Here is a 56,821-nt window from a genome sequence, read left to right as displayed (position 1 = left end):
AGTCCTGACATCACTGAACAGGGACGATCTGGATGCAAGCCTTCTGAAAGCGGGTGACGTACAGGACCTCGTTGTAGAACGCGCGGCCAAGGCTTTCGAGGCCGGAGCTGATGGCGTCATCGCCAGTCCTCAGGAAGCCGCGCTAATCCGCGCCCTGCCCCAATCCGAAGGTCGTTTGATTGTAACCCCTGGGGTACGCCCTGCTGGTGCAGCTTTGGGCGACCAAAAGCGGGTCGCAACCCCGGCCAGTGCAATCGGCGATGGGGCCGATCATATCGTCGTGGGCCGCCCGATTTATCAAGCGGATGACCCCAAAGCCGCCGCACAAGCAGTTTTGAGCGAGTTAAATTCATTGACTCACCATTAGGCGAAAAGCCAAAAATTGCGGAAGGAACGGTGCTCAAGCAATTGACGTTAGGTCAATTTTTCGCGCCGCCGCGCCAAATCGTCCCTGTGCCCGAAAACACACATGAAAAACATGAGTTTTATGGCGTTCGGCTTGTGGCTATCGAAAAACGCCATTTTCGGCGATTCTACACACAAGACACTCCCCAACGGGCCATCTCTTCCTGCGGCTCGTTACCTCCCCCCGCAGGCGCGGGGGGTTTTCTTTCGAAGTCCCGTTCAAAGCTGCGCCGTTTCCGACAAATAATCCCGAAGGCGATCTGCAAAATTTGGAATGGCCAACGGATTCGACAGATAATCCCGCGGACAATTCAGCCTCCACCCCTGCCCTTCGTCCCCAAAACGGATCAGACCAACATCTTCCGGCGGGCGCAGGGCGACGTAGAACCAGCTTTGACCATATTGCCGTGACCAGACAAGATCGGTTGCGCACAGGCGCAGTCCAACCTCTTCATCTGTTTCACGCAACGCGCATTCGATCGGTGTTTCGCCTGGCTCTTTCCCGCCGCCTGGAAAATCGAGATGCCCTGGAAACGGAATATCTGATCGATCATCTCTTAGAATGACCAGCAGCTTGTGCCCCAGAAACAACGCTATTTTTGCCCCGGCGAAGTCCATCGGTCCTCTTTTTATCCTAATCCATTCGCGATACCTTTTAACCTATCGAATGTCTTGACCAATCCGCCGCTGGCCGGAAAGAAACTACATCATGCCCGCCATCTGTCGCGACTGCCTGAAGGAAACTAAGCAAGGGCCGCGCTGCCCAACTTGCAGCAGCCCGAGGGTCAAATCGCACCCAGAGCTGTTTGACCTGACGATCGCGCATATGGATTGCGATGCTTTTTATGCTTCGGTCGAAAAGCGCGACAATCCCGAACTTGCCGACAAGCCTGTGATCATTGGCGGCGGCAAGCGCGGGGTGGTATCAACTGCATGTTACGTGGCCCGCGTTCGCGGGGTACGTTCAGCCATGCCAATGTTCAAGGCGCTTCAACTATGCCCCGAAGCGGTGGTGATCAAACCGCGTATTTCGCTCTATGCCAGCGTCTCGCGCGAGATACGCACCATGATGGACGAGTTGACACCTGATGTTGAACCGCTGTCGCTGGATGAGGCGTTCATGGACCTATCCGGCACCGAGCGGCTGCATGGTGCACCGCCAGCGGTCATGCTTGCGCGTCTGGTCAAGCGGATGAAGGATGAGCTGGGCCTGACGGGATCGATCGGCTTGAGCCATAACAAGTTTCTGGCCAAGGTGGCCTCGGATCTCGACAAGCCTCGGGGTTTTTCAGTGATCGGCCAGGCCGAGACGGCTGATTTCCTGCATGACCGGCCGGTGCGATTAATCTGGGGAATTGGTCCGGCGGCGCAGGAATCACTGGATCGCGCAGGGATTCGCACATTTGCTGATCTTCTGCGCTGGGATCAGGAGGCGCTGACCGCGCGGTTCGGATCTATGGGCTACCGTCTGTGGCATCTGGCGCGAGGGCAGGACAAACGGCGCGTATCGGCCCATGAGCCGATGAAGTCGATCAGCAATGAGACCACTTTTTTCGAGGATACCGCCAGTCTTGAAATTCTGGACGGGCATCTGTGGCGTATGTCTGAAAAGGTAGCCGACCGGGCCAAAGCCAAGGGATTGGCTGGGCGAGTGGTGACGCTGAAGCTGAAACAGGCCAACCACAAGATCATCACCCGGCGGATATCACTACGCGATGCGACTCAGATAGCGGACCGGATTTATCGCACCGCTCGTGGGCTATTTGATCAGGTTGACGATCAGGGTCCCTATCGACTTTTAGGATGCGGCCTGTCTGACCTGTGCTCAGAGGATCAGGCCGATATCTCGGGCGACCTTCTGGATCCCGGTGCAGAACGCCGATCACAGGCCGAACGTGCGACGGACGAAATCCGGCGCCGTTTCGGCAGTGATGCAATCGTAAAAGGTCGTGCGCTGCGCTAGGTCTATTCGGCGGCAAGTGACATTGGATCGGACCCGATACTGGTGATCTGCGCGGTGACCTGCCGCAACACATCACGCAACGCCTCAAAGTTGCCGTTCGGCTGGATCGTTTCCTCGTTCATATAAAGTGACCGATCGATCTCGATTTGAACCGCATGCTGATGGCGGGCAGGTCGACCATAGGTCTGGGTGACGTAGGCCCCTGCAAAAGGCGTGTTGCGCGCCACATTCAGACCCGCGTCGGCAAAAGCGGCCTCGATCTGATCAACGATCACACCGGAAGCGGCCGCACCGAACCGATCGCCCAAAACGATTTCCGGTCGGGCCCGGCGCGAGCCGCCGGCCAGCGCCACCGCCTCGTGCGGCATCGAGTGGCAATCAATCAGAATGGCCTGCCCAAACATCTGATGCGATTCCGCCAGCAGAGATTTCAGACGCGTATGGTATGGACGCCAATAGGTATCGATCCGCAGGCGCGCCTCATCCATCGTTAGCTTGCCGCTGTAGATCGCCCTGCCGTTGGCGACCACGCGGGGAATCACCCCGAGGCCCGAGGTAACCCGCGGATTATGTCCGTGACGACGCGCACCCTGTATCAAAGCGGGGTCCAATTCATCCGAATTGCGATTCAGGTCCAGATAGGCGCGCGGCATGGCCGCGGCAAGCAGCGGTGCACCGAATTCAGCGACTGAAGAAAAAAGCTGATCGACATACGCATCCTCAGAGGACCGAATCATATTGCGGTTCAAAACAGACCGCTTCAATAACGACTCGGGATAGGTCCGACCGCTATGGGGCGAGGCAAATACCACGCAGGACATACGCGTTGCGGGCATATCCAGAATATAGGCTGCATTGGTGGCGGCGTCGGGCATGGGCTCTCCGTTGTTCGCACTCAACATAGACCGTAAAATAGTTCTGCCAAACCCCTTGATCCCCCCAACGACTCCTTTTATAGACCCCGCTACCGGCGCGGGGTTCCGCGCCCCATTTCGTTATGGGGCAGGTCACGCAACGGTTTCATGGGCGGTTAGCTCAGCGGTAGAGCACTTCGTTGACATCGAAGGGGTCACAAGTTCGATCCTTGTACCGCCCACCATGAATTCATTGCTCTGGTCTTTCCGGGGCACCCGATTAACCCAGGCGCTGGCCACGTCTTTGATGAAGGCGCCGCAGATTGGAGACAGACCCATGAAGGTCAAGAACTCGCTCCGCTCGCTCAAGAACCGGCACCGTGATTGCCGGGTTGTGCGTCGCAAAGGCCGCGTCTACGTGATCAACAAGACGCAGCGCAAGTTCAAAGCTCGCCAGGGCTAAGGGCTGCACGAACCTAATTAGAAAAACCGCGCTTTCGAGCGCGGTTTTTTTATGCCCTGCTTCTAGCGCCCTTTCGTGTCGGCGGAAGTGCCGGAAATCGCTCCGAAAGTCCGGTTCTGAGATTTAGTATTGTTATGAGACGGTCTCGTGCTACGCTTTCCCTGTTTTTATGACGGGAGGTCGGGTTGGCCAACGATGATCTGGATACGCTATTAGGAACAACCCTGACCGAGATGGTGGCCGATATAGGCCGAAGCGTGGCCCAGGCCGCCGAACAGCTTAGCCTGGATCAGTTGAACGCGCTGAAGAACTATCCTCAGGAACTGCGCGAGATGGGCATTCCGCCAGTCTTTTACCACATGCAGGATGTCGATGTAGAATTGAAGGTCGTCATGGAGATGACCAGTACCACAGAAGAAGGCAAACGCGGGATCATTGGCGCGTTTCTGTGTGGGCCAAAACTGACGCAGACAGATACGCTCGATGCAAGCAGCGCGTCGACCATGCGGATGCGGTTCGCGCCGGGACCGGTGGATGAAGGTGGTTCTGGTGGAGGGGTCGATGGCGACTAAAAAGGACAAGACCCCCAAAAAACAGCCTATAGATGTGCGCATCACCGAACTGCCCGAGGCCTTCACCACACTGCTTCAGTCATTGGAAAACCGCCTGACCGCGCTGGAGGCGCGCGAGGTCGTGTTGCTGGAGACGATCCAGGACCTGCAAGACCAGATCGACGATTTGGAAGAAGGAGGCGGTGGCATGCTGATGGGCTCGGGTTCTCCGGTGGTGAACCCAATGGCCGGAGGCCAGAGCGGAATGGAGGTTGAAGACAAAGATACGCAGATCGTGGATGCGCAGGTTTTTTCGCAGGCCCTGGGCGAACAGATCCTTGCAGGATCCGACGGCAGCGACGATTTCACCATCGACAATGTCCAGGTCGAAGCCTTTGTTGGGCTTGGTCGGGATGGCGACAAAGCCCAGTTCGCTACAAACGCGAAGAAACAGGCGGTCAGCCAGAACGCAGCGAAGGTCTCGTTCTCGGTCAAAAGACGGTCCGCAACGAAGATTATTGATAGAGACTGAATTCACAAAGGAGATTGGAAATGAGTATCGGGCAGGAACTGCTAAACGTCCCTTTCGCGGAAATGGTTCAGAAACTGGCGATTTCCGTGGCAGAGTCGCAAACTGAATTGGATAGACATTCGACTGATATCGCCAAATACATGGCGGATCAGAAGATCCAGCTTCCCGACCTATCCAACCCCGATGGTCCCCCAAAGGAATTCAGCCTCGTGTCAATGGGTTTCCTGCCCGCGTTCTATGCGGTGCAAGAGGCCGAGATCGAGGTAAAGATGGCGATCTCGATGACCAAACAGACCGAGAAATCAGGCAGCGCATCGGTCAAAGGTGGCTGGGGACCCGTGGCGGCGCAGGTCAACGCAAGTTATTCCTCGCGCTATGCCTATAATCAGGAAGGCGCAAGCAGGCTGTCAATCAAACTGGCCCCAGCCGATCCGCCGGTCATGCTGCAGAAATACATGGAAGCGGTAACTCAGGCGATGCTGACCAAAGAACCGGTGCTCAGCGACGATCCGGACCCCGAGCCGGCACCGTCCCCCGTCCCACCGCAACCCGAAAGAAAACAAAGTAGGCGGCGTCAATCCTGAAGGGGCCGTCCGGCAAGGTAAGTTCAGCGACGTTTTGACCAACTAATTTTGTCGGATTTCCTTGCATCCCACCGAGAATCGTTTAATTGACCAAATCAGTCGGGTTAATTCCCGTCACGATTTTCAATGTTGGGACAAATGATGCTGAAATCCTCTACCTGCTTTGCCGCCACCCTGACGGCCCTGATCGCCACCTCTGCCGCAGCCGAGGGCGAGCTGAACCTGTATTCCTCGCGCCACTACGACACCGACGAACGCCTGTATTCCGACTTCGAAGAGGCCACCGGCATCACCATCAACCGCATCGAAGGCAAGGCCGACGAACTGATCGCGCGGATGGAAGCCGAAGGCGCAAACTCGCCCGCTGATATCTTGCTGACGGTCGACACTTCGCGTCTGGCGCGCGCCAAAAACGCAGGCATCCTGCAACCAGTCGAAAGTACGGTATTGGAGGAGCGTATCCCTTCGAACCTACAGGACGAAGACAATCAGTGGTACGGCTTTTCGCAGCGCGCGCGGATCATCTTTTTTGACAAAGCTGATGTCGCTAACCCGCCTGCAACTTATCTGGATCTGGCAAAGCCTGAGTATCAGGGGCTGGTTTGCATTCGCTCGTCCAGCAATACCTATAATCAGACGCTTTTGGCATCGATCATCACCAATCACGGTGTGGAAGAAGCCAGGAAATGGGCCGAAGGTATCGTTGCCAATATGGCACGCAAACCTCAGGGCGGTGACACCGACCAACTGCGCGGCATCGTATCGGGTGAGTGCGAGATTGCAGTTTCGAACTCATACTATTTCGCCCGCGCCATACGCAAAGACGTCAAAGACCTGAGCGCGGATATCGAGATGATCGGCGTGCAGTTCCCGGCACAGGACGCCGAAGGCGCGCATATGAACCTTTCGGGTGCGGGCGTCGCAGCTAACGCGCCGAACAAAGAGAACGCGATTAAGTTCCTAGAGTATCTCGCAAGCGATCAGGCACAGGTCTACTTCTCGAACGGAAACGATGAATTCCCCGCTGTCGAAGGCGTTGCGCTGGCTGAGAACGTGGCCGCTTTGGGGGAATTCAAAGCGGATAAGGTGAACCTATCAGAAGTCGCCAAAAACATCCCCGAGGCACAGAAGATCTTTAACGAAGTTGGCTGGAAGTAATCCAGTCCGATACCCGAGCAGCAAAAGGGCGCAGATTTCTGCGCCCTTTTTCTATTGTGTTTGAAGTAAAGCAAGGCAATAATCCCATATTCGCAACTGATTCCCATATGTGAGCCATGCTCGATACACTATCAAACCGCCTCGCTAAGCGTCTGAACGAGCTGCGCCAGGGTCATGGCTGGTCGCTTGAGCAGCTGGCAGACCAAAGTGGGATCAGCCGGGCGACTCTGTCGCGAATGGAAAACGGTGATGTCAGCCCTACCGCTGAAACGCTTGGCCGTTTATGCGCAGCATACGGCCTGCCCATGTCACGCCTGCTGATGATGGTCGAAGACAGTTTCGATCCCAAAGTACCTTTCGAGAAGCAGCCTGAATGGCATGACCCCGAAAGCGGGTTTACCCGCCGTTCGGTTTCACCACCGGCGACTGGCCTCAGTGGGGAAGTAATGGAAGGTCATTTGCCCCCAGGTACTGTCATCACCTACGATACTCCGCCCAAGCCGGGACAGGAGCACCACCTGATCCTACTTGATGGAGGGCTAACGTTGACAGTGGACGGGATTGCCCATGCGCTCAGCGGCGGCGACTGCCTTCGCTATCACCTGTCGGGGCCAACGGAGTTCGAAACCGGACCCAAACGCGGTGCGCGCTATCTGTTGGTGCTGATATGATTACGCGATTGCCACAGGAATATTTCGACGAAGCGCTTGAGGATCTGACCGATATCCTGCACCGCTGTGTCCATACCGGTGCCAGTATCGGGTTCATCCTTCCTTTTTCGCGAGACGATGCCCGCGCCTATTGGCGGGACAGGGTGCAGCCCGAACTCCGCGCGGAGACACTCGATCTGTTTGTCGCATATGGTGACGGACGCATTCTGGGCACGGTGCAACTGATCCCCGCCGCAATGCCAAACCAGCCACATCGCGCGGATGTGGCAAAGCTGCTGGTTCATCCGCAGGCTCGCCGTCGCGGTTTGGGTCGGTCGCTGATGGAGGCACTGCATGAGCGTGCTCGGGAATTGAAACGCACGATGCTGGTGCTGGACACCCGTAGCAGCGATCCTTCACGCTTGCTGTATCAGTCGATGGGTTTTCAGATTGCCGGAGAGATCCCGAACTATTGCCGAAACCCGTTTGAGGATCGGCTGGAGCCGACCACTTACATGTTCAAGGACGTCACCTAGCTGCCCGTCGCGCGCACATTCGCGACAGAGCATTCGGCGATCCCCAAAGGTCCCGACATAGGTCGGCACCAAAGGCCTACAGCCGCGTGTTATCGACAGCAAAGGGCGCTCGTTGACTAAAGAATTTGATACCTCAAGCGCATCGGGATCCATCTAGAATCGAAGGAAATCCAGAGCTTCTCCGGCTGGCAGCTTCTCAGTTTCTGCCGGAATAATCGCCAGACCATCGGCCTGTGCAAGAAGGGCAACGCGCCCGCTGTAAGACTCGGCCATCAGGCGCAATCGCGGTGCGCCATTCGGTGTACATCCGTCGATGCTTACCGGGCGGTACTCACGCCGCCCCGCGCGGCGTTGAATAGGTTCTGCCAAAACCGCCTGCTCGGGGGTGCGTTCGTTCCGATGCAGACCGGCACGGCGTTCCATCATCCGCGCACCAATGATCTGCCACGTCACAAAGGCCGAAACCGGATTTCCCGGCAGGCCCACATAAAGCGCATCACCCCGACAACCGAACATGATCGGCTTGCCAGGTTTCATCGCCACTTTCATCACCTCGGTTTCGCCACCGATTTCACTGAACAGGCGCGGCATGTGGTCTTCGTCCCCGACCGAAACACCGCCCGTGGTGATGATCAGGTCCGAGCTATTACAGGCATCCCTCAAGACCTGCTTCAGCAGCACCGGATCATCTTCGACCGGGCCTCGGTCGGCTAGTTCGATCCAGGGTTTATCCAGCAAAGCCAAAAGCATGTACCGGTTCGAGTTGTAGATCTGTCCGGGGCCAAGCGCTTCACCCGGCTGGCGCAGCTCGCTACCGGTCGAGAAGATCGTGACCTTGAGCTTGCGAAAAACCTTCACCTCGCCATAACCAGCCGAGGCCAACGCGGCGGCCTCACGCGCGGAAATTTCACACCCGCGCCGCAGGATCGGGGCACCAGCTTTCAAATCCTCGCCCGCGCGACGGATATGCTGACCGGATTTTGGACGGCGGTTGAACCGGATGCGATCGGACTGAAACTCACAGTCTTCCTGCATTAATACCGCATCGAACTCAGACGGCACCGGCGCTCCTGTGAATATACGCAAGGCACTGCCATCCGGCGCATCGTGTGCGCCGCTATCGCCGGCGGCTATGCGACCGCCAACTAGCAGTTCGAACACAGGCCCCTCGCCCAGATCGGCGCTGCGAACGGCATAGCCGTCCATAGCCGAGTTATCGAAGGCGGGCATGTCTACCTTGCTGTCGCAATTCTCAGCCAGTATCCGGCCAATAGCCTGCACCAGCGGTAGTGTTTCGGTATCCGTGATGGGGTTGGCCACGGACAAACCGCGCCTTAGGGCGTCATCTACGGTCAGGTACATATGAGCATGGTGGTCGCAGGCACATCCATCAGCCATTTTGGGCCTCCACATACGCAAAGAGCTCTTCGAAACCGACCCGCTCGGCCTCTCCAAGTTTAGGTAGATAGGCCTTGGCTTCTTCGAGATTCGAGCTTGGATCACCAACTACCAGCAGCATGACCATTCCGTGACGCCCATGAACGCGGCAACGGATGCCGTAGACTCCCTCTTTCTCGAAAGTCAGATCCAGTTCGGGTTTGCCCCGAATCTCGAAGACGCGCGCGCCCACGGGTATCATTCGAGGAATGGCAGTGACCGTGTGCCGCCCGGTCGAGCCTTTGAAACGCACAGTCGCCCCAGCGGGAACCTGCAGGAATTTGGGTTCGAACCGAAATGCATGCGCCGGAGTGTCGGCGTTCAGGTCGATGACCTGATGAACTACGGCAACCTCGGGGATCTCCTCGGCCAGTGCGACACTACCAAAAGCCATTGCCCCCGTTAGAATCGCCGCGCCTAGTTTCAGCGAAATCGCCATCTATCCCTCCGGTTTCAGACCGCCCGCTAGGGGTCTCCCAACAGGTCGGCCAAAGCGCTGATCAACACCGGCCACTGGGCGCGGCGATTCTCGTCGCGCAATCCGGCCAACAATTCGCGCCCAATGGACACCAAGGCAGGGGTGCTGTCATTGACATAGGTCACGATCCGTTGCTCAGGATTGGCCAGAAGGAAGGGTACGATGGCCGCACCTGCCTGATCCGGGGCCGTTTCAGACAAAAGCCGCATCGCCGCCTGCCGTACCGGGGCCGAGACATCGTCCAGCAAGCTGCGCGCCACATCGGCCGTCCCGTCCCAGCGGGTCAGAATCTGCATGGCGTCGATACGAAAGGCAGTATCTCCGGTTTTCAGCATTGCCCGCAATTTGCCCCGCAGCGCATCCTGCGGTGGCAGGTCAGCCTGTTGCAGCAGGTTCAGCGCCTGCAGGGACAGATTGGCATCGGTATGCGAAAGCCCCTGTGTGATCAGCTCGATCAAATGCGACTGGTTCAGTTCGGACCCGTTGCGCGCGACCGACAAGCCCAGTGCCGCCAGCGCCTGCGCAGCGATCTCGGTCTCGGGGTCCTGCGCGATCTGCGCCAGCATGATCTGCATACCTGTGACGTCGCCCAGCAGGCGGATGGCCGAAATGCGGGTCTCACGCTCCAAGGCTTCGGCATTGTCATCCAACGCCACGCGGCGGCGTTTGGGATGGCGGGTGGCCTTGACCAACAATGCCTGCTCGCGTGGCGTCAGGGGGTGCAGGTCATCATCCTCGGCCTCTTTCTTCATCTCTTCCGCGATAGCGTCATGGCCAAGGATCGCGCCGAGGCTGGAGGTAGGGCCGTTTTCACCACCGTCGGATACATCCAGCCCTGCCTCTTCCAGCGCGGCGATGTCGGTTTGCGGGGCCTCTTCCTCGTGCGCGTCTTCGACCACGCTCATCGGGGCGAGCGCGAAGGACAGCAGCAATTCGCGGCCCTGCTGCTGGTTCACATGCGGGCGGTCGGTGTCAGTAACAATCATCGCCAGCGAGGCCACGGCCTTCAGCCGCACCGACCGGAAGGGCGCGCGGCAGGCGCGTTGCAGCCATTCTGCCGCCTCGCGCAGGGGCGAGGTCGCCAGCGCGTCGACGATGGCCCATTGGATACGCTCGGCCTTGAGGTCGTCCGCCTCGACCGAGAACAGCGCGTTCAGCCGATCTGCCACCAGTTGCGGGGCCAACGCCGCCAGCAGGCCCAGCGCCTGCGCCGAGACCTCGGGCTGTTGTCCGGTTGCGAGGAAATCCAGCACCTGCCAGCGCAGGTCGTCTTGATCAACGATAGGCTGGCTGCGGTCCAGCCGGTCGATCAGCGCCAGTTGCACCTTGGCGCCGGGGTCGCGCATCATGCGGTCCAGCAGTTCGGGTTCGGAAAGGCCGGACTGGTTCAGCGCTGCGATGCGGATATCCTCGACCGCATCTGTCAGGGCCTGTTCGACCAGCGCCGGGTCGTTCGGCATCAGCGCCTCATATGCGATCAGACGCACGGCCCCGTCCTTGTCGGTGGTGGCTTTGCGCAAGATGGCTTCGGCCTCGGGTCCTCCGATGGTGGCCAGCGTGCGCAGAGCGCGGTGACGCAGACGGCGGTTCGAGGATTGAGCGAACACACCCAAGGTCGGCACGGACGGCGTACCGATCTGGCCCAGCGCTTCGCAGGCCACATCCCCCAGTTCTTGCCCGTCTTCGTCCATCAGGGCCATGACAATGGGTTCAATCGCAGCCGCATCGCCCATGCGACCTAACGCTTTGATCGCCGCGATCTGAGTATCCAGCCAGTCGTCCCATTCATCCTGATGCAGCTCGTCCTCGTCCCACGTGATATCCTCGCCGCGACCAGTGACAAGCGTGCGCAGGTAAGGCGCCGCGTCTTCGGATTTCAACTCGGCCAGAGCGGTGACGCAGGCCAGTTTCACCTCACCGCAGGGATCATGGATCAAGTTTTCCAGCAGTTGCGGCGCGGCCTCCTGCACGCCCAGCGCGCCCAGCGCTTGGGCTGCGTCTTGCCGGACGTCTTCGTCATCATCCAACAGCGCCTCGATCAAGGCCGGGCTGTTACTGGCCCCAATGGCGGCCAGGGCCTGAATGGCGCGCAGGCGGATCACGTCATAATCAGATTTTGCATAGTCGGAGAACAGGCTGGTGGCCTCGTCACGCAGGGCGGTGTCGGAATGCATGTTCATATCAGGTCTGCCATGTTTTGCGTTGGGACGGGTTGGGTGAATGTGGAAGACAGGTTTCCCAACCGAAGCCTGCCTTCCAGGTGGTCCCTTCTGCAGTGGGACCGGACACGAGGGGCGGCATGGCGTCCGCCCCCCGGAAAAGCGTCAGGCGATATCGCGCGGCGCGAAGGACATCGTGCGGAACGAGGTCTTGTAGGGGCTCGGCCCCAGCTTGCGGACCTTGGCAACGCCCATCTTGTAGTTGTAGTTGCCGCTGATCCAGTCGACGATCCGGCCCTCAAGCGCGTTGGCGGGCTGCTGCATGTGCAGGAAGTCCATGTAAACGACGCTTTTCTTTATGGCGGGCGTAACCATTGCCACGGCGGTGATCGCCGCTTTGGTCAGTTCGATATGCCCGTTCTCCATCAGTTTCGAGAACTGGAAGTCGTCGCCTTCCACACCCAGCAAAGTGTGCTTGTTGCCCGGAACACGTTCCGAGTAAACCATCACGTAATCACCGCTTTCGATGCCACGCTCGGCCGCATCGTCGGGGTGAATCTCGACCCAGTTTTCCGGCCAGCGCTGCACGATATAGGGGCGGCGGCGGTCGTCGAAACCGGACTGCCAGCGTTCGTTGATCCGACCGGATGTGGCCCACAACTCGCCTTCGTCCTTGTTGGGTTTCAGCCATTCCCAGTAATCCGAGAACAGGCCCCACGGCGATTTCTGGATGTTGCACTTGCCGGTCTGGCTGTTGAAGTGCGTCAGCTTCTTGTTGAACACATCCGCACCAGCCGCACCGGTATCAGGCAGCGTGCGGGTTGTGTCATGCAGACGCTTGGTTTCAATCAGCGTGACACCGTCGGCATCCAGCATGACCGGGCATTGCACGCCATCGGTGCCGAACTCACGGACCTTCTGGTGCAGACCTTTGCCCTCTTTCTTTGCCAGACGGTAGACCGCGTGGAAGTCCTTGCGCGACCCGCGCGTAAAGCGCACGGCCTCTTCGGCAACCTCGTTCGAGTTCTGCCAGTCGAACCCGTCAAAGCCCATCCGCTGTGCCAGTTGCGCAATGATCCACCAGTCGGGCTTGGCCGCACCGGGCGCATCATAGAACTTCTGATACAGGCGCAGGCGGCGTTCGCCGTTGGCGCGCAGAAAGTCCTCTTCGCCCCAGGTCGCTGCGGGGAACACGATGTCGGCATAGCGGTTGCCGATCGGATCCTGCAGATAGATGTCCTGGTCGATGACCACCATACCGCCGCTGTCGGCGCGGGCCTTCAGCGTGTCGATCATTTCTTGTTTGTCGAAGCTGGCGATCTGATGCGGGTTGCGGACGGTCAGTTCCTCGAACTTGTCAGCTAACTGTTGTGAACCACACATCGCCTGAATCCATGTGGTGCCGATCACATGGGCCATACGGGTATGACCTGCGATCAGATACCGGTCGGTATCCATGGCGCGGCGACGGCGACCCGGCAGTTTCTCGGGCGATTTGTTGCGCGGGTATTTCCCGCCCTTCACGCCGCCCCGCTGGTGACCACCGGCCCGGCCAATCACCTGACCCGGACGACCACCACAGCCGCAGATGATGCCCAGAGCCGAGATCGCCTGCGTGTTGCCGGTGTTGTTCGACCAGTAGAACCCTTTCTCGATCATGACCGAGGTCTTGGGCCGGGTGCCATCCGCCTTGGGCTTGGCAAGCCATTCGGCGGCAGTATAGATTTTCTGCACGTCGATCTCGGCCATGGCTGCAGCGGTTTCAGGCGCGAATTCGTCCTGCGACAGCAGCCATTCTTTCCAATCCTCAAAGCCTTTGGTCTGGAACTTGCCCCAGGTCGTGCGCCACTGCCATGGCGTGTTGCGCGTACCCTGACCGAAGCCGGACGAGCTTTCCCATTTGTTGTTGACCCATTTCTTGATCCAGTCGCTGTCTTCCCAGCCATTTTCCACGATGACCCGGGCAATGGCGTTGACGACCAGCAGGTCGGTGCCGGGCAGAACGTCGATATGCAGGCCACCCATCTTTTCAGCATGGGCCACACCGGCAGACCGGCGCGGGATCAAATAGATCTCTTTCTGACCGTTCTGCATCCCCTTCATCATCCACTGAGTATAGAGGATGGTCTTGGTCTCATAGGGGTCGGTACCGCAGACGAGCAGCGTTTCCGCATCGCGCCAGTCCTCATACGACGGGCCGAAATTGTCGAAACCCGCATCCCGGAAACCGGGGGTCGAGGTCACGTCGGACGGCGTGTCGTGGAAGGTGAAATTTGCGGTGTTGATATGGCGCAGCGCGTATTTCGAGATCGCATAGGTGTTCTCGATATATTGATAGCTGAAAGTCTTCACACCATAGGCATTGGTGCCGTGTTTGGCGATGACGTGGTTGCCCACCTCAGCCGCCACATCCAGCGCAAGATCCCACGGAACCGGCATCAGCGTGCCATAGATTCGCATCAGCGGCGTCTTCAGACGGTCACGAGTGGGCGTCTGCGGGTTGTAGCATTTCTGCGCGATACACCCGCCCCGCAAAGAGCTGTCGCCGTCGGTGTTGACGTATTGCGTGTCCTTGTCAGGGATGATCACCACGTGGTGCGGCTGACCTTTGTGCAGAACGATATTGTGCTGGTTCGGCGCGACCCATGCACCCAGCGGCGCAACGGGGAAATCTTCACCAAACGCATTCTCGTCTGCGGTGGGGCCACCGGGTTTGGCCGTCACGGGCCAGCGGTAGACTTTGTAACCACAAGCCACGATGCAGTAGTCGCAGGCGGTCGAGATGACCTCGGCTCCTTTGGGCGGCAGCGGGACGTTGGTTTCGGGTACGTAATACGGGGTTGCCATGATTCCGCTTCCCTTATGCAATGAGGTTGTCGTAACGGCCGTAGATCAGGCCGAACATGCCAACGGCGTAGATATCGTCACCATCCAGTTCCAAAAGGACCTGCGGCAACGATTGGTAGGCCTGCCCCGAAACGAGGATGCCGTGCCGTGTCGTGTCATAGGTGGACAGGTGCAACGGGCACGGGCCCAGCACCTTATGTTCAGGCTTGTAGCTGTCATACATCGACCCGCCCTGATGGGTGCAGGTGAGGTTGAAGGCCACAACATCCTTTTGCGGACCAATGCCGCCGCCGCTTTCCACGCCGGTTTTCACAAGGATCGAGTCCGAATAGTCGCCCTCGTCCGGGTAGTAGAACTCGACCGGGACATCCTGTTCCAACTCGGAAAGTTTGCCGATCAGCTTGCGCGGATAGGTCGATACCAAAGCGGGCACCTGTTCCGCCTGGCCATGGCGGGTGGGCATGGTCACCATCACGGCAAAGGTGGTGGCACCCGAGGCGAACAGGAACTGGCGGCGGTTCACGGTGCAGGCCTTTTTGGCCTCGCCCGAACAGCTGCATCCGGTTGCGTTATGATCTTTCATGACGCTTACTCCTCTGCTGCCGCGGGAAGCGGCTTGTAATCCGGCAGATCAGGTTCTTCGACCAGAATCTCGTCACCGGACAGGGATTTCAGGAAGGTCACCAGATCCGCTTTTTCCTGATGATTCAGGCCAAGGGGTTGGATCAGCGGAGATTTATTGGCCGAGAACTCATTCTCGCCGCCGCCCTGGTTGTAGAACTCGACCACATCCTCAAGCGTCTCCAACATGCCGTTATGCATGTAGGGTTCGGTATAGAGGGTGTAGCGCAGGCTTGGCGTGCGGAACTTACCCTTGTCGGCCTTTTCCTTGGTACGGAAATAGAAGCCGGGGTCGTCCTTGGTGTGGCGGTACATCTCTTCGGTCGAGCCTTTGGCATAAAGCTCATACCGGAAGGTCACTTGCGCCAGACCATCGTCCTGCCAACCGTCATAGGCGGGCACACCGGTGTTGTAGTATTTCTCATCCGACAGCAGCGCACCGTTGTGGCATTCGGAACATTGTGCCTTACCGGTGAACAATTCCAGCCCGCGTTTCTGCTCGTCGGTCAGCGCCGCGTCATCCCCACGGAGATAATTGTCGAAGGGCGTGTCGGTCTGAACTATGGTCCGTTCAAACGCGGCGATGGCGCGCCATGCGTTGCTGATACGCGGCCACTGATCGCCGAAGACATCGTTGAAGCGTTCCACGTATTCGGGAACTAAGGCCAGACGCGCCTCCATCATGTCGGCTTCACCGTTGCCGGCGACCGCACCGCCTGCGGCGGATTTGGCCTGGTTCTCAAGGCTTTTCGAGGAACCTGCCCAGAACAGCTTGCCGTAATAGGCCGAGTTCACGATGGTCTGGCTGTTGCGCCAGTGGGTCGTGCCCGGATAGCCGAACGAGATCGGTGCCTCGACGTCCCAGCCGACATCTGGCATGTGGCAGGCCGAACAGGGCGTCGACGGATTCCCGCCAAGACGGGCATCAAAGAACAGCATCTTGCCCAGTTCGATCTTGGCGTCGGTTTGCGGGTTGTCCAGCGGGATCGGCGGCTCGCCCAGCGCTACCAGCGGCGAGTCTACATCGGGGTCTGCGCCACCGATGCCGGCCTCAATCTCCATGCTGGTTTCCGCAATCGCCTGTGCACCTAGGACGGCAAACAGGGCAGCGGTGGCGATTATGCCTGAAAGGTAAGACTTTAGGTCTTTCATGGATCCACTCCTCAGTTTGTCGCGTCTTGCCAGTTTTCGATCGGCGCATAATCCGTATCGATGTCCTCGGCGACGAAGTCCGGGCTGGTCAGCGGCTCACCAGACAGCGCCTTAAGGAAGGCCACCAGCTGTGCTTGTTCGGTCTCGTTGAGGCCAAGCGGCTTGATGCGCGGATCCTTGTTTTCATCTTCGCCACCACCGGTGTTGTAGAAGGCCACCACATCCTCGAGCGTCGCAATCGAGCCGTTATGCATATATGGCGCGGTATAGGTCAGCTCACGCAGCGTGGGGGTCATGAACGTGCCGAATGTATCGGCGGTGTGAGTGCGGATATACGCACCGGGGTCGGCGCGCAGGTTCATGTAATTCTCGACGCCGAGGAACTTCATCATGGTCACAAAGGTGATGTGACGTTCCGGGGTCGCCCAGATATCGGGGTTGTCGCCCACGCCGATATTGTGCGGCAGATCATCCGTGAACCGCTCGCCCGAGTGGCAGGAATTGCAGCCGCTGGCACTGAACAGCTCATAGCCCGCCTTGGCGTCTTCCGACATCTCGCCGGTATCGAACGGCGCGCCGCGCGAAATCAACGTTTTCAGATATTCCGGGATGGCGTTACGGACCCCGCCGTTCGACGGCTCGCCAAATCCGGCGGCTTCGAACATCTCGACATAAACCGGATCTTGCTTGATGCGTTCCTGCATCAAACGCATATCCATGTTCATCGAATATGTCTCGGTGATGCTTTCGCGGGTCGCGTCGTTGAGGTTGGTGCCAATGCGCCCGTCATGGAACCACGCGGCGCGCTTGGCGCTGTTAATCAGCGTCGGCACGTTGCGGAAATGCAGGCTTCCGGCATAGGCATCCGATAGGGCCTGCCCGTCGGTAAAGCCGTTTTCCGGCTGGTGGCAGCTGGCGCAAGACAGTTCGGTGTCGCCAGACAGGCGCGGGTCAAAAAACAACCGTTTGCCAAGTGCCGCCTTGGCTTGGTCGAACTCAATGGCTTCTACCGGGCCCGGCTGTTCCGCCTGAGCATGGTGAACCGGGAACGCAACACCCACCGACAGCAATGAAACTGTCGACAGTGCCGAGAACCACGTTCTGGCTTTGGTCATCATTTAAAAAGCCCTCATTATCCGCAAATCTGATCGCTCCGGTTAACCGGAGATCGACGAGGCGAATATTAAAGGGTCATGTATCGCGATGCCTTGATCGAGATTAAATCCGCAGAGAATTGGCGACGTAATCGTCGCTTATCTGAACCAAGGCCGCGACTGTCAGACGTCGATATCCAGAGCAAGCGCATGGATACGGGGGACTATATCCCCCAATGCCGTATGTACTGCGCGATGGCGGGCAACGCGGGATTGCCCCTCGAAAGCCGCAGAACGAATACGGACGTTGAAATGACTCTCACCGCCCTCCTGATATCCAGCGTGACCACGATGGCTCTCGCTGTCGTCAACCACCTCCAGCTCACGCGGGTTAAATGCTGCCTGCAATCGTTCACGGATTTCGTCGGTCACGCTCATTTTTATGCTCAACGGCAAATAAATTGCCGTCCCCCTCTTCTACTTTCGGCTGCTTAGATTAAACTGCTGCCTCCGAGTCGAAAAGATGCCTTCGTGAGGTTGTGCAGATGGTAAAGTCAGATCCCTTCGGATTCGATATGTCCGTGTCGAGCGCTAAGAAAAAGAAGCCGCGCGGCCGTCGGGGTATGTCAGGTGCGTCCGAAACTTCGGTGCGAATCTGTGATCATGAGGGCTGTGAAGAACCCGGTAAGTTTCGCGCGCCCAAAGCTCCGGACGTGCTGGATGATTTTTTCTGGTTCTGCCAGCAACATGTGCGCGAATATAACCAGAAATGGAATTTCTTCGACGGCACCACCGAGGCCGAACTAAACGCGCAGCGTTCGAAGGACAAAGTGTGGGAGCGTGAGACCAAACCGATGGGCGATCCCGAGGCCCGTGCCTGGGCACGTCTGGGGATCGAGGACCCGCATCAGGTTCTAGGCGAAAACGCCACCAAAAATCCCGGCCGCGCCAATTCCGGCGGTCGACGCCTGCCACCGACCGAGCGCCGCGCGATTGAGATCCTCGAAGCGCAAGATAGCTGGTCGAAGGCAGAGATTCGCAAAGCCTACAAGAAGCTGATCAAGGTGCTGCACCCGGATATGAACGGTGGTGACCGATCTCAGGAAGAGCAGTTGCAAGAGGTCGTCTGGGCCTGGGATCAGATCAAGGACAGCCGCAGCTTCAAGTAGTATCCAACGGATACGGGTCAGCGGCGTTCCGTCTCACGAATAGTGCTTGTTGCGGGACATCTTTCCGATTCCCGGGTTCATACTGTTCGTGGGATCGATCGACTTGTAGAAAGCTGCCAGATCGGGTTTGGCTGCATAGAGATGGCCAACATTATGTTCGGCCGGGTATTCAGCGCCGCGTTTGTCCAGCAACTTTAGCATTGCGGCCTTCAACGCGTTCGGGTCTGCGTCTTTCTTGACGATGTAATCCTGATGCAGAACATGACACATGAAGTGGCCATAGTAGAGTTTGCCGACCAGTTGATCCGCGATCTCAGCTGGCAAGTCTTCGAACCAGTTGACGTCATTGCGGCGCAGCGCGATATCTAGGGCGATGATATCTTCCACTTCGGCTGCATGAACCTTCATATAACGAATGGCTGCACCTGCGGCAGCAAAACGATGTAGCCCAGCGATTTTTGCCTCGCGCAGGTCGCATTCAAAGAAATCCAGCTTGTCTTCGGCAGTCATGTCATTGAGTAGATCGCGCGCTTCATCGATACCGCCATCGCGCATTTTGAGTATCAGGTGATGCGGATACCGATCCCGATAGGCCCGCATCCGGCGCGGCAGGATATCGGGCCAAAGTCGCATCGCGAACTGCATGAAACGATCGGTAAAATTGCCGAGAACCGGAATGCCTTCTAAACGCGCGTCCACCGCGCCCTTCAGCGCAAAGAAAGTGGGCAAACGGTCGGTTCCCAACTTGTCAATCATCACCATGGTGTCTTTGCCATAGCGGTCAGAGATATCGAATACCTCCTCATGCATGTATTCAGCGCTGACCGGCAGGGTTTTGAAGTCGGACAGGATGCGACGGCGCAATTCCGTGAATGCCTCGGTGTCGTGCGCCCCGACGTAGAAAGTACGTTCTGCTTCGTTCTTGGCATATGTATCCAGCCGAACCGCAAAAACCGCCAGTTTACCCGCGCAGCCCGCTGCTTCGTATAGACGCGACTTATCAGCGTTAAAGCGTGCTGGCGTTTCAGCATCCACATTACGCACCCGACGGGCGTAATCGGTGTCAGAGGCTTTGCGATTGTCGGTGTCGATATCAGTTGCTGAGAAATCACCGTTCTGCAGCCGGGTCAGGATTTCTTCGGGTGTATCACCCAACTGCATGCCCAGATGATTGACCAACTCAAGCTCGCCGTCTTGAGTGATCCGCGCGTACAGTGACAGCTCGGTATAGGAGGGGCCGCGCTCGACCAGCGAACCGCCCGAGTTGTTGCACACCCCGCCAACGACTGAGGCACCGATGCACGAAGATCCGATCACCGAATGCGGCTGGCGGCCAATCGGGTCCAGCAGCTTTTCCAGCGCAAACAGTGTGCTGCCCGGAAAGCTGATGACCTGCTTGCCATCATTGATCAGATGCAGATCGTCCATCCGCCGCGTGTTGATCAACACTACATCACGATCGTAGCTACCCTTTGGCGTAGACCCTTCGGTCAGGCCGGTATTGGCGGCTTGCATGATGACGATTTTGTCGGCGGCAACGCAGGCTTGAAGCACCTGCCATTGTTCCAGCAGCGTGGCGGGCTGAGCCACCGCGAGCGCGTCCCCTTCACCTGATCTGAACCCCCGGCGAAAGCGGCGGGTGCTGCGCGACGAAGTCAAAACGCGCCGCCGCCCACAAATGGCCTGAAGACGCTTGATCAGATCGGCATCGTTCATCCCGCTACCCTCCGTTAATACGCGACCGAGGGCAACCACGTGGCCAGTTGTGGCCACAAGAAGACAAAGAACAGGCCGGTCAGCTGCAGTATCACGAATGGGATAATCCCTTTGTAGATGTCAGTCAGCTTGATCTCGGGCGGGCAGACCCCTTTCAGATAGAAAAGCGCAAATCCAACCGGAGGTGTCAGGAAAGAGGTCTGCAACGTCACCGCCACAAGGATTACGAACCACACCAGCGCAGGTTCATCGATGACACCGAAGCCGTCGATATCCAGGCCCAGCCCGTTCACGATGGGGCGCATCAAGGGCAGAACGATGAGCGTGATCTCGATCCAGTCCAGCACGAAGCCCAGCAGGAAGACGATGAACAGGATCATGAAGACAGTGCCATTTGGGCCAAGCCCGGTACCGTGGATCATATCCTCGATCAGCGCGTCGCCGCCCAGTTCGCGCAAGACATAGGAGAACACCGTCGCACCAAGGAAGATCGCGAAGATATAGGCGGTGGTGTTGAACGTTGCTTTCAGCACATTCACCAGCTTGGCCAGCGTCAGCTTGCGATATCCCAGCGCCAGCAGAGTGGCTCCCAACGCGCCCACGCCCGAGGCTTCGGTCGGTGTGGTCAAACCCGCGAAGATCGAGCCCAGCACGGCGAGGATCAGGGCCAGCGTCGGCAAGACTGCAATCAGCACGTCCTTGACTGCGTTCCAGTCAGGACGGGTTGCGCCTTCGGGTACTGGGGCCACGTCGCGTTTGATCAGGGCGATGACAAAAATATAGGACAGGTAGAGCCCGCCAATGATCACGCCGGGGAACACTGCAGCCATAAATAGGTCGCCGACCGATAGCGCCATCTGGTCCGCCATGATGACAAGCATGATCGACGGCGGGATGAGGATGCCCAGCGTGCCTGAAGCGCTGACCACACCGGCGGCCAATGAGGGGCTGTATTTCTGCTCCATCATCGACGGTAGCGAAAGCACGCCCAACAGAACCACAGACGCCCCGATGATACCTGTCGAAGCAGCCAGAATGATGCCGATCATCGTTACCGTGATCGCCAGCCCGCCGCGCACCGTGCCGAACAGGCGCTGCATCGAGGACATCAAACGCTCGGCCACACCGGATTCGTCCAACATCAGGCCCATGAAGATGAACATTGGCAGCGCCACCAGAACCGCATTTGACATGGTGGCATAGACCCGGTTCACCACCGCGCCCAGCGTCAGATAGTCCAGACCGGTCAGCGTTTCCTCAAGCCCGGTCCAGTTCATCATGCCATTGTCGAACAGATAGGCCAGACCGCAATAGGCAACGCCAACCCCGGCCAGCGTCCACGCCACCGGGAATCCGGTGAACAGCAACGCGATGAAGGTCAGGAACATGGCGATGACCAGTTTTTCCTCGGTTGTTTCAACCAGGAAGGTCAGCGCTGTTGCGACCACAGCAAAGCCCAGAAGGGCCCAGATGATCAGGCGCAGGCCCTTGCCCTGACGCTCTTCATCCAAATTCATGAATAGCGCGTGCACGTCGTGAATCAGCCGCGCCGCTGCAGCCAATGCTAGCAATACAAAACTGGCCGGGATCACACCTTTCAAGGCCCAACGCGCGGGCAGGCCGGTGGGGCTGTCCGAGGATTCGTTGACCCTCCAGCTTTCGTAGAAATAGTCATAGCCCTGATCGATCATCAGATAGATGAACGGCACGAGCAGGGTGAAAATTCCGATGATCTCGATAATCCGCCGCGCACGCTGGCTGAGTTGCATATGCAGCAAGTCCACTCGCACATGGCTGTCGGTGACCAGCGCATACGAGATGCCGACCATCGTCACCAACCCGTAGAAATGCCACTGGATCTCGTCTAGTTTGGGATAGTTCTGGTTCAGTAGATAGCGCATCGCCACCTGTGAAACGATGGCCCCAACCAGCAACAGGTTGGCCCACATGACCACATGACCTACCGCTTTGACACCGTTGTCGATCGCTACTGCCAGCTTTTGACGGTCGGGCTCACCATGCTCAAGTATACTTTCATAGACTTCAATCGGGTCGTCCTGATGACGCTGTGTCTCGGCCATGGTCTCCTCCTCAAGAGTTCGGCAGTGGGGACGTGAATGCGCCCGGGTCGTTGGGGAAAATAAAGAAAATCAGAAGGGTCCGAGGGCGGCGGAAGGAAGCCGCCCCCGGATAATCGCAAGTGGCAAATTTACTTGCGGGGGAGGAATGCGTTCTCTTTCCAGACCGCATAACCGTCACGGAATTCGTTCATGTCGGCCAGAACCTTGGCAAAGAATTCGTCGTTGGCGGCCTGTTCTGCGGCAACCTCTTCCCAGGTCGCGCGGAAGATCGACAGCATCTCGTCGTTCCACTGCTTGATCTGAACACCATTGTTTTCAACGTTGTCCAGCAGCGCAGCGTGTTGGATCGCCTCACCTTCGGCAAAGCTGTCAGCCATCGAAGCCTTGCAGGCATTTTCGATGATCGCTTTGTGCTGATCGCTGGCTTCGTTCCAGACGTCCTTGTTGATCATCAGTTCAAACACCGTCGCTTGCTGGTGCCAGCCGGGGAAGTAGTTGTACTTGACCAACTTGTGGAAACCGAGGCGTGCGTCGATGGCAGGCATCGAGAATTCTGTCGCGTCGATCGCGCCTTTTTCCAGTGCCGGGAAGATTTCACCTCCGGGCAGGAGCGAGGTGGCCACACCCAGCTTCTGCATCACTTCGCCACCCAAACCGAAAAAGCGCATCTTCAGGCCGTTCAGGTCCTCGGGGCTGTTGATCTCATTCGCGAACCAGCCCGAGGTTTCGGGAGCGATAATGGCGCAGGGAATGACATGGACGTTGAAACCGGCCTGATCATACATCTCCTGATACAAGCTCATGCCGTTGCCATAGTACAGCCACGCCATGTATTCACCCGCCTCAGGGCCAAACGGAACGGCCGAGAACAACGGTGCAGCCGGGATCTTACCCGCCCAGTAGCCGGCGGTGGTATAGCCCGAATTGATCTTGCCTGAAGACACCGCATCCAGAATTTCAAACGGCGGGACCAGCTTGCCCGGTTCGTAAACCTTCATCTTCAGCGTGCCGCCGGACATCAGGTCCAGCTGTTCGGCCACGCGCGGGATCGGCGAGCCGAGGCCCGGTAGAGCGGTTGAAAACGCGATTGGGGTTTTTAGCAGCATCTTATCCGCCGCGTGGGCAACCGGGGCTGCCAGCAGCGAGGCCGTAACGGCAAGCGATGTCAGGGTGGTCTTCATGGGTTCTCCTCCAAGGTAAAGATCAGCCGGTGGTCTGGCTGTCACTCTCGCCGCGAGCACGGCTTAAGTGGTAAATATTGTTTACCTTGTTATTCAGTCAACAATTTTATTTACCAATTTGGCTACACCGCGGTGGTGTGGCTCTTAACCAAGATTGACCTTTCATAACATGGAATTTTCGAATAATTTTGCGACACTCAATAAAAACAAACGCTTATACGCGCAGCGAGCATCCGTATTTTTGGGTAGTTTTTCTTGCAATGTCGAAAGCTAGTGGTAAATATTATAAACAACTTCGACGATCTTTAATCTAACTACCGGACAGGAATTATGAGCACGAACAGCCTCTTTGATCCCGTTGGTCACGAATCAATTGCCGATGCGGTCGTCGCACAAATCGAGACAATGATTGTTGATGGAATCCTGAAAGAGGGTCGCAAAATCCCGTCTGAACGGGAGCTTGCGGAAGCCCTAGGCGTTTCACGCCCCAAGCTGCGCGAAGCACTCCAAATCCTCGAAAATCGCGGCTTGGTGACCGTGCGACATGGCGAGGGCACCTTTATCGCCCCACTGACCGGTCGTGCCATGTCGCCCGCCCTTCTGTCGCTCTATGCCCGGCACGGCAGTGCTTTCTACGATTATCTTGAATACCGGCGCGAGCAAGAGGCCTTTGCCAGCCGCCTCGCCGCACAACGCGCCACACAGTCCGACAAGGAACGGATCGCCGAAATCATCGATGAAATGCAGCGAGCCTGGGAGAATGACGATCAGGATGCCAGTGAAGAGGCTGATTTTCGACTGCACGCCGCCGTTGTCGATGCGAGCCAAAACACGACCCTTATCCACATGATGGCATCCATCTATGACCTCACGCGCCAAGGCGTGTTCTACAACCGCCGCTTCCTGCGCTCGATGGACGGCACGGGTGAAGCACTGCTTGATCAGCACAAGGCAATCGCGCAGGCCATCATCGATGGCGACCCGGACCGTGCAGAAACCGCCGCACGCACGCATATGGATTTCGTCGAGGATTCATTTCGCGTTGGTCAAGAACAACAAGCTCGCGAGATCCGCGCAGCAAAACGGCGGCAGTTTTCGGATTGAGGTCAAAAACAGAGGCGTATTTTTTGTACCACGGAAAAGTCTCCCGCACGACGTACTAAGTCTTGGCTTTGCCTTTCTCGACCGGTTCTCGCCTCAGGCACTTTTCCAAGTCTACTTCCAATGCACTGAGGTTTATGTCTCCAGCTCGCAGAGCGTCCACCTCATTGGCTCCTTGCCTCGTCAAACCAAGGTTTTTGAGCAACGTGTTCCAGTCCGGTACGTCCCGCTTCAATCCCGCGCGCAGCAAAACCTCAATTTTTCGAATGTACCAAAGGGCCAGAGAAGACACACGAATGTCAGGTGGAGTGTCCACGGGCACATGGGCGGCAATCGCAGCGCTTGCGCACGCCATTGACTCGGATGCCACGTAGAAAGCCTGCGCCGCGCTGTTAGGGTTTACGTATTTAACGCCTTCATTGATCAAAGCTCCACCGGCCAAGACCAAGGCCAGGTCTTTTCCTGAGATCGAGGCCGCACTTCCAAGCGCGGCACCGCCTGCTACAGTGATCAGTGCCGCCGCTGTCAGGTCCCGATTGCGCGCTGCTTCGTCGCCCAGCCTTTTGTAGGCATCTGAAAGTTGCAGCGCATAATACGACGTACGAATAGGACCGCGTTCAAGCAACAGGCTTGTGGACTGAAATGTTTTTGGTGCCGTTTCAAACGCACCCCCGATCCCTACAGCGTGCTGGATAACGTCTCCCGATGTATTCGACAGCACGGTTTGCTCGGCATTAAAGGCCCTATTCTCGTAGGCACAACCGGTGATCAAAGTCAGCGGCACCAAGGCCGGAATCAGGCGATTGAAAACGGACTTCATCAAATTTCCCCATGAAAACGCGCAATTGAATAAGTGAAACTATACAATCACAGGGTGTTTCAGGCAAATTCGGCCGCACATGTCATCGCCAACTCACAATGCCACAACCCGTTTCAAACACCCGGCGCGACGCGCATGGATGGCTTATAAATCCCGAATCCAGAATTGAAGCGGCTTTTGGGTTTCGCAATCGTCGCCTCGATCCTTCCACGAGAATAGCGCCACGACGCCAGGAAGCGGCGCATATCCCCGCGCGCGCCAGAAGGCATCCAACGGGCGGTAATGATCTGGTCGCATGGGGTGGTCGTCAGGGCGTACTACACTGCAGAAGGCGCTTTTGGTGAATCCCATCGCATGGGCGTGGGCTTCGCGCAGATCAAAGAACGTATGGCCTGCGCCCTGTCCGCGATACTCTGGCAGCAGAACCGATTCTGCGCAATAGAAGACATCGCCCAGCGACAGGCCCGAGCCTTCGAACGCGGCCGCGAAATCGTCGGCGTGATCTGTCAAGGGTGCACCCGTCGAAGCACCCACCAAAGTATCACCGTCGAACGCTCCGACAACGATGGCCCTGGCGCTGTCGACGTAAGACTGCAGGTATTTCCGCTCATACTCCAGATCGCCATCATAGAGATATGGCCAGGCGTGAAATACGTCGATCCGCAGGCGCGCGACTTCATCCAACGCGTCGACCAATGTCGATCCGGTCATTGCGCGGACCTGCGAAATTTCAGCCATTCGAGACCTGTTTGGTCCAGTCCGCAAGGTTGTAGAACGTGGTCACGCGGGTGATCTTCCCGTCGCTAAGGTCAAAAAACGAACCCGCAGGCAAGCGGTAAGTCTGCCCATACGCTTCTGGCAGACCTTCATCAGTTTCCAGATAGGTTCCGTTGACGATGAACTCAGCCGCAGCACGGGTACCGCCTTCGGCCTCGAAGATCACGATATCCGTCAGGTTCTCGCGGTAACAGCGGTTCATATGCGCGCAGAAGGCGGCAAATTTCTCTTTGCCGACGCGAATCTGACCTTCGTTGACATGATGGGCCACGTCATCCGACAGGCAGGCCAGCATGCCATCTACATCACCGGCATTGAAGGCATCAAAATAAGTTTTCACGGTCGGGTTCATGGTCACTCCGTCGGTTCGCCCCAGCGGTCTTTCAGATGCGCGATGATCTGATCTCGGGTTTGTCGATAATGACGTAGCTTGTCCTCGCGGGTTTCACCTAGTCCGGTAGGGTCCATAATTGGCCAATAATCGACATCCAGGTGAAAAAACCGCGTCAGTTCCAGCGCTTTTCGCTGGCTGGCGGGTGACAGGGCCACGATCAGATCAAATGAACTGAGGTCATCGCCCCATTGCTCCATTTCGTCAAAAGAACGCGAGCGGTGACGGGACAGCTCAACGCCAATCTCCTGACAGGCTGCGATGCAGAACCCATCGATCTCAAGATCGTTATGCACACCGGCGGATTGCACATAGGTGCCGGTGCCGTAAAACTTCTTCATGATGCCTTCGGCCATGGGTGACCGAACCGAATTGTGGTCGCAACAGAACAGAATGGACTGCGGCAGAGGCGTCACCCGTTAGCCTCCAAAATGAAGGACGCAGATGAGCGTAAAGAGGCGGCGGGCAGTATCAGTATCAACCTCAGCTTTGCCTTCCAGCCTTTCCTGTAACACGCGGCTGCCTTCGTTGTGGATGCCGCGCCGAGCCATATCGATCGTTTCGATCTGGCTGGGCGGCAGTGTTTTCACCGCATCGAAATAGCTCTCGCAGATCTGAAAATAGTCTTTTACGACCTGCCGGAATGGACCAAGCGACAGATGAAACTCAGCCGCCTTCTCGCTGGCTTCGGTGGCGATATCGAAAACCAGTCGCTTATCACGGATTGATAGCTGCACATGGTAGGGCCCGTCGGGGATCATCCGATCGTCGCGCGCTGGCAGCGTGAACGAGTTATCTTCAAGCAAATCATATATGGCGACCTTCCGCTCCTGCTCGATCTCCGGTGTCGGCGGGGGCAGATTTCGGTCGTCCAGTTCGATATGCGAAATACGGGTCATCTTAACGGTCACAATCCTTGCGTCTGCACAGACCTATAACAACGATTTTCATTGAGCAACGTACAGAAGCGCCATGCGTGCCAAGTCATTGCGTCACTTCAGCCATTCAGCCGGTTAAGGCGCGCCGAAACGGACAGGCCATGCGCTTCGAGGCTTTCGGATTGCGCAAGCGTTTCAGCCGCCGGGCCGATGGCGCGCAAAGCTTCGGGTGTCATCTGGCTAAGCGTAGTGCGTTTGAGAAAATCCATCACACTAAGGCCAGACGAAAAGCGCGCCGAACGCGCTGTGGGCAGCACGTGATTGGGGCCGCCGACATAATCGCCAATGGCTTCGGGCGTGTACTGGCCCAGAAAAATGGCACCGGCATGGATCGTCTGCTGGCTTAACGCCACCGGGTCGGTCACGCAGAGTTCCAGATGTTCAGGCGCGATGCGGTTGGACAGCGCGGCAGCCTCGTCCAGGTCGCGCACAGTGATTACGGCACCAAAGTCGCGCCAGCTGGCCCGGGCGATGGCGCGGCGTTGCAGGGTCTCAAGACGTTTTTCCACCGCTTGCGTCACGGCTTGACCAAATTCTGCGTCATCCGTGATCAAAATGGACTGGGCGCTTTCGTCATGCTCGGCCTGGCTGAGCAGGTCCAGCGCGATCCAGTCGGGGTCATTATCCTTGTCGGCGATTACCAGAATCTCCGAGGGGCCCGCGATCATATCGATGCCGACTTTGCCAAAAACCCGACGTTTGGCAGCGGCGACAAAAGCATTGCCCGGCCCGGTGATCTTGTCCACTGGCGCAATCGTATCGGTGCCATAGGCCAAAGCGGCCACAGCTTGCGCGCCGCCGATGCGATAAATCTCATCCACGCCCGACAGTTGTGCCGCCAGCAGGACCAGCGGGTTTGCCTGACCCTCAGGTGTGGGGACGACAATGGCCAACCGGTCTACGCCCGCCACCTTCGCAGGTATTGCGTTCATAAGAACCGACGACGGGTATGAAGCCAATCCGCCCGGCACATAAAGCCCCGCAGCCGACACCGCCGACCAGCGCCAGCCGAGTGTTGCGCCTGCCTCATCGGTCCACTGATGATCCTCGGGCATCTGCTTTTCGTGATATGCACGAATGCGTTCTGCAGCCAGTTCCAACGCGGCCCGGTCCTGGCGCGTGACCTGCGCAACGGCCTCGGCGATCTCATTGGATGAAAAGGCCATGGTCTCGGGCGTCAGCTCCAGCCGGTCGAATTTCGCGGTAAGTTCGATCACCGAAGCATCACCACGGGTCCGCACATCATCGATGATCTGCGCCACGACCGCATCCACATCGGGGCTGTCCTCACGCTTGGCGGACAACAGCGCCTGAAATGCAGGTTCGAAACCGGCGGAGGTCGTATCGAGGAAAGCGGGCATGTGAGAGACTCCGGAAGCGTTTCAACGGGTCTTATCGCCCGGGCCGGGTGGCCTCAACCCTTAGGCCGCTGGGTGCAGCGATTTGCGCATCGGGAATTGGGGGATGCCGTGCCATTCCGTCGGGTCGCCGACATCATGCCAGCCGTGCGCCAGATAGAACGAATGTGCCGTTTTGGTCGCGTGCAGATGCGCCTCAGAGGCGCCACGTGTCTGCAGTTCCTCTTCCAACCGATGCAGCAGCGCTGCTCCGAGCCCGCGCCCTGCGTGATCGGGATCGACATAGAGCAGAGATATCTCACCCTCGCCACTTAAACCGCCCACTGCAGTAACCACTCCCACTTGCGTAGCGACCCAAAGGATTGCTCCACTATCGATCCAGTTTCGGACCGAAGCCGGATCCTTATTGGCAGACCAGCGGGAAAGGTTTTCGGGATTATCCAGATGATCCGCCCGACAGAGGTCACGGATCGATCGGATCAGAACACGGCTGATGTCGAATACATCAAACACGGTTGCCCGCCGCACCGCGATGCCGCGTGGCGGATTCGGGAAGGCCTGAGCGATGCCACGTTTATTCTTCACTCGGGGTGATGGGGCGCTTGTCCAGAAGGCGCCTTGTAGGGACGCGTCACATCCTTGAGCGTTGCATCGATGGCCTCAACCGACAGGCGGATCGCGCCGTCGCCTGCCAAGGTCAACAGGATTTGTCCCGCACCATCCTCGCTTGGCTCGAATTCGACCGAGAGCAGAGACAGGATCATGTCCTTGTCGCTGCGGTCGATGCCCTGACTGGCTACCGACAGAACCGAGCCGAACATCAAAACGGCCTGCACCCGCTCGTAGGCGCGACCGCGCCGGGCAGCGGCATCCTTGTCTTCCCAGCGAAAGCGATTGAGCAACAGCGCAAAGCGGCGCTGGCCGGGTTGCCATGTCATCTCGGTCACCGGGAAAACCGCATCCTGCGTCAGGGTCGCAATCACCTGGAGGTCATCGGCATCTTCGGCTCCAAGGTTCAGCGGTGCCTCGCGGCCGTCTTTGAAACTCGCGTCTGTCATTGACCTTTAATCCGTTCGATCTTTGCGCCCACGCCTTCCAGCTTGCGCACCACATGTTCATATCCGCGGTCCAAATGATAGACCCGGCTGACAACCGTCTCACCTTCCGCCGCCATTCCGGCAAGGATCAGCGAGACCGAGGCCCTCAGGTCTGTCGCCATCACCGGAGCACCTTTCAATCGTTCGACCCCGGTTACGGTGGCCGTGCCGCCATGTACCTCGATATTCGCGCCCATGCGCACCAGTTCGGGCGCATGCATAAAGCGATTCTCGAAAATACGCTCTTCAAGCACGGACACACCTTCGGCAGTGCACATCAGGGCCATCATCTGAGCCTGCAGATCGGTCGGGAAGCCGGGGAAGGGTTCGGTGACCACATCGACCGAGGTCACACGCCCGTTCTTACGAAAAACTTTTAGCCCCTTGTCGGTTTCAGAAACACTGATCCCCGCCGCATCCAGCTTGGCGGCGAAGGATTCGACCAGCGACATGCGTCCGCCCAGCAGCTCAACCTCGCCCCCGCAGATCGCCGGGGCCAGCATATAAGTGCCCAGCTCAATCCGGTCGGTCACCACCTGATGGGTCGCGCCGTGCAGACGATCGACACCCTGAATTTCGATGGTCGAGGTCCCCTCACCCGAAATCTGAGCGCCCATCTTGCGCAAGCATTCGACCAGATCGACAATCTCGGGCTCGCGCGCGGCGTTTTTCAGCACCGTGGTGCCCTTGGCCAGCGTGGCGGCCATGACGATGTTCTCGGTCGCGCCAACCGAGGCAAAGCGCATCTCATGCACAGCACCTTTCAGCCCGCCCGACGCCTTCGCGTGCAAATAGCCATCTTTAAGCTCGATCTCGGCGCCCAGCGCCTCAAGCCCTTCGACATGCAAATCCATCGGGCGCGCGCCAATTGCACATCCACCAGGTAGCGACACCACGGCCTGCCCCAGCCGCGCCAGCATCGGCCCCAACACCAGGTTCGAAGCGCGCATTTTTCGCACGATGTTATAATCCGCCGTGTGGCTGTTCAGGTCATGGCTGGACATCGCAATGACCTGACCATCCTGCAGCGAAGACACCTCGGCCCCCAGCGACCGCAGCAGCGCCGTCATGGTCTTGATGTCACTCAAACGCGGCGCATTGGTCAACGTCAGCGGTTCTTCGCTGAGCAAGGTCGCGGGCATCAGCGTCAGACACGCATTCTTGGCCCCCGCAATGGGAATCTGCCCGTTCAGCGGGCCATTGCCCGTTACCAGAATCGAATCCATTTGCTCTTATCCCTCGTCCTTGCCGGCTTTGTCCCCGGAGGTGGCTCGCGCCTTGGCCTGAGCCTTGCGCCGCGCCATATTCGCTTTTAGCGCCGCCTTTAGACGGTCTTCGCGCGTTTCCCCGGACTTGCCGTGTTTTTTAGGTGAACTTTTGTCTGCCATTGCCTTTCTCTACAGGAGTAGAAAAAAACCGTCCAGACACCCTTGCGCCGCGTTTCGTTTGAGTCTAATCACCCGCCCACAGCGCTGCTGTAGCTCAGAGGTAGAGCACTCCCTTGGTAAGGGAGAGGTCGAGAGTTCAATTCTCTCCAGCAGCACCATCTTCACGTCCGACATAATGCTTCGAGTGGTGCACGATCACGTGGCGTCTCTGCCACTGGCATTTTCATTGAATTGGGTTGAAGTTGACGCGCGCACAAGCGCCTGATGACAGCGGGCGGTTGCATCACAACCGCCCGTGCCTAGGTTTATTCCGCAGGTGCTGTGGTCTGCTTTTGCCTCAGACCATCGCGATAAAGCGCCTTGGCGAGCGCTATGCACATCAGGCCCATGACCATCGTAAAGGGTAGCGCACCGATGATCATCGCATTTCGCAAGGCGTCCATCGGATTGTTTTCACCCGCAGCCAGGATCAGAGCGCCAATCACCGCTGTCAGGATAAGGCCCCAGACGATCTTGTGCTTGTTACCGATGTTCTGATCGCCGCCAGACATGATGGTGTTCATCACCAGAATGCCCGAGTCCGCCGACGTGACCAGGAAGGTCATGATCAGGACGACGCACATCACGGTGATGCCAGACAACAGCCCACCGGTGATCATCTCTTGCAAGGTGACAAACAGCTTGGCGGTGTTCGACGCCCCGATGATGGCGCCTTCGGCGGTACCATTCAGTTCTAGATCGATCGCGGTGCCACCCAGAATGGTCATCCACGCAAAGCAGACCAGCGCAGGGGCAAAGACACAACCGATGATGAACTCACGCACAGAGCGTCCCTTGGAAATGCGCGCCAGGAACAGGCCGACGAACGGCGAAAACGCGATCCACCAGGCCCAGTAGAACGTGGTCCAGCCCGCTTGCCAGCCAAACTGCCGACCCGGATCACCTGCGGCGTAGACCGAAGCCAGAACAGATTCCGGCAGCGCGGCGGCGTCGCCTTCCAGGCCAGATTTGAACCCGTCAAACGATCCCCAAGGATTGGTCGCACCGGCATAAAGCGCATCGGCAAACGGCGCTGCTTCACTCGGCAGGGCAGCATCAAACGCCGCCGCCGATTGCGGATTGAAAGCACCAAAGCTGAGCGAAATGAAGTGCAGGATGTAATCGACAAATGCAGTTGCGTAAGTCGTCATCGCGAACAGGAACGACCCAAAGACAACAAAGACCAGCAACAGGATCAGCGACAACACCAGGTTCAGGTTAGACAGGTACTTGACGCCACGACCAACACCAGAGACAGCCGAGATGATCGAGAGGCCCATGATCACAATGAGGCCAGCCAGCAGACCAACAGTGCTGGGGGCTGGTGCGTCACCGGTCAGATCCATCATCCATTCCATACCCGAAATGGCGTATAGGCCGTCGATGAACTGCGAAACCCCGTACCCGATGGTAACTGAAACACCCAAAATGGTTGCCACCACGCCCAGTACATCCACGACGTGGCCCAGGAAGCCGTTCATCAGCTTGCCGAACAGAGGTGTCAGCGCGGTGCGAATAGTCAGGGGCATGTTGCGCGTGTAGGCGTAATACGCCAGCGACAGGCCGGTCACCACATAGATCGCCCAGGCGTGAAACCCGTAATGCAGGAAAGTGTAGCGATATCCCGACTGCAATGCGTCTTCGCTATTGCCGACGACATCGCCCGCGATGACAACCGGGTTCGATCCCCACAGCCCTAAAGGCTCAGCGGTAGCGAACACCATGAGACCGACGCCCAAGCCCGCGCCAAACATCATCGAAAACCATGAGAAATCCGAGAATTCTGGTTTTTCGCCCTCTGGGCCCATAAGCCGCTTACCGGTTTGCGGCAGCGCCGCCACGACAAACAGGAAAAAGACAAAAAAGCCGACAATAATGATATAGAAGGCGTTAAAATCTTCTAGCAGACGCGAGTTCAGGCTTCCAAGAACTCCGTTTGCATTTGCGGGCCAGACAAGCGCCCAGATAACCAGCGCGACCATGATTGACTTGCTCAGCAAGGCAATCTCAACACTGTGCCCTTCATAAAACCCGCCCGAAGATCGCTTGATCTCCAGATCGGTAAAAGGTTCCTTCATAGACATGTGTTTCCTCCCTATTCGCACGTGTCCTGATTTCCAGAAAGATCTTCATGAGCGTCCCGGAGCTTCGCCATCGAGCCCTACGTCAGCAGAGCTTCTATTTTGTCGAGGGTCGCTACACTGACAGCCACACCATCGTTCTTGGCCACCAAACGCTTTGCCTGGCGGCCGTCACCGGGCAAATGTGCGCCGTTCTGAGATCGGATCGCTTCGACAAGATCGACAATTCTGGAAGAAAATGCGTCATCCGCAGTCGCAGAAGCGTCAATTGCGATAAAGAATTGGCCTGTTTTCGGAGGCCCACCGGCGGTTCCCGAAAAAGGTGAGGCGTGTATCCCAAGCGTGGCACCGGTCAGCGCTGCAGCCAAAACCTCGGTCATCAGGGCAACGCCAACCCCTTTGTACCCACCCGATGGGGCCATGGAACCCTTAAGCCCAACATTCGGGTCGGTCGTAGGGTTGCCATCTGCGTCCAACGCCCAGCCAACCGGGATTGGTTTGCCTTCGCGTGCGTGTTTCATGACCTCGCTTTTTGCGATGGTGCTGGCACTTTGATCGATCAGTAATGCGGGTTGGCCATCGTTTCCGGGGACTGCGATTGAGAACGGATTGGTCCCGACCACGGGCTTGGCACCCCCGGACGGCGCGATGGAGGCGGGCGCGTTGGTGAACCCAAGCCCCACAAAACCAGCCTGTGCCAGCCGGTAGGTGTGATACCCCAGCACGCCACAGTTATAGCTGTTGCAGATCGCCAACACCGCAACGCCCTGCGTGCGCGCCGCAGCGATCAATGCCTCGAACCCAACATCGATCGCCGTGTGGGCGAACCCGGTTGCCGCGTCGACCGTCACTACGCCGGGGCGCGGCTGGGACAGCTGAGGGGTGGCCCGCCCATCTACCTTGCCGCACTGAACATGTTCGCAATAGATCGGGATATAGGCCAGACCATGGCTCGCTACCCCGTCCGCCTCGGTTGCGGCGGTTGCAATTGCCAATGGGCGCGCGTTTTCTTCGCTGGTGCCCGCGGACACCAACGCACGGAAAGAAAGATCCTCGATTTCAGCTAGGCTAAGGGTACGGGTTTCGATCATGTCGCTTTCTCATTCAGTCATTGTCGGACAGGCCAGCGCCAGCACCCAACAGTCGGGATTCTTCGGTAGCAGGCGCGTAGGTGCGATGGGCAAATCGGTTGAGGGTGTCCCAGCAAGCCGGGTCCGGGGTTGCGCGGGTCACGTGCGGTCGAGGGGTGGTAAGTTGGCCGCCCAGCGTGATCTGGGTGTGATCAGAAAACGATGGCCAATCCTGCCCCGCCTCCAGACGATCGCCATCCGTTGCGGCCCTGAACAGATCGCACGTATGCGTGATCACGATATTCTGGGCGCGTGCCGCCGAGGCTACGAAGGGCAGCAGAAAAACAGGTACTGCGAGCTTCTGGATACGTATGGGACCTGCGTGCAGCAGGTCAGACCGATCAGACAGCAAAGCGCCCGTGATGATCGGGCAAAGCACGCCTTGCCCCGCCCAAGCCGACTGCATCTCAACCGGGCGGTGATTCTTGAGTGAGGCTGCCAGACCTTGCTCCAACAATTGCGCAAGGGAATTCGTGCCATCAATCCCGTGTGCGCATAGCCAACGTGTGGCTTTGCCGACCTCTTCCGCCAGTCCCCAGGGGTATCCGGCTCCGCGCGCGGCGCGTTTGGCCGTGGCTTCGACCTCATTCAGCGATACGTTCACGGTCCAAGCTCCGGATAGACCCACAGATCGGCAGTCTTGCTGCTTAACTCTTCGGGATAAGGCGCGCCAGCATACATGCAGATACGTACCCAGCGGTCTGAACGAGGATCGAAATGCGTGGCACCAAAGAACGAGAGTTTGGCACGCAGCATGTCGATCGGCAGAACATCCGCGCTGATCGTGTTGTCGCGAATTTCGCCGTAAGGCGCGACGCGGCTCATTTGCGCGCGACGGATCGTGTGGCGGTGTTCAGGGTGTTCAAGTAGGAACTCGGCGATGGGTGCACCATCCGCCCATTCCGAAAGCGCGCTTTCGGCCAGAGCCGCGTCGCGCGCCGGGGCTAGCGGCTGTTCGTAGTCTGCAATCGGTTCGTCAAACCGCTCACCCAGCCGGGGCTCGAGCTTTTCCTCGGACACATACCAAGCGCGCGCGCAGTGTTCGGGCGCGTTCCAGTCCAGATCCATTGCCCAGCCAAAGCTGGCGCGGATCAGGTCGCGCACCTTGCCAACGGTCATCGTGCCATCAATCACATGCGCCGCACCGTTGCTGTCTGCCATACAGCTGGTCAGCCCATCGACCAGTTCTCCGTAGGGTTCAAGGATCAGCGAGGCCAACAACTCCTGCCCTTCTTCGCTGAGCGCAGCCTGAGACCACTGTATCAAGCGGTCCCAGGGCTGATTGCCCGTCAGATCGGTCTTGTCGAGATGGTCCGATATTGCGCACAAGTCAGCATTCAGCGCCGCGAGCTTTTCGATCTGGATTGGATGCTCGGACTTCCACCACGAGATCGACAATCTGCTACGGGCGAAGATGTTGCGAAACTTGGCCGCTTCTGCCTCTGTTGCGGTCTCAATGGACCGAACCCGCGAGATCGCCTCTTCCCGGACCATGATCCAGTTGTTGAACAGGATCGGGTGATTGACGATGAAAGGCGCCATACCTAGCCCGGTCGAATTGCCTATACCCAGCCAACGCGCGATTTCCGGGTTCAACTCTGCGGTCTGGTCGCCACCCTTGGTGCGGGCCATATGTTGCACCAGATCGCGCACGAAGGTCCGCGTCAGGTAGACCGAAAGCATCTCGGCCTGAAATGGCGCGCTGACTTCGTCTCGGTCTGCAATCCTCTCACGATCTGCCGCGCCGAACTTGCCCGAGCCATACACGGCGGTTGTCCGCATCAGGTAACCGACCTTGTAAATCTGTTCGAGGTCGGGCTGCTGACCGGTGGCAAGTCGATCCACGACATGTGCCCACAGACGCACCGAGCGGTTGGCCCGTGACAAGGACAGCTCGCTTTCGCTTACACGCCCGGCCTCTTGCAGAGGTACGTTTTGCGAAAGCCGCTCAATGTCTTCCGGGTCAGGAATTCCGTCAAACAACGCAAAGGTCGCGTCCCATGCCTCGGCGATCACACGATCCGAGCGTTGCTCGGGTGGCAGATCATGGGCAAACGCCACCAACGAATAAGCGCGTTCCGGACCTTGTGCAGTGTAGACCGCGTGACCGACGCCCTTTTCATCAATCTGGAAGACTGGGCGGGTGAACGTCCAGTTTTCGGCAGCCATCCGACGGGTCAATTGCCGCATGAAACTAAGACGGCATTGATGCAACGATCCTAGACGGGACAGGCGCATCACAGTGGCCGGGTCGCGGCGTGCGATATGCGGGCTTTGGTCCATCATATGCCTTGTGGCCCAAAATTATCGGCAAAGAAGCGGTACCAGTTGCCGCCCATGATCCCCGCGACCTCGTCGGAGTTCATGCCAGTGGCGCGCAAGCCGGACTCGATGTTGCCGAAGTCGCGATTGTCACGAAACCAGCCCGGCATTGGCGGGAAACCGGGGGCCGAGGCCGAACCCTCGCCATAGTCGATCTGTTTTGTCCAGCGCCCCACGCGCATCCATTCAACCACACTGTCGGGCTGATCTTGACACAGGTCGGTGCCAATCCCCAGATGCTGGGCACCGTATTTCTCAGCCGTTCGGGCGATCATCTCACAGAAACTCTCCAACGCGCAGTCGGACTTGTCCTTGAGGTGATGAGGATAGACCGAAAAGCCCAGCATCCCACCATTTTCCGTCACCGCCCGGATCACCGCATCGCGCTTGTTGCGCAAAGCAGGTGACCATTCGTGCGGATTGGCATGGGTGATGGCAATGGGGCGCTCGGACAATTCCGCCGCTTCGATGGTCGACCGATCCGCCGAATGGCTCATGTCGACAACAAGGCCCACGCGGTTCATCTCTTTGATTACCTGCTTGCCCATGCGGGTGATGCCGGTGTCTTCGGCCTCGTAACAGCCGGTCGCCAGCAGCGACTGGTTGTTATAGGTCAGCTGCATGAAGCGAGCGCCCAGATCATGTAGAACCTCAACCAGACCGATATCGTCTTCGATCGGGGATGGGTTCTGAAACCCGAAGAACACAGCCGTCCGCCCCGTTTCGCGCGCGATGTCGATGTCGCTGGCCCAACGGCCTTTCATGATCAGGTCCGGGTATTGCTCGAACCAGCGATTCCACTTCTCAAAGTTCAGAACGGTTTCACGGAAATTCTCATGATAAGCGATGGTGACGTGGATCGCATCCACGCCGCCTTCGCGCAGTTGGCGGAAAATCTTCTCCGACCAGTTGGCATATTGCAGCCCGTCGATACGCATCAGACGGGGCCCGCGCTGATATAGGCGGTCTTGACGGTGGTATAGAACTCTGCCGCTGCTTTGCCTTGTTCGCGCGGCCCGTAAGAGCTGTCGCCGCGACCGCCAAAGGGTACGTGATAATCGGTGCCTGCCGTAGGCAGGTTCACGGTCACCACGCCGGTGCGCGCGTTGCGGCGGAAATGGGTGGCGCGGGCCAGAGATTTGGTCACGATGCCCGAGGTCAAGCCGAAATTGGTGTCGTTCACCACACTCAGCGCCTCGTCATAGCTGCCAACCTTGATGACGCTGGTCAGCGGCGCGAACATTTCCTCGCGGTTTATGCGCATGTCGTTGGTGGTGTTCAGGAACACGCCCGGCGACATGTAGAAGCCCTCATGCGGCATCTCTAGGCGCTGTCCACCGCAGGCCAGTTCGGCCCCTTCAGATTTACCCAGATCGACATAGGCGAGGTTCTCGCCTAGTTGCTGCTGGCTTACGACGGGGCCCATCTGAACACCTTCTTCCAGCGCGTGGCCAACTTTCATCGCCTGCGCGCCTGCGACGAGTTTCTCGACAAAAGCATCATGGATGCCTGCATGCACCACCAGCCGCGACGAGGCGGTGCATTTCTGACCGGTGCCGCCAAACGCGCCGCCCAATGCCAGCGAAACCGCCAGATCCAAATCCGCGTCGTCCATCACGGCCAGCGCGTTCTTGGACCCCATCTCCATCTGAACTTTGGTCAAGTTCTGGATCGCCGCCGCCGCGATGCCCTTGCCTACTGGAACCGAGCCGGTGAAAGAGATCGCGTTGACCTTAGGACTTTCGACCAAACGCTGCCCGATGCTGCGGCCTGAGCCCATAACGAGGCTGAACAGACCTTTGGGAATGTCCTGCCGTTCGATGATTTCGGTCAGTGCCACGGCCGAGGCCGGGGTGATGTTCGCCGGTTTCCACACCACAGCGTTGCCATAGCACAGCGCGGGCGCAATCTTCCACGAAGCGGTCGCGGTGGGAAAGTTCCACGGGCTGATAATGGCGACAACACCCACCGCTTCGCGGCGCACGTCAATCTCGATATCGGGTCGAACGGAGTCGGCGTTTTCCCCAATCTGACGAAGACATTCAGCGGCGTAGTAGGTAAAGAACTGACCCGCTCGATAGACCTCACCCTTACCCTCGGCCAGCGGTTTGCCCTCTTCCCGGCTGAGCAACGTGCCCAGTTCCTCGGCGCGGGTCATCAGCTCGTTACCGATGGCGTTCAGAACTGCCTGCTTACGTTCCAGCCCATAGGCAGCCCATTCAGCTTGCGCGACACGCGCCTGATCCAGCGTCGCTTCAAGTTGGTCGCTGCTGGCTTGCGCGAACATACCAACTAAGTCAGTCAAATCAGAAGGGTTGCGGTTTTCGATTTCGCTTTCGCCTGCCAGCCATTCGCCAGCGATCAGGTTCAGTTTGGTCACAATGCGCCCCAGAGTCAGAATTCGTTTGTCGCAGGATGGATTTTCCGATGCACATCAGTCAAACTCAAATAACTTAAACAAACTTCAAGGAACCTGAAGTTGGTAATCAAGATTGAGATGCTGCGTTGCTTTTGCACGGTGGCCCAGACCGGGAACCTGTCCGAGGCCGCCGACCGCCTTGGTCGAACGCAATCAGCCGTCTCGATGACATTGAAGCAGCTCGAAGACCATCTGGGCAAAAAGCTGTTCGAAGGCGAGCGCAAGAACCAGCTTTCCCCGCTGGGTGAGCAGGTACTCGATCTGGGCTTGCGGCAAGTGCGCCAATTCGATCAGACCGTCCAGAATATCGAGGCCGCCGCGCTGGCCGAACAGGGTTTGATCCGGATCGTATCCGTCCCGTCGGTTGGCGCGTTGATCTTTCCACCACTATTGCACCACATGAGCAGCGAATCCCCCGGGGTGAAGATCGAGCTGCGCGACACCGACACTCAGCAGGTGTTGGATGCTATCGCTCAGGATCAGGCAGATATCGGAATCGCATCCGGGTATCACGCCCTGAACGGCATCCGAACCATTCCGCTATTTCAGGACTCCTTTGGATTGGTCGCTGCCTCGGATCATCCTCTGATCACACGCGCAGAACCGCTGAATATCCCCGACATCGCCACCGCGCCCTTTGTCCGAAACACGTTGTGCGATCTGATTCATACGCCGGCTTTCCATACGGCAATCAAAAACGCCGAGATCACAATTCACAACACGCATTCATTGATCACGCTGGTGCGATCGGGCGAGTGGATCACAGTGCTTCCTCAAACCGTTGCCGAATTCTTGCCGGAGGCGGTGTCTTACCGCCCGATCACGGACCTTCACGACAAAAGGCAAGTGTATCTCTATGTCCGCGAGCGTTCGCGCTTCCAAGATCTGACCGAGCAGTGTTGCGCGTTCATCCTGTCCCGTGATTTCGCGTGACGGCGGGGCCCAACTAGACCTTTCGCCTTCAACCGCCCCTGAGACGCTGCATCAGATAAACCTCGGCACCTTCCGGAATCGGTTCGGACAGTCCGGTCGCGATGATGCGCCCGTCCAACGCCACCGAGACCCCCGCATCGATCGGTGCCTGCAGCCGGGGATGTATACGCACCAGTTCCTGCAGCAATTCGCCCGTGGTGGCGGCCTCAACCTCGACCACCTCGCGACCCCCGGTCAAAGACCGGAGGCTGGACCAGAGGTGAACCTCAACCATTGTCCTTGAGCGCGGCAAGAATGCGCGGCGGGGACATTGGCAGTTGCTTCAGGCGTACACCGGCCGCGTTGGAGACCGCGTTGGCGATGGCGGCCAAGGGCGGCACGATGCCGGTCTCTCCCACACCACGCACACCGAACGGGTGGCCGGGGTTGGGCACTTCGACAATCACCGTGTCGATCATCGGCAGATCGCTGGCGACCGGGATGCGGTAATCGAGGAAAATCGAGTTCTGCAAGCGGCCATCCTCACCATAGATATATTCCTCGTTCAGCGCCCAGCCGATGCCCTGCGCAGCTCCGCCCTGATACTGGCCTTCGACATAGGTCGGGTGGATCGCCTTGCCCGCGTCCTGAATGACCGTGTAGCGGGTGATGCTGGTCTTGCCGGTTTCCGGGTCGACCTCGGCATCCACGATATGGGTGCCAAAGGATACACCCGCGCCTTCCGGCGTGGCCTCGAAATGGCCCGAGATCGGACCGCCGGTCGCGCCCATATGGGCGGTGATATCGGCCAGCGGGCGCGGATCGAAGTCACCGGCATTGGGGCCTGAGGGCACGGCACAGCCGTTCTCCCATTTCACCGCATCAACCGGGATTCCCCAACTGGCCGCTGCGCGGGCGCATAGCTGCTCGACCGCGTGGCGCGCCGCCTTGATTGTCGCCAGACCCGAGGCATAGGTCACGCGACTGCCATGGCTTACGTCATTGTAACCCAGCGTTGCCGTATCGGCGACGGTCACGCGGATATTCTCGTAAGGGATACCCAGAACTTCAGCTGCCATCAGAGCCATCGACGCACGTGATCCGCCGATGTCCGGTGTACCGACCATGACTTGGGCCGAGCCGTCCTCGGACAGCGCCAGAGATACCGAGGTCTCACCACCATGGTTGAACCAGAACCCACAGGAAATCCCGCGCCCTTGCCCCGGCTTCAACGGGGCCGAGTAATGCGGATGCGCCTTGGCGGCCTCAAGCGTTTCGACAAGACCTATACGCTCATAGGTCGGGCCATAGCTGGCTTTGGTGCCTTCATGCGCGGCGTTTTTTAGGCGCACATCCACCGGGTCGAGGCCGAGTTGATTGCATAGCTCATCCAACACAGATTCGACCGCAAACGCACCCATCGGAGCGCCCGGCGCGCGATAGGCGGCCTGTTTCGGGCGGTTGGCCATCACGTCATAGCCGACCTGACGTACATTGGTCAGGTTGTAGGGCGCAAAGGCACACATGGCAGTCATGTCGCCCGGCGCACCCGGGAAGGCACCGCCCTGAAGGCGGAAGATGCCCTGGGCTGCTGTGATGGTGCCGTCCTTCTTCATACCGATCTTGATATCCATCGACGCCGATGAGGTCGGGCCGGTCGCACGGAACACCTCGGACCGGGTCATCACGATCTTTACGGGGCGGTTGGCCTTGCGGCTGAGCGCCAACGCAACCGGTTCGATGAACACAGTGGTCTTACCACCAAAGCCGCCGCCGATCTCAGACGCGGTTACACGCAGTTGTGAGGTTTCGATGCCCAGCAACGCCGCGCAGGTTTTCTGTGCGATCCAATGGCCCTGGGTGGTGCACCAAAGCTCACCTTTGCCGTCAGTACCCAGAGACCCCATGCAGGCATGAGGTTCAATGTAACCCTGATGGGTTGCCTCGGTAACGAAGCTGTCCTCAATTACCAGATCCGCCTCGGCAAATCCGGCTTCGACATCTCCGTGGCCGCTTTCGTGATAGCGCACCACGTTGGGGTGCATCCCCTCAGGCACCGAATAATCTGCCGCACCTTCGCGGATGACAGGCGCGTCCGGTGCCATCGCCTTGTCCACATCTGTGACGTGGGGCAAAACTTCATATTCAACCTCGATCAGCTTCAGCGCATCGCGCGCCGCCAAGGCTGATGTCGCTGCAACTGCTGCAATCGCGTGGCCGTCATACAGAGCCTTTTCGCCCGCCATGACATTTTCCAGCACGTTCCAGAATTCCCCTTCCAGCCCCGGCTTGAAGGGGACATCGGCGAAATCGGCGCGGGTAACAACGGCTTTGACGTCTTTGTGGGCCTCGGCCTTTGAAGCATCAATCTTGACGATCCGCGCATGGGCATGGGGTGAACGCAGGATAGCGCCATGCAACATGCCGGGGGCTGAGATATCCGCACCGAACTTGGCGCGGCCCGTCACCTTGTCCAGACCGTCAGGGCGGTCAGGGCGGGTGCCGACAAAGGTGAAGTCAGATTTGCGATCGTCCAGTGCCATTACGAAGCCTCCCGCATCTCAGCCGCCGTATCCATCACGGCGCGAATGATTTTGTCATAGCCGGTGCAGCGGCAGAGGTTGCCCGCCAGCCAGTACCGGGTTTCCTCTTCGGTGGGGTTGGGGTTCTTTTCCAGCAGCGACTTGGCCGCCACCAGAATGCCCGGGGTACAGATGCCGCATTGCAGGGCGGCATATTCGATCATCTTCTTCTGCAGCGGATGCAGGACGTCACCGTCCGCGATCCCTTCAACCGTTTCGATCTGCTTGCCGTCAGCCTCGACGCCCAACATCAGGCATGAACACACAAGACGGCCATCGACGCTGACCGAACAAGCACCGCAATCGCCGGTGCCGCAGCCCTCTTTCGCGCCGGTCAGGTTCAGCTTGTCGCGCAGACAGTCCAGCAGGGTTTCGCGCGGGTCGCAGAGGTATTCAACCGCGTCCCCATTCACGGTGGTGGATACGTGGAACTTGCTCATGCTTGTTCTCCCTTCGCGCGGGCATAGGCGATTTTCGCGGCGCGTTTAGCCAGAACGCCAGCAACTTCGGTGCGGAATGCAATAGTGCCGCGTTTGTCATCAATGGGGTTGCTGGCAGCCGAGGCCGCTGCAGCGAGCGCGTCCAGCGCCGCGTCATCCAACGTGCTGCCGATAATCGCTTTCGCACAGTCTTCGACCAGCAGTACGGTCGGCGCGACAGCGCCCAGCGAGACACGCGCTTCGGTGATGGTATCACCATCCAGCCGCAAGCTTACGCCCACACCAACCACCGCGATGTCCATCTCGGTGCGCGGGATAAAGCGCAGATAGGCGTCACCGGCGTTGTCGCCACGCGCTGGAATGTTGACCGCCGAGATCAGTTCGCCTTTGGCCAGTGAGGTCTTGCCAGGTCCCGTCGGGATGTCTTCGACCGCCACCTCTCGTGTGCCGTCCGGGCCAGTCACGGTAACCGTAACGCCTGCCGCAACCATCGCTGGCACCGAATCCGCCGCCGGAGAGCCATTGCACAGATTCCCGGTCAGCGTCGCACGCCCCTGTACCTGAGTCGATCCAATCAGGTCCATCGCCTCGACCACACCCGGCCAATCGCGGCCCAACGCGGCGTGCTCGCTCATCTCGGCGCCGGTCGCGGCGACGCCCAGCGTCCAGCTGCCATCGGCATTGCGGGTAATTTCGCTAACGCCATCGATCTTCTTGATGTCGATCAGCGTATCGGGCGTCACCAATTCCGAGCGCAACTGCACCAGCACATCGGTGCCGCCTGCCAGAAACCGAGTGATGCCCGTTGCATTTGCGGCCAGAGCCGACGCCTCGGCAAAGCTGGCGGGGCTGTGATATTCCATGAAAGTACCTCGCACCTGTTGATCAGGATAGACTGGGGTTCGCCGGGGACGTTAGTGCAGCAAGTCGGCGGCGTCCATGGCTGGAACGACCAATTTTTGGGATTCAAAATGTCGTTTTATCGAGAGCAATCACAGATCGATCTCGATCACCCCGTCTGCCCGGGCCGCCCGGCTTTGGCACAGTATGATCGCACCTTCGCGTTGTTTGTTGGACAAAACGAAATCGCGGTGTTCGATCTCACCTGAAATCACGTCACATTTGCAGACCCCGCAGATCCCATCAGCGCATTTCACATCCACGTGAAAGCCCGCCTCATTAAGTACCTGCGCCGCATCTTTGTCAGCGGGTACAGTCAACTCCCGACCCGATTTCGCCAATTTCAGAGTGAACGGATGGTTCTCATATTCGGGCTGTTCCGGCACCGAGAAGTATTCGAGATGCCGTGCACCTTCCGGAAACCCCTGCCGTTCGGCTGCGTGAATGACGCCGTCCATATAGCGGTCGGGGCCGCAGGTGTAAACGTGCCATCCGTCCTGATATCCGCCCAGAACAGCCTCCAGATCGGCCCGTGTGCCCTCGTCTGAGAAGTGATATTGCACGTGATCGGCCCATGGCACAGCCGCCAGATCGTCCAGATATCCGGCACCTGCTCGTGTGCTGGCGGAATAGTGAAGCTCGAACGGTTTGCCCATCGCATGTAGTCGGTGGGCAAAAGCAATCATCGGCGTGATGCCAATTCCGCCGCCCATCAGAAAGGTTTTGGTTGCAGTCTCGTCCAGCTCAAAATGGTTTATCGGCTTTGAGATGAAGACCTTGCGCCCTTCGTTGAAGATGCGATGCAGCAAGGCCGAGCCGCCGCGCCCCTCATCCTCGCGCAGCACGCCGATCTGATAAGTGTTGCGGTCGGAGGGATCGCCCGACATCGAGTACTGCCGCAGGAATTCGGGCGAAACCAGCACGTCCAGATGCGCGCCCGCAGTCCATTTCGGTAAGGGCGCACCGTCGAGGGTTGAGAACTCGTACTTGGTGACATCCGAGGTCATCTTGTCGACCTTGGTTAGTTCCACCCGCATCACCGGGGCGTCCCCTGCGACCTGATAACGGTGGATCACAGACATATCGCCTGCCGTTTTGCTCGCTTTGTAGTCTTCAGCTGTGACCATCGCCTCATAGGCGGCAATTCCGGCTTCCCGGTCCATGTTGAAGGGATAGGGCCATGGGTGCGGAGCGAGAGGAGCGGGGTAGACAGCAAGCGTCTGATCCTCATACTTCAAATCGAGGTCTTTTTGTAGGTCCCGCCGGTTCAATGGGTGCTGCGACGGGCGATAGGCCCCGTCAGGTTCCAGCTCGATATCCCACCACCATTTCTTGATGTTATTTAGACCACCATTGCCGACCGCATCATCCAGTTTGGCCAATGCAGGCGCGGCCTGCGGAATATTCATCGCGGCCCATCGGAACGGGCGTTCCTTGAATATACCTTCCAGATTCCATGGGCAGGTCTTCATGCATCGTCCGCACATCGCCCCCCCGGGCGTGGTGATACGGTAAGTGGCGCATTTCTGGCTGTCGGATTTCCAAATTTCATAGCCGTTGAACATCAGCTTTGGCCCAGCAGTGATCGCGCCCGAAGGGCATTCCCGAGCGCATTTGTTGCAGCTTTCGCAAAACGTCTGAAGGCCGAAATCGATGGGTTTGTCATGCGACATCGGCATGTCGGTTGTCACGACACCGGATTTCAGGCGCGGGCCAAGATAGGGGTTCAGGATCACCTCACCGATCCGACTGACCTCGCCCAACCCCGACAACAGCAGCAGCGGCGGTTGCAGCACCTCGCCATCCATCACCGTATGCGCCTTGGCCTTGTAGCCGAGATTTCGGATTTGCTGCGCGATCACGCCCCCCAGCAGTGAAAACCGCAGATAGGCGCGCATGGATTGGGCCACGCTGATCCAGTCATCCCCGCTGGCGCCTTCCATCGTCTCATAGCCCTGGTCGATGATCATGCTGATCGCCTGATCATGGGGCGGAACGATTTCTTCTCCGGTGGCGTCATGGGAATACCAGCTCCACTCGGGGCACCGGCTGAGCCCGACCGCATCGACCCCAAGGAAATAGGTTGCAGCCTTGATATTCGCGGCATTTCTTTCGGTATCTGTGGGCTGTACAGCCTCGGCGCTGTCACCGTCCTGCAGCAAAACAAATGCGCCCAGCGCGCGGCGTTGGGCGAAGCTGGGGGCGGATTTGCGCACGTAATGCCCGCCCTTTGTCGCATCCTGCAGCGATTTTCCCATGTCGCCGAACTGAGCCCGCGCAAACATGTCTGCGCGTTTGGGCACCCGGGCTACGTTTTGCTCGTCGATATAGGTGGTCGGTGTGTCGACTCGTTTGAGGTTTTCAAAAGGATGTGCCCCGTCCACATAGCGCCTCTTGGCATAGGCATCCCGGTTCACAGCGTTCTTGGCGAAGCCTGCACCCAGCCACCATGCAGGTCCTTGCGTGCGGAACCACGGTTGTTCGGCCAGCGGTCGCAAGGGTCGGTCATGCGCGATCTCCATTTCGGTGGTCACAGCGGCCAATCCGAACCGCTTACCCAACCAGGGCACCACAACCGCACCATCCTCAACCGAGGCCAGACCCGCAGCAACTGCCAGCTTGCCCAGATCAACCTCAGAGGACATGGCCGTATGCGCCCGCGCATCGAAACCCAGGAGGCGGATGTAGTTGGCAATGACCACAGCATTCTCGGTGGCAAGCAAACAGGCGCGGTGATCCTGCGCATCCATGATCCAATCGGACCCGGGCTCCGAGGGGTCCGGATCGCGGTTGAACTCATAGAGAAACACGAGCGTATGGCGATGACGGTCCATCGGGCGTGGCGCGGCCTCCATGCTTTCTTTTAGATCCGCCATGATCACATCGATGCCCGAGGCCAGCGTTTTGGTTTGCCGTGTCCTTAGCGCATGTGCCAGCCGGTCGATATCCGGGTTGCGCCGAGGCTCAGCCAACATCGCCTCCGCGGGTAGCGGCCCGCAGCCCATCATCGACGCATCGTTGAAATAGCCAAACGCTTTCAGATGGTTGGCACGATCTGCTGGGTTGGTAGGAATTTCCGATGCGACGGGGTTCACAAATCCATCCCGGATTGCGTCCATCATCGCCTGAAACTCGCCCATCGCATTCACGATGCTTTCGGGCTGCTCGGGCCTGCGAAAGCTAAGCGCACACATCGGTTCGACCTGCGCCAGATCAGGCATCCGATCCAGCCGCGCCAGCCGTTCCAGCGGGAACGGACCCATGTGAACAGGTCTGTTCTTGTCCGAGAAAAAGCGGATCCCCATCGCGCGCCTCCAGTTAGCTGCCCTTTCCCCTACCCCGGCATGGACACCAAATCCATTCATGAATAATCATAAATGGTATGAGCAGAATTGATTTCACAGATCTGGACGGCAAGGTCCTACGGGTGTTCCTGACGATACTCGAAGAAAGCTCGGTGTCGAAAGCTGCCGACCGGTTAGGGGTGACGCAATCGGCCATCAGCCATACGCTGGGCAAGTTGCGGCAAGTGCTGGGCGATCCACTGTTTGTCCGATCCGGACAGGGGCTGACCCCGACCGAACGCGCTTTGTCGTTGAAAGAGCCGGTGCAACAGGTGCTGGACAACATGCGCGCCCTGACCGAAGGTCGCCCGTTTGATCCGCTGTCCGAACAGATGGACATTCAGATCGCCACCAACGACATGCCGCGTGAGTTGATCTTTCCCGAACTTCTGCGGGCGACACGCGCCGAAGGCGTCAGGTTGCGGCTGGAGTTCATCCCGTCGGGTGTTCCCGACCCGGACTTGCTGCGCAGCGACCGGTGTCAATTGATGCTCACTCCGCTGCCACCGGACGGGCCGGATATCTTTCAGAAGCGGCTGATCACCAGCCCGTTGTTGGTATTCTATGATGCCGCTCACCGTGATCCGCCTGAGGATTGGCGGTCCTATTGCAATAGCGATCATGTCGAGGTGCGATTTGCCGACGGGCGCAACGCCCGTGCCGTGATGCGTGGCGTGGATCAAAGCCAGATCAGACCGCCCGTCGTAACCCTGCCACATTTCAACGCAATCCCGCCTTTCGTGAAAGGCAGCGACCTGATCTCGACCGACACGGCGCTGATGAAACGCGGGCCGCTTGCCACGCTGGACAGCGCACCACTGCCGTTCAAATGCGAAGCAGTGTCAATCTATATGGTCTGGCACCAACGCTCGGCCAACGACCCGGCACATCGTTGGTTACGCGACCGGATCGACGCGATTGCGGCCTCGCTTCAGACCTGAGATAGCAACCAGTCGCGCATTTGTTTCACCAGTTCCGGTTGGCGCGGTTTCTGCGGGGTGACGATGAAAAAGCTCAGATCGTCAACCAGCACCTCAGAGAGCGGCTGCACCAACCGACCCGAAGTCAGTTCCGCAGACACAAGTGGCGCATTGGCAAGTGCAAAGCCTTGCCCCGAGACAGCGGCGTCTATCGCCAGACTTGTCTGGCTGAAACTCATCATCCGTGGCTTCCCCTCGACCCCGGCGCGTTCAAGAAACAACGGCCACAGCCCATGGGAATCACTGAGCAAAACGTGTTGCATCAGGTCGTCTGGACCTGAAATTTGCGATGCGAGGTCCGGACTGCCCACGACAACGAATTCGGTGGAGAACAAAGGTGTTGCTTGCAGATCTCGAGCAACCTGTGAACGGCTCTGGCGTACTGCAATATCGATTCCATCAGACTGGAAATCCGCCAACCGCTCGCGCGCGTCAACCTGCACCGAGATATCGGGGTAGCGGGTCACAAAATCGTTCAGACGCGGAACCAGCCATTTTGAGGCAAAGCTGGGCGTGACCGAGATCGTGATCTGCTTTTGGTCGGTCAGATCATTTACAGCCTCTTCGATCAGCCGAAATGCCCGGCGCAGCGGCGCGTGGAACCGACGCCCCGCTTCGGTCAGGCGCAACCCACGCGGAAGGCGTTCGAACAGCGCCGTCCCTAGCCGCGCTTCCAGGCCGCGCACCTGTTGCGCAACGGCCCCTTGGGTTACGCCGATTTCTTCCGCAGCAAGACGAAAATTCAGATGGCGAGCCGAGGCCTCGAAGGCGCGCATCGCGTTGAGAGGTGGAAGAGCGGGCATAGCTAAACTGTAGATTTTCTACTGTCACTGCGCAACAGAACTGATTGGTCAAATCGAGGTTACTGCGCCATCTTCTTGCGAAACAAGGCATAGGAGCGTGAAGATGGAAAAAGTAGCTTTGATCACCGCAGGCGGCAGCGGCATGGGCGCGGATTCCGCGCGTAGACTGGCGGCTGATGGCTTCAAAATCGGCATCCTGTCCTCGTCGGGCAAGGGCGAGGCGCTGGCACATGAATTGGGCGGTGTGGGCATCACCGGCTCGAACCAGTCAAATGATGACCTGCAAAAACTGGTTTATGCAGCAATGTCCCATTGGGGGCGGATCGATGTGCTGGTGAACTCAGCCGGGCACGGGCCCCGCGCTGCGGTGCTTGAGCTGACCGATGAGGACTGGCACACCGGCATGGATGTCTATTTCATGAATGCCGTAAGACCTACACGGTTGGTGACCCCTATCATGCAAGCGCAGGGCGGTGGATCGATCATCAACATCTCAACCTTTGCTGCGTTTGAACCGGACCCGGTTTTTCCTACCTCGGGCGTATTCCGCGCCGGGCTGGCGGCGTTTACCAAGCTGTTCTCGGACAAATACGCCGCCGACAACATCCGCATGAACAACGTCTTGCCCGGGTTCATCGACAGCCTTCCGGAAAAAGAAGAGTTCCGCACACGCATCCCGATGGGCCGCTACGGGCGCAGCTATGATGAGATCGCCTCGGTCGTGGCTATGCTCGCCTCCGAAGGCGGAGGCTACATAACCGGGCAGAACATCCGCGTCGATGGCGGTATCACCCGGTCTGTCTGAACTCAGAACCGCGCCTTAACAAGATGCGTCAGCGCCGCGCCGGTTTCGAAGAAGGCGCGGCGCAGGCCGATCCAGTTTTCGTTATACTCAGCCACCGACGGAACCGGCAGCAAGGACGGATCGTCCTTGAGCAGGCTTTTGGCCATCAAACGCCCGAACACGGTGCCCGGCCCGATCCCACGCCCCGAAAACCCATGCGCTGCTAACGCATTTGGACCGATCAGAGTGATTTTGGGAATATGATCCGAAGTCATGGCAATCCGCCCATGCCAGCCCTCAATCAACGGCTGATCCGCCAATTGCGGATAAAGTGCAGCCAGTTTGCGCTTGATCCAGGATTTGTGTGCAAATCCTCCGGCGCTGCTTAGGTCGCCCATACCGCCAATGATAAACCGTCCTGCCTGGTCCAAACGGAAGGATGTCATGATCAGGCCGGTATCCCAGCATCCCTCTGCTTTGGTCAATATGCTGGCCCGCAGGTTATGGGACAGCGGCGCGGTGGCGTATTGGAAGTAGTAGACCGGCACATAGTTTGGTGCCGTATCGGCGATGCCCAGATGATAAGCGTTGGTCGCCTGAATAACCGATCTTGCGCGTACGGTTCCACCATCCCCCTGCAGCACCCAAACCCCGCCTTCCTGCCGCAAAGATCGAATCGGGCTTTGCGTATATATCTGCGCCCCCGCATTCTGTGCGGCGCGGGCCAGTCCCACCGCATAGCCCAGCGGCTGAATTGTACCCGCGCGGGGGTCAAACAATGCGCCGTGGACAGCCGGACTGCCCGTCCGCTGGCGCGACGCGTCAGGATCGAGCAATTCGACCGGCGCACCAGAAGCGCTCAGCTGTGCGTGGCGTGTACGTAGATCACCAAAGCCCGAGGCCGAATGAGCACAGTGCAACGTGCCTTGCCGCTCAGGCTCGCAGTCAATCCCGTGCGCTTCAATCAACTCGAACACGTCTGACGGCGCGTTAGCCAGCAGATCGATCAACCGATCCCCCGCCATTTGCCCCAGATGCGACCGAATTTGATCGGGTGGCAGCCAAAGCCCTGCGTTGACGAGACCGACATTCCGCCCCGATCCACCATGGCCGATCTGATGCGCTTCGAGCAGGCACACCGAAGCCCCCGCTTTTGCTGCGGTCAAGGCCGCAGAACACCCGGTGTAACCACCGCCGATCACGGCAAGATCAACGCTTACGTCATCAGAAAGCTTTTGCGTGTCGATACGCTCGCGACAGGTCTGCCGCCATAACGATTGATCATAGTCGCGCATGCCCGGGCCTCGCCAAAGTTTCGCCGATCATCAGGCTGGTCTCAGTTGGTTGCAAGGGCGCGCTGGTCAGCCCGCCCCATGGCGATGAGGAATGGATCCGCCTCCTGATGCGACTGGAATGACGCCTTATCTGTCATGCCCCGCCAGTGCCCCAGTGTCAGAGACTGCGCCACCGCGCCGCTCAGCGTTGCACCGGGGCCGGTGACGATGAACAGATCGGGTGCGAACTCGCGTGCGGCCGTCTGGATCGCATGGGTGAAGTCATAGGTCTCGGTCACCTGATGGCCCAGCGTGTAGTCCCACAACTCACTCGTGTCAGTTGCGCCGGGCCACCAGATTTTGCCACGCCCGTCAATCATCGGGAACTTGGGCTGAGCAAAAAGATCAGAACTCAATTGCGCCCGACCTACCGCCGCCACCGGGGCCTGCAGCGCCGTATGAAAGGCGGCGTGATTGGCCAGCCGCAATGGGAACCGATCCTGCACGGTGGGGTGTGCCGCCTCAAACGCCGTCAGACCCGCCTCATTGCCTGCCAATATCAGCATCCCGCCCAGATCGATAGAAAGCGCCAGAGAATGATCGCGCAACGCATCTATCCTCGCCACCTCCTCCAGCAATGCGGCTTTGCGGGCAGGATCATTCGCCCATGTCTCATCGACGAATGGGTAAACCAGTTGACCGCCGATCAGGTGCTTCTGCATCAGCGTGCCCATCGTATTGACCACGCGAAACCCGTTCCCAGGGGTCAATGCCCCTGCGGCGGCTAGCGCAATATACCAGCCCATCGAGTTACCAGTGACGGCGACGACTTCAATATCGTTGGCCAATGCCTGCGCATCGGCCAACGCGGCAGCATAGATCAGGGGTGAGGCCACATCGCCGCGCGAGTACTTCCCGACGCTAAAGCGATCAGCCCCATCCAAGGCAGTAATCGCATCCTGTCCGGTTCCGGCGCGAATGGCGTCGAAGCTGCGTAACAAGTCCATTCGATCCGAATGATGTTGGTGCAGATAGCCCAGCTCAGGCTTGTTATAAGTGCCCCGGCCCGGGCAGATCACAACGGCGGTGCGGGTCATGAGGCTGCTCCTGTCAAAGCCAGCGCTGCGGCAACGATACCGTCTTTCGAAGGAAGAGGCGCGGCATAGGCCGGGCCGGTTGCGATAAAGCAATCCTCGGCCACAACGCGGGCGGTTGGGGTGGAGGGACTTTCTTCGGCGAAGAAAGTCATCAGCGCTTCGGACTGACTGCCGGTCTTGCGGCATTCGTCGACGATCAGAACATGCGCGCATGTTTTGGTGGCTTCACGCAAGGCCTCCTCTGGCAGAGGAGTTAGCCAACGCATATCGATAATCCGGGTTTTTAGACCCGCCGCCTCAATTTCGGGCAGGGCCTGTTGCGACAGGTAATGCCCGTTGCCATAGGTCACGATGGCGAGATCGGTGCCGTCCCCGTGTACTCCCACCTCGCCCAGCGCAATTTTCTGATCCCGCGCAGGATAGGTGGTCATCCACCCGCCATCCTGCGCCGCATGCAGATCGCGCATCGGGTAGAGTGCGATCGGTTCAAGAAACACCACGACCCGCTGCTCTTCGCGCGCCAACCGCACGCATTCGCGCAGCATCAGTGCTGCATCGGCCCCGGTCGACGGGCAGGCGATGATGACACCAGGGATATCCCGCAAGACGGCTAGAGAGTTGTCGTTATGGAAATGTCCGCCAAAGCCCTTCTGATACCCGAGCCCCGCAATTCGCAGCACCATCGGGTTGGTGAACTGCCCGTTCGAGAAGAACGGCAGGGTTGCCGCCTCCCCCCTGATCTGATCCTCGGCATTGTGCAGATAGGCCAGAAACTGGATCTCGGGGATCGGGATGAAACCGTTATGGCCCATACCGATCGCGAGACCCAGAATGGATTGTTCATCCAGCAGCGTATCAATCACGTGGTCCGAACCAAAGCGTTGCTGCAGCTTTTGTGTGACGCCATAGACGCCACCTTTGCGGCCCACATCTTCGCCCATGCAAACGATCTCGGCATGTTCCAACATCAGATCGGTCAGCGCCCAGTTGATCAGGCGGCTGAGCGGCTGCGGCTCATCCATCGCGCGCATATCTGCGCCAAAGGTCTTCGCACGCGCCTCAGCGCTCGGGCCGTTGGTCGCTTTACAAGGGCGCTTAGGCGGGATCAGGCTTGCCATCACTTCGGTCGCATTGGCAAGATGGGGACGGCTGGCAGCCTCTGTAGCCACACGATCAGTTCGGGTGCAGGTATCGCTGTAGATTTTTAACGCCTGATCCGGCGACAATGCACCCGCCTGATCCAGCAGTCGTACGGTGTGCAAAAGCGGATCATTGGCCTCATCCGCCTCAACCTCAGTTTTCGGCAGATAGGTCGTGGGCACATCCGCCCCGGCATGGCCATAAAGCCGCACGGTTCTGAGATGCAGGAAGGCCGGTTTCCTGCGCTTGCGGACATAATCTGCAGCCTCTTTCGCGACCGCATGGGTTTCATAAATGTCCAACCCATTGGCCTGAAAATACTTGATCCCCGGACGATGCTCCATCGACGCCTGAATCCAGCCCTTGGGCGTTTTGACCGAAATCCCGATCCCGTTGTCTTCACACACGAACAGCAGCGGCAGCGGCGTCGATTGCACACTGGTCCAGCCTGCCGTGTTGATCGCCCCCTGCGCGGTTGAGTGATTGGCCGAGGCATCCCCAAATGAACACATCGCAATCCCGTCTTCCGGCAACACGCGATGTTCGGGCGCATGTCGCCGGGCTGCCCCCAGCGCATAAGCCGCACCAACGGCTTTGGGCAAATGGCTGGCGATGGTCGAGGTCTGCGGCGGGATCATCAGCGCCCTTGATCCCAACACCTTGTGCCGCCCGCCCGAGGTTGGGTCCTCTTTCGAGCACGCAAAGCTGAGCAGCATATCCCACGCGATCTGCTGGCCCGGCACCTGTTCGGCACGCGCGATCTGAAACGCAGCATCCCGGTAATGCAGAAAGGCAATATCGCTTGGGCGCAATGCGTGCGCGACGGCGGCCATCCCTTCGTGGCCAGATGAGCCGATGGTGTAGAACCCCTGCCCCGCCTTCTGCATCACCCGGCTGGTCCGATCCAACGCGCGGCTGAGAACTTGCGACCGGAATAGCGAAACGGCTTCAGCATCGCCCAGACCGACGCGCGGTGGGGCTCCGTCGGGAAAATCACGATTTGCGACACGGGTTAGGAAATTCTCATGTACGATCTGGGCGCGGTCCATGTCTCTCGCTTTTGTCTTGTTGGTGTCATCGGCCTTGGGGAACCTCTGCGCGGGCCCGACCCGCTTGCTGATTTGTCCCGCGCTCCGACGTGAATTTCAAGATCGCGGATGGTACGGCACCCGCTCGACCACAAAAGTGATGTGGCGCACCACTCATCGCTCTGGCGGTAGGAAAAAACCAGTGCTATTGCGTTCAATAGGTATGAGGAATTGTCATATGATTGCACCCCGCCGTTTCTTGCCTTCAATCTCGTCCTTGCTTGCGCTTGAAGCCGTAGATCGGCTGGGCAGCGCATCTGCTGCTGCGGCTGAGCTGTCCTTGACACAAAGCGCGATCAGCCGGCAATTGAAGACGATGGAGGATCAGCTGGGCGTGCAATTGATTGAGCGCAGCCAGATGCGATTGCACTTGACGCCAGCAGCCAAAGACTATGTGCAAACCGCAAGGTCTGCTGTTCAGGATCTGGCGCAGGCCGCACTGAAACTCAAAGCCAACCCGGCGGGTGGGTCACTTGATCTATCGATCCTTCCCGCGTTCGGCATGCATTGGCTGGCACCCCGCCTTCAGGATTTTGCGCAACGGCACCCTGAGGTCACCGTCAATCTGGGTACCCGCCTCAAACCGTTTGATTTCATGTCTGAACCATTTGATGCCGCGATCCATTTCGGTCAGCAAGACTGGGCGGGCGTTCAGTATTTACCGATCATGCGGGAAGAAGTCCTGCCCGTCTGCGCCCCTGCCCTTACCGCTGTCAATTTCAATAGCTTGGGTGCTCTCCGCGCCGCGCCACTGCTGCATCTGGAGTCGCGTCCGGATGCCTGGGAGCGCTGGTTTGAGATACAGGGCCAGCCCGTCACCGGCCTACGGGGAATGATGTTCGATCAGTTTTCGACCATGATTCAGGCCACGATTCATGGGTTGGGCGTGGCTCTGTTACCGTCATATCTGCTGCAGGATGATTTGCGCACCGGGCGGCTTGTCCAGGCATGGGACGGGCCGCGCGTGAGCCTTGGCAGCTATTATCTGGTCTGGCCGAATGACCGCTCGATGCCCGAGCCTCTACGGTCTTTCCAAGCCTGGATCAGTGAACAGATTGGGGCAGACGCCCACGCCTAACGCGGCCTTAGAACTTGCCGTTGTCATTTTTCCATTCGCTGCGTGGTGCAATGGACTCAACCGTGTCCCAGTGTTCGACGATCTTGCTATCTGCAACGCGGTACAGATCATAAAATGCGCTGTGAGTGCCCTGATATTCACCTTCGCACACGGTCAGTACAAAATCCCCTTCCGCCAATACCCGATGCAGATGCTGATAGTTTAGGGCGTTCCTATCGGCCAATGCGGTCCTCAAGGCAGTCAAGTCATCCGAGAGCTGCGGGCTGTGTTCTACGTAAGCGGAAGTGTTGATACAGGCCTCTATCTGGTCGAGATCCCCGGCAATCAACGCGGTTTCGACGAAGGCGCGAACAAAGGCCCGGTTTTCCTCGGTTTGCTCGACATCCCGAACTTCGGTCGGACCATCCACCATACTGTGATCCGAGCCGTTTGGCCCCATCCGTTTCTGGATATTGTCCCAATGCTCTACCGCTTGCCCGTCTTCGAACCGGAACACTTCGAAGCCGATATTACGACGCGAGAAATCATATTCCGTATGCGCAAATACAAAATCGCCGTCTTCAAAGGCGCGTACGATATTCACGCGCGGTGAGGTCTGGGACAGCCGTTTGAATAGGGATGCAAGCCCTTCGCTGCCTTCATGGGTTTGAGGATTGTGCTGGATGTATCGTGCTTCATTTACCACCGAAACCGGACCCGGATCGCCCGTTTCGATGCTTTTGAGCAAGGCAGATATGCGATCTTTGTTGGACTTCTCCATACCGGGTTCCCTTCAGGTCTGACTACTCCGTGATCACAATGGCAGGCGACGTGTCAGGCATCAACGCCAGCAACAGCCAAACCCTGCGCGGCCTTCGGCCTTGCGTCCTGCGGACGGCAGGGGGCCAGGCAGGCGCGGGCTGCGTCC

Annotated in this window: 54 protein-coding genes and 2 tRNA genes (1 of these 56 cut by a window edge); 17 read left to right on the top strand and 39 right to left on the bottom strand. The window is 58.5% G+C overall.

From position 1 onward, the window contains the following. Positions 1-367, top strand: partial view of an orotidine-5'-phosphate decarboxylase gene (pyrF, locus tag ACR0JG_RS20170; RefSeq protein ID WP_170514647.1) — the 3' portion only. Its footprint begins 338 nt before the window's first position; the window shows 367 of its 705 coding nt (coding positions 339-705); its start codon lies beyond the left edge, outside the window; the stop codon is at positions 365-367. Between the two features lie 257 nt (positions 368-624). Here the strand turns inward: pyrF and ACR0JG_RS20165 are convergent, their stop codons facing one another. Beyond that, on the bottom strand, positions 625-1,023 hold the full coding sequence (locus ACR0JG_RS20165) for an NUDIX hydrolase (protein ID WP_480572365.1): 399 nt from the start codon (positions 1,021-1,023) through the stop codon (positions 625-627). 91 nt (positions 1,024-1,114) lie between these two features. On the opposite strand from ACR0JG_RS20165, the gene ACR0JG_RS20160 reads away from it, so the two are divergent. After that, positions 1,115-2,368 carry a DNA polymerase IV gene (locus ACR0JG_RS20160; RefSeq protein WP_480572362.1) on the top strand — a complete coding sequence of 418 codons (1,254 nt, stop codon included), beginning with the start codon at positions 1,115-1,117 and terminating at the stop codon, positions 2,366-2,368. 2 nt (positions 2,369-2,370) lie between these two features. Here ACR0JG_RS20160 and ACR0JG_RS20155 read toward each other — a convergent pair whose 3' ends face one another. Continuing rightward, the gene (locus ACR0JG_RS20155) at positions 2,371-3,243 is read right to left on the bottom strand and encodes an N-formylglutamate amidohydrolase (RefSeq protein ID WP_480572358.1); all 873 of its coding nucleotides are present in this window, start codon (positions 3,241-3,243) and stop codon (positions 2,371-2,373) included. A 149-nt stretch (positions 3,244-3,392) separates the two neighbouring features. Between ACR0JG_RS20155 and ACR0JG_RS20150 the strand changes: the two genes are divergently transcribed. The 8 genes from ACR0JG_RS20150 to ACR0JG_RS20115 all read left to right on the top strand — a co-directional run bounded on the left by ACR0JG_RS20150 (position 3,393) and on the right by ACR0JG_RS20115 (position 7,696). Continuing rightward, positions 3,393-3,467: transfer RNA gene (locus ACR0JG_RS20150), tRNA-Val, on the top strand. Between the two features lie 92 nt (positions 3,468-3,559). After that, the gene (gene ykgO, locus ACR0JG_RS20145) at positions 3,560-3,685 is read left to right on the top strand and encodes a type B 50S ribosomal protein L36 (RefSeq protein WP_005648635.1); all 126 of its coding nucleotides are present in this window, start codon (positions 3,560-3,562) and stop codon (positions 3,683-3,685) included. A gap of 185 nt (positions 3,686-3,870) precedes the next feature. Next, on the top strand, positions 3,871-4,257 hold the full coding sequence (locus ACR0JG_RS20140) for a hypothetical protein (protein ID WP_170398504.1): 387 nt from the start codon (positions 3,871-3,873) through the stop codon (positions 4,255-4,257). Beyond that, the gene (locus ACR0JG_RS20135; protein ID WP_170398502.1) at positions 4,247-4,768 is read left to right on the top strand and encodes a hypothetical protein; all 522 of its coding nucleotides are present in this window, start codon (positions 4,247-4,249) and stop codon (positions 4,766-4,768) included. Before ACR0JG_RS20140 ends, ACR0JG_RS20135 begins: the two co-directional genes overlap by 11 nt. Before the next feature lie 20 nt (positions 4,769-4,788). Further along, on the top strand, positions 4,789-5,352 hold the full coding sequence (locus tag ACR0JG_RS20130; RefSeq protein WP_170398500.1) for a hypothetical protein: 564 nt from the start codon (positions 4,789-4,791) through the stop codon (positions 5,350-5,352). Positions 5,353-5,493: 141 nt separating this feature from the next. Then, positions 5,494-6,510, top strand: coding sequence for a Fe(3+) ABC transporter substrate-binding protein (locus tag ACR0JG_RS20125; RefSeq protein ID WP_170566792.1), 1,017 nt, complete (start codon positions 5,494-5,496; stop codon positions 6,508-6,510). A 116-nt stretch (positions 6,511-6,626) separates the two neighbouring features. Further along, positions 6,627-7,181, top strand: coding sequence for a helix-turn-helix transcriptional regulator (locus tag ACR0JG_RS20120; protein ID WP_170648435.1), 555 nt, complete (start codon positions 6,627-6,629; stop codon positions 7,179-7,181). Beyond that, entirely contained in the window at positions 7,178-7,696 is a 519-nt protein-coding gene (locus ACR0JG_RS20115; protein WP_170425708.1) for a GNAT family N-acetyltransferase, read from the top strand. Before ACR0JG_RS20120 ends, ACR0JG_RS20115 begins: the two co-directional genes overlap by 4 nt. A 153-nt stretch (positions 7,697-7,849) precedes the next feature. Here ACR0JG_RS20115 and ACR0JG_RS20110 read toward each other — a convergent pair whose 3' ends face one another. From ACR0JG_RS20110 to ACR0JG_RS20075, 8 genes are all read right to left on the bottom strand, one after another. Next, complete coding sequence (locus tag ACR0JG_RS20110) at positions 7,850-9,094, bottom strand: molybdopterin molybdotransferase MoeA (RefSeq protein ID WP_480572355.1); 1,245 nt, start codon at positions 9,092-9,094, stop codon at positions 7,850-7,852. Further along, positions 9,087-9,572, bottom strand: coding sequence for a plastocyanin/azurin family copper-binding protein (locus tag ACR0JG_RS20105; RefSeq protein WP_223117415.1), 486 nt, complete (start codon positions 9,570-9,572; stop codon positions 9,087-9,089). The genes ACR0JG_RS20110 and ACR0JG_RS20105 overlap by 8 nt, the downstream gene beginning before the upstream one ends. A gap of 26 nt (positions 9,573-9,598) precedes the next feature. After that, positions 9,599-11,791: a HEAT repeat domain-containing protein gene (locus ACR0JG_RS20100; protein ID WP_480572352.1), complete on the bottom strand. Its 2,193-nt coding sequence runs from the start codon at positions 11,789-11,791 to the stop codon at positions 9,599-9,601. Between the two features lie 144 nt (positions 11,792-11,935). Further along, positions 11,936-14,617, bottom strand: a complete 2,682-nt coding sequence (locus ACR0JG_RS20095) for an arsenate reductase (azurin) large subunit (RefSeq protein WP_480572349.1) — start codon at positions 14,615-14,617, stop codon at positions 11,936-11,938. Positions 14,618-14,630: 13 nt separating this feature from the next. Next, positions 14,631-15,200, bottom strand: coding sequence for an arsenate reductase (azurin) small subunit (locus ACR0JG_RS20090; RefSeq protein WP_480572346.1), 570 nt, complete (start codon positions 15,198-15,200; stop codon positions 14,631-14,633). Between the two features lie 5 nt (positions 15,201-15,205). Next, a complete protein-coding gene (locus ACR0JG_RS20085; protein ID WP_480572343.1) occupies positions 15,206-16,390 on the bottom strand; it encodes a cytochrome-c peroxidase in 1,185 nt (394 codons plus the stop codon). An 11-nt stretch (positions 16,391-16,401) separates the two neighbouring features. Beyond that, complete coding sequence (locus ACR0JG_RS20080) at positions 16,402-17,505, bottom strand: cytochrome-c peroxidase (protein ID WP_480572340.1); 1,104 nt, start codon at positions 17,503-17,505, stop codon at positions 16,402-16,404. A gap of 162 nt (positions 17,506-17,667) precedes the next feature. Next, positions 17,668-17,922 (bottom strand): BolA family protein, encoded by a 255-nt coding sequence (locus tag ACR0JG_RS20075; RefSeq protein ID WP_480572337.1) that lies wholly within the window; start codon positions 17,920-17,922, stop codon positions 17,668-17,670. A gap of 107 nt (positions 17,923-18,029) precedes the next feature. On the opposite strand from ACR0JG_RS20075, the gene ACR0JG_RS20070 reads away from it, so the two are divergent. Next, a complete protein-coding gene (locus ACR0JG_RS20070) occupies positions 18,030-18,653 on the top strand; it encodes a DnaJ domain-containing protein (protein ID WP_170398478.1) in 624 nt (207 codons plus the stop codon). 33 nt (positions 18,654-18,686) lie between these two features. Here ACR0JG_RS20070 and dld read toward each other — a convergent pair whose 3' ends face one another. The 3 genes from dld to ACR0JG_RS20055 all read right to left on the bottom strand — a co-directional run bounded on the left by dld (position 18,687) and on the right by ACR0JG_RS20055 (position 23,631). Beyond that, a complete protein-coding gene (dld, locus tag ACR0JG_RS20065) occupies positions 18,687-20,369 on the bottom strand; it encodes a D-lactate dehydrogenase (RefSeq protein WP_480572334.1) in 1,683 nt (560 codons plus the stop codon). Positions 20,370-20,383: 14 nt separating this feature from the next. Continuing rightward, a complete protein-coding gene (locus ACR0JG_RS20060; protein WP_170733865.1) occupies positions 20,384-22,450 on the bottom strand; it encodes a TRAP transporter large permease subunit in 2,067 nt (688 codons plus the stop codon). A gap of 128 nt (positions 22,451-22,578) precedes the next feature. Beyond that, positions 22,579-23,631: a TRAP transporter substrate-binding protein gene (locus ACR0JG_RS20055; protein WP_480572331.1), complete on the bottom strand. Its 1,053-nt coding sequence runs from the start codon at positions 23,629-23,631 to the stop codon at positions 22,579-22,581. A gap of 330 nt (positions 23,632-23,961) precedes the next feature. Here ACR0JG_RS20055 and ACR0JG_RS20050 point away from each other — a divergent pair, with 330 nt between their 5' ends. Then, positions 23,962-24,735 (top strand): FadR/GntR family transcriptional regulator, encoded by a 774-nt coding sequence (locus tag ACR0JG_RS20050; protein ID WP_170408227.1) that lies wholly within the window; start codon positions 23,962-23,964, stop codon positions 24,733-24,735. A gap of 55 nt (positions 24,736-24,790) precedes the next feature. Here the strand turns inward: ACR0JG_RS20050 and ACR0JG_RS20045 are convergent, their stop codons facing one another. The 10 genes from ACR0JG_RS20045 to ACR0JG_RS20000 all read right to left on the bottom strand — a co-directional run bounded on the left by ACR0JG_RS20045 (position 24,791) and on the right by ACR0JG_RS20000 (position 31,501). Continuing rightward, a complete protein-coding gene (locus ACR0JG_RS20045) occupies positions 24,791-25,552 on the bottom strand; it encodes a hypothetical protein (protein ID WP_170514606.1) in 762 nt (253 codons plus the stop codon). A gap of 144 nt (positions 25,553-25,696) precedes the next feature. Then, positions 25,697-26,290, bottom strand: a complete 594-nt coding sequence (locus ACR0JG_RS20040; RefSeq protein ID WP_170566776.1) for a GNAT family N-acetyltransferase — start codon at positions 26,288-26,290, stop codon at positions 25,697-25,699. Beyond that, the gene (locus ACR0JG_RS20035) at positions 26,283-26,681 is read right to left on the bottom strand and encodes a ketosteroid isomerase-related protein (protein ID WP_480572328.1); all 399 of its coding nucleotides are present in this window, start codon (positions 26,679-26,681) and stop codon (positions 26,283-26,285) included. Before ACR0JG_RS20035 ends, ACR0JG_RS20040 begins: the two co-directional genes overlap by 8 nt. A 2-nt stretch (positions 26,682-26,683) precedes the next feature. Then, positions 26,684-27,136: an arsenate-mycothiol transferase ArsC gene (locus ACR0JG_RS20030; protein WP_170398460.1), complete on the bottom strand. Its 453-nt coding sequence runs from the start codon at positions 27,134-27,136 to the stop codon at positions 26,684-26,686. 3 nt (positions 27,137-27,139) lie between these two features. Further along, positions 27,140-27,619 (bottom strand): UPF0262 family protein, encoded by a 480-nt coding sequence (locus ACR0JG_RS20025; protein ID WP_170398457.1) that lies wholly within the window; start codon positions 27,617-27,619, stop codon positions 27,140-27,142. Positions 27,620-27,717: 98 nt separating this feature from the next. Then, on the bottom strand, positions 27,718-29,019 hold the full coding sequence (gene hisD / locus ACR0JG_RS20020; protein WP_480572325.1) for a histidinol dehydrogenase: 1,302 nt from the start codon (positions 29,017-29,019) through the stop codon (positions 27,718-27,720). Between the two features lie 60 nt (positions 29,020-29,079). Then, entirely contained in the window at positions 29,080-29,601 is a 522-nt protein-coding gene (locus ACR0JG_RS20015) for a GNAT family N-acetyltransferase (protein ID WP_480572322.1), read from the bottom strand. Beyond that, positions 29,598-30,074, bottom strand: coding sequence for a DUF2948 family protein (locus tag ACR0JG_RS20010; protein WP_170408222.1), 477 nt, complete (start codon positions 30,072-30,074; stop codon positions 29,598-29,600). The genes ACR0JG_RS20015 and ACR0JG_RS20010 overlap by 4 nt, the downstream gene beginning before the upstream one ends. Continuing rightward, the gene (gene murA, locus ACR0JG_RS20005; RefSeq protein ID WP_480572319.1) at positions 30,071-31,339 is read right to left on the bottom strand and encodes a UDP-N-acetylglucosamine 1-carboxyvinyltransferase; all 1,269 of its coding nucleotides are present in this window, start codon (positions 31,337-31,339) and stop codon (positions 30,071-30,073) included. Before murA ends, ACR0JG_RS20010 begins: the two co-directional genes overlap by 4 nt. Before the next feature lie 6 nt (positions 31,340-31,345). Continuing rightward, complete coding sequence (locus tag ACR0JG_RS20000) at positions 31,346-31,501, bottom strand: hypothetical protein (protein ID WP_170513789.1); 156 nt, start codon at positions 31,499-31,501, stop codon at positions 31,346-31,348. Between the two features lie 83 nt (positions 31,502-31,584). Between ACR0JG_RS20000 and ACR0JG_RS19995 the strand changes: the two genes are divergently transcribed. Then, positions 31,585-31,659: transfer RNA gene (locus tag ACR0JG_RS19995), tRNA-Thr, on the top strand. Between the two features lie 147 nt (positions 31,660-31,806). On the opposite strand, the gene ACR0JG_RS19990 is transcribed toward ACR0JG_RS19995, so the two are convergent. From ACR0JG_RS19990 to ACR0JG_RS19965, 6 genes are all read right to left on the bottom strand, one after another. Then, positions 31,807-33,624, bottom strand: a complete 1,818-nt coding sequence (locus ACR0JG_RS19990) for a BCCT family transporter (protein ID WP_170513787.1) — start codon at positions 33,622-33,624, stop codon at positions 31,807-31,809. A gap of 77 nt (positions 33,625-33,701) precedes the next feature. Then, entirely contained in the window at positions 33,702-34,712 is a 1,011-nt protein-coding gene (locus tag ACR0JG_RS19985) for an Ldh family oxidoreductase (protein WP_480572316.1), read from the bottom strand. 13 nt (positions 34,713-34,725) lie between these two features. Continuing rightward, positions 34,726-35,355, bottom strand: coding sequence for a DUF3726 domain-containing protein (locus tag ACR0JG_RS19980; RefSeq protein WP_223117400.1), 630 nt, complete (start codon positions 35,353-35,355; stop codon positions 34,726-34,728). Further along, positions 35,352-37,034 carry a hypothetical protein gene (locus ACR0JG_RS19975; protein ID WP_480563096.1) on the bottom strand — a complete coding sequence of 561 codons (1,683 nt, stop codon included), beginning with the start codon at positions 37,032-37,034 and terminating at the stop codon, positions 35,352-35,354. Before ACR0JG_RS19975 ends, ACR0JG_RS19980 begins: the two co-directional genes overlap by 4 nt. Then, a complete protein-coding gene (locus ACR0JG_RS19970; protein WP_480572312.1) occupies positions 37,034-38,011 on the bottom strand; it encodes a membrane dipeptidase in 978 nt (325 codons plus the stop codon). The genes ACR0JG_RS19975 and ACR0JG_RS19970 overlap by 1 nt, the downstream gene beginning before the upstream one ends. Next, positions 38,011-39,453 carry an aldehyde dehydrogenase family protein gene (locus tag ACR0JG_RS19965; RefSeq protein WP_170398417.1) on the bottom strand — a complete coding sequence of 481 codons (1,443 nt, stop codon included), beginning with the start codon at positions 39,451-39,453 and terminating at the stop codon, positions 38,011-38,013. Before ACR0JG_RS19965 ends, ACR0JG_RS19970 begins: the two co-directional genes overlap by 1 nt. A gap of 99 nt (positions 39,454-39,552) precedes the next feature. Here ACR0JG_RS19965 and ACR0JG_RS19960 point away from each other — a divergent pair, with 99 nt between their 5' ends. After that, entirely contained in the window at positions 39,553-40,425 is an 873-nt protein-coding gene (locus ACR0JG_RS19960) for a LysR family transcriptional regulator (RefSeq protein ID WP_480572310.1), read from the top strand. Positions 40,426-40,453: 28 nt separating this feature from the next. On the opposite strand, the gene ACR0JG_RS19955 is transcribed toward ACR0JG_RS19960, so the two are convergent. From ACR0JG_RS19955 to ACR0JG_RS19935, 5 genes are all read right to left on the bottom strand, one after another. Continuing rightward, the gene (locus ACR0JG_RS19955; protein ID WP_170408213.1) at positions 40,454-40,699 is read right to left on the bottom strand and encodes a MoaD/ThiS family protein; all 246 of its coding nucleotides are present in this window, start codon (positions 40,697-40,699) and stop codon (positions 40,454-40,456) included. Beyond that, complete coding sequence (locus ACR0JG_RS19950; protein WP_480572307.1) at positions 40,692-42,947, bottom strand: xanthine dehydrogenase family protein molybdopterin-binding subunit; 2,256 nt, start codon at positions 42,945-42,947, stop codon at positions 40,692-40,694. Before ACR0JG_RS19950 ends, ACR0JG_RS19955 begins: the two co-directional genes overlap by 8 nt. Next, positions 42,947-43,426: a (2Fe-2S)-binding protein gene (locus ACR0JG_RS19945; RefSeq protein ID WP_170613227.1), complete on the bottom strand. Its 480-nt coding sequence runs from the start codon at positions 43,424-43,426 to the stop codon at positions 42,947-42,949. The genes ACR0JG_RS19950 and ACR0JG_RS19945 overlap by 1 nt, the downstream gene beginning before the upstream one ends. Then, positions 43,423-44,289 (bottom strand): FAD binding domain-containing protein, encoded by an 867-nt coding sequence (locus tag ACR0JG_RS19940; protein ID WP_480572304.1) that lies wholly within the window; start codon positions 44,287-44,289, stop codon positions 43,423-43,425. The genes ACR0JG_RS19945 and ACR0JG_RS19940 overlap by 4 nt, the downstream gene beginning before the upstream one ends. Before the next feature lie 129 nt (positions 44,290-44,418). Continuing rightward, positions 44,419-47,631, bottom strand: coding sequence for a reductive dehalogenase (locus ACR0JG_RS19935; RefSeq protein WP_480572301.1), 3,213 nt, complete (start codon positions 47,629-47,631; stop codon positions 44,419-44,421). Between the two features lie 77 nt (positions 47,632-47,708). Between ACR0JG_RS19935 and ACR0JG_RS19930 the strand changes: the two genes are divergently transcribed. Continuing rightward, on the top strand, positions 47,709-48,611 hold the full coding sequence (locus ACR0JG_RS19930; RefSeq protein ID WP_170819117.1) for a LysR family transcriptional regulator: 903 nt from the start codon (positions 47,709-47,711) through the stop codon (positions 48,609-48,611). Here ACR0JG_RS19930 and ACR0JG_RS19925 read toward each other — a convergent pair. After that, positions 48,602-49,453: a LysR substrate-binding domain-containing protein gene (locus ACR0JG_RS19925; protein WP_480572298.1), complete on the bottom strand. Its 852-nt coding sequence runs from the start codon at positions 49,451-49,453 to the stop codon at positions 48,602-48,604. The two genes, ACR0JG_RS19930 and ACR0JG_RS19925, sit on opposite strands and share 10 nt — an antisense overlap. A 103-nt stretch (positions 49,454-49,556) precedes the next feature. Here ACR0JG_RS19925 and ACR0JG_RS19920 point away from each other — a divergent pair, with 103 nt between their 5' ends. Next, positions 49,557-50,258, top strand: a complete 702-nt coding sequence (locus tag ACR0JG_RS19920) for an SDR family oxidoreductase (RefSeq protein ID WP_480572295.1) — start codon at positions 49,557-49,559, stop codon at positions 50,256-50,258. Between the two features lie 2 nt (positions 50,259-50,260). Here the strand turns inward: ACR0JG_RS19920 and ACR0JG_RS19915 are convergent, their stop codons facing one another. From ACR0JG_RS19915 to ACR0JG_RS19905, 3 genes are read right to left on the bottom strand one after another with little or no spacing between them, the layout of a single operon-like run. Beyond that, a complete protein-coding gene (locus ACR0JG_RS19915) occupies positions 50,261-51,532 on the bottom strand; it encodes an NAD(P)/FAD-dependent oxidoreductase (RefSeq protein WP_480572292.1) in 1,272 nt (423 codons plus the stop codon). Between the two features lie 41 nt (positions 51,533-51,573). Continuing rightward, a complete protein-coding gene (locus tag ACR0JG_RS19910; RefSeq protein ID WP_480572289.1) occupies positions 51,574-52,608 on the bottom strand; it encodes an ACP S-malonyltransferase in 1,035 nt (344 codons plus the stop codon). Continuing rightward, positions 52,605-54,797 (bottom strand): dehydrogenase E1 component subunit alpha/beta, encoded by a 2,193-nt coding sequence (locus ACR0JG_RS19905; protein WP_480572286.1) that lies wholly within the window; start codon positions 54,795-54,797, stop codon positions 52,605-52,607. The genes ACR0JG_RS19910 and ACR0JG_RS19905 overlap by 4 nt, the downstream gene beginning before the upstream one ends. Positions 54,798-55,014: 217 nt before the next feature. Between ACR0JG_RS19905 and ACR0JG_RS19900 the strand changes: the two genes are divergently transcribed. Beyond that, a complete protein-coding gene (locus ACR0JG_RS19900) occupies positions 55,015-55,914 on the top strand; it encodes a LysR substrate-binding domain-containing protein (protein ID WP_170408202.1) in 900 nt (299 codons plus the stop codon). A gap of 7 nt (positions 55,915-55,921) precedes the next feature. Here the strand turns inward: ACR0JG_RS19900 and ACR0JG_RS19895 are convergent, their stop codons facing one another. Next, positions 55,922-56,674: a nuclear transport factor 2 family protein gene (locus ACR0JG_RS19895; RefSeq protein ID WP_170408201.1), complete on the bottom strand. Its 753-nt coding sequence runs from the start codon at positions 56,672-56,674 to the stop codon at positions 55,922-55,924. Positions 56,675-56,821: the final 147 nt, after the last annotated feature.

Source organism: Ruegeria sp. AD5 (assembly GCF_056542345.1).
The sequence above is the reverse complement of the archived record's forward strand: the minus strand, read 5'-3'. Positions and strand labels throughout refer to the sequence as shown.

Bases quoted from the DNA above. Each gene is read 5' to 3' on its own strand.
- ACR0JG_RS20165 (WP_480572365.1), bottom strand. From the start codon at position 1,023: ATGGACTTCGCCGGGGCAAAAATAGCGTTGTTTCTGGGGCACAAGCTG.
- ACR0JG_RS20160 (WP_480572362.1), top strand. From the start codon at position 1,115: ATGCCCGCCATCTGTCGCGACTGCCTGAAGGAAACTAAGCAAGGGCCG.
- ACR0JG_RS20155 (WP_480572358.1), bottom strand. From the start codon at position 3,243: ATGCCCGACGCCGCCACCAATGCAGCCTATATTCTGGATATGCCCGCA.
- ykgO (WP_005648635.1), top strand. From the start codon at position 3,560: ATGAAGGTCAAGAACTCGCTCCGCTCGCTCAAGAACCGGCACCGTGAT.
- ACR0JG_RS20135 (WP_170398502.1), top strand. From the start codon at position 4,247: ATGGCGACTAAAAAGGACAAGACCCCCAAAAAACAGCCTATAGATGTG.
- ACR0JG_RS20130 (WP_170398500.1), top strand. From the start codon at position 4,789: ATGAGTATCGGGCAGGAACTGCTAAACGTCCCTTTCGCGGAAATGGTT.
- ACR0JG_RS20125 (WP_170566792.1), top strand. From the start codon at position 5,494: ATGCTGAAATCCTCTACCTGCTTTGCCGCCACCCTGACGGCCCTGATC.
- ACR0JG_RS20120 (WP_170648435.1), top strand. From the start codon at position 6,627: ATGCTCGATACACTATCAAACCGCCTCGCTAAGCGTCTGAACGAGCTG.
- ACR0JG_RS20115 (WP_170425708.1), top strand. From the start codon at position 7,178: ATGATTACGCGATTGCCACAGGAATATTTCGACGAAGCGCTTGAGGAT.
- ACR0JG_RS20110 (WP_480572355.1), bottom strand. From the start codon at position 9,094: ATGGCTGATGGATGTGCCTGCGACCACCATGCTCATATGTACCTGACC.
- ACR0JG_RS20105 (WP_223117415.1), bottom strand. From the start codon at position 9,572: ATGGCGATTTCGCTGAAACTAGGCGCGGCGATTCTAACGGGGGCAATG.
- ACR0JG_RS20100 (WP_480572352.1), bottom strand. From the start codon at position 11,791: ATGAACATGCATTCCGACACCGCCCTGCGTGACGAGGCCACCAGCCTG.
- ACR0JG_RS20095 (WP_480572349.1), bottom strand. From the start codon at position 14,617: ATGGCAACCCCGTATTACGTACCCGAAACCAACGTCCCGCTGCCGCCC.
- ACR0JG_RS20090 (WP_480572346.1), bottom strand. From the start codon at position 15,200: ATGAAAGATCATAACGCAACCGGATGCAGCTGTTCGGGCGAGGCCAAA.
- ACR0JG_RS20085 (WP_480572343.1), bottom strand. From the start codon at position 16,390: ATGAAAGACCTAAAGTCTTACCTTTCAGGCATAATCGCCACCGCTGCC.
- ACR0JG_RS20080 (WP_480572340.1), bottom strand. From the start codon at position 17,505: ATGACCAAAGCCAGAACGTGGTTCTCGGCACTGTCGACAGTTTCATTG.
- ACR0JG_RS20075 (WP_480572337.1), bottom strand. From the start codon at position 17,922: ATGAGCGTGACCGACGAAATCCGTGAACGATTGCAGGCAGCATTTAAC.
- ACR0JG_RS20070 (WP_170398478.1), top strand. From the start codon at position 18,030: ATGGTAAAGTCAGATCCCTTCGGATTCGATATGTCCGTGTCGAGCGCT.
- dld (WP_480572334.1), bottom strand. From the start codon at position 20,369: ATGAACGATGCCGATCTGATCAAGCGTCTTCAGGCCATTTGTGGGCGG.
- ACR0JG_RS20060 (WP_170733865.1), bottom strand. From the start codon at position 22,450: ATGGCCGAGACACAGCGTCATCAGGACGACCCGATTGAAGTCTATGAA.
- ACR0JG_RS20055 (WP_480572331.1), bottom strand. From the start codon at position 23,631: ATGAAGACCACCCTGACATCGCTTGCCGTTACGGCCTCGCTGCTGGCA.
- ACR0JG_RS20050 (WP_170408227.1), top strand. From the start codon at position 23,962: ATGAGCACGAACAGCCTCTTTGATCCCGTTGGTCACGAATCAATTGCC.
- ACR0JG_RS20045 (WP_170514606.1), bottom strand. From the start codon at position 25,552: ATGAAGTCCGTTTTCAATCGCCTGATTCCGGCCTTGGTGCCGCTGACT.
- ACR0JG_RS20040 (WP_170566776.1), bottom strand. From the start codon at position 26,290: ATGGCTGAAATTTCGCAGGTCCGCGCAATGACCGGATCGACATTGGTC.
- ACR0JG_RS20035 (WP_480572328.1), bottom strand. From the start codon at position 26,681: ATGAACCCGACCGTGAAAACTTATTTTGATGCCTTCAATGCCGGTGAT.
- ACR0JG_RS20025 (WP_170398457.1), bottom strand. From the start codon at position 27,619: ATGACCCGTATTTCGCATATCGAACTGGACGACCGAAATCTGCCCCCG.
- hisD (WP_480572325.1), bottom strand. From the start codon at position 29,019: ATGCCCGCTTTCCTCGATACGACCTCCGCCGGTTTCGAACCTGCATTT.
- ACR0JG_RS20010 (WP_170408222.1), bottom strand. From the start codon at position 30,074: ATGACAGACGCGAGTTTCAAAGACGGCCGCGAGGCACCGCTGAACCTT.
- murA (WP_480572319.1), bottom strand. From the start codon at position 31,339: ATGGATTCGATTCTGGTAACGGGCAATGGCCCGCTGAACGGGCAGATT.
- ACR0JG_RS20000 (WP_170513789.1), bottom strand. From the start codon at position 31,501: ATGGCAGACAAAAGTTCACCTAAAAAACACGGCAAGTCCGGGGAAACG.
- ACR0JG_RS19990 (WP_170513787.1), bottom strand. From the start codon at position 33,624: ATGTCTATGAAGGAACCTTTTACCGATCTGGAGATCAAGCGATCTTCG.
- ACR0JG_RS19985 (WP_480572316.1), bottom strand. From the start codon at position 34,712: ATGATCGAAACCCGTACCCTTAGCCTAGCTGAAATCGAGGATCTTTCT.
- ACR0JG_RS19975 (WP_480563096.1), bottom strand. From the start codon at position 37,034: ATGGACCAAAGCCCGCATATCGCACGCCGCGACCCGGCCACTGTGATG.
- ACR0JG_RS19970 (WP_480572312.1), bottom strand. From the start codon at position 38,011: ATGCGTATCGACGGGCTGCAATATGCCAACTGGTCGGAGAAGATTTTC.
- ACR0JG_RS19955 (WP_170408213.1), bottom strand. From the start codon at position 40,699: ATGGTTGAGGTTCACCTCTGGTCCAGCCTCCGGTCTTTGACCGGGGGT.
- ACR0JG_RS19950 (WP_480572307.1), bottom strand. From the start codon at position 42,947: ATGGCACTGGACGATCGCAAATCTGACTTCACCTTTGTCGGCACCCGC.
- ACR0JG_RS19945 (WP_170613227.1), bottom strand. From the start codon at position 43,426: ATGAGCAAGTTCCACGTATCCACCACCGTGAATGGGGACGCGGTTGAA.
- ACR0JG_RS19940 (WP_480572304.1), bottom strand. From the start codon at position 44,289: ATGGAATATCACAGCCCCGCCAGCTTTGCCGAGGCGTCGGCTCTGGCC.
- ACR0JG_RS19935 (WP_480572301.1), bottom strand. From the start codon at position 47,631: ATGGGGATCCGCTTTTTCTCGGACAAGAACAGACCTGTTCACATGGGT.
- ACR0JG_RS19930 (WP_170819117.1), top strand. From the start codon at position 47,709: ATGAGCAGAATTGATTTCACAGATCTGGACGGCAAGGTCCTACGGGTG.
- ACR0JG_RS19925 (WP_480572298.1), bottom strand. From the start codon at position 49,453: ATGCCCGCTCTTCCACCTCTCAACGCGATGCGCGCCTTCGAGGCCTCG.
- ACR0JG_RS19920 (WP_480572295.1), top strand. From the start codon at position 49,557: ATGGAAAAAGTAGCTTTGATCACCGCAGGCGGCAGCGGCATGGGCGCG.
- ACR0JG_RS19915 (WP_480572292.1), bottom strand. From the start codon at position 51,532: ATGCGCGACTATGATCAATCGTTATGGCGGCAGACCTGTCGCGAGCGT.
- ACR0JG_RS19910 (WP_480572289.1), bottom strand. From the start codon at position 52,608: ATGACCCGCACCGCCGTTGTGATCTGCCCGGGCCGGGGCACTTATAAC.
- ACR0JG_RS19905 (WP_480572286.1), bottom strand. From the start codon at position 54,797: ATGGACCGCGCCCAGATCGTACATGAGAATTTCCTAACCCGTGTCGCA.
- ACR0JG_RS19900 (WP_170408202.1), top strand. From the start codon at position 55,015: ATGATTGCACCCCGCCGTTTCTTGCCTTCAATCTCGTCCTTGCTTGCG.
- ACR0JG_RS19895 (WP_170408201.1), bottom strand. From the start codon at position 56,674: ATGGAGAAGTCCAACAAAGATCGCATATCTGCCTTGCTCAAAAGCATC.